Origin of the sequence: Kitasatospora sp. NPDC090091 (assembly GCF_044747365.1) — a bacterium.
Lineage (GTDB): Bacteria > Actinomycetota > Actinomycetes > Streptomycetales > Streptomycetaceae > Kitasatospora.
Genome location: NZ_JBIVDY010000017.1, coordinates 110775 through 168327, shown reverse-complemented (window position 1 = coordinate 168327; position 57553 = coordinate 110775). Strand labels below are relative to the sequence as shown.

Below are 57553 nucleotides of genomic sequence, written 5' to 3'. Positions count from 1 at the left end.
CTTGGTGGTGCCGAGGAAGGCGTGCAGCTCGGCCTCGACCTCCTCGCGGGTCCAGTCGGAGTTCCGGCCCTCGCCGAGCTGGACGGTGTCGGTGACGAGCACGGTGCCCTCGCCGTCGACGTGGATGCCGCCGCCCTCGTTGATCAGCCGGGACGCGAAGCGCTGTACGCCGGTCAGCTCGCTGATGTGCTCGGCGATGTGCTGGTCGTTGTCCCAGCGGGCCCAGCCCTGGGCGCCCCAGCCGTTGAAGATCCAGTCGGCGGCGGCCAGGCCGCCCTTGCCGTCGATCAGGAAGGACGGGCCGATGTCGCGCATCCACGCGTCGTCCAGCGGGCGCTCGACGATCTCGACCTGCTCGGCGACGTACTTGCGGGCCTCCTCGGTCTCGCCGGTGTTGACCACCAGGGTGACCGGCTCGTACCGGACGATCGTGTTGGCGACCGCGGCCCAGGCCTCGCGGCCGGCGTGCAGGTGCTCGGCGCTGTCGAAGGTCGGGTTGGCGGTCGGGAAGGCCATCCAGGTGCGGTCGTGCGGGTGCCACTCGGCGGGCATCCGGTAGCCGAGCGAGGCGGGGGTGGGGGTGGTCATCGCGGTGTCCTAGCGGGGAGGTGAGGGCGGGTCAGAGGAAGTAGAGGCGGCTGAGCGAGACGCTCTCGGCCGGTTCGGAGCGCAGCGGTTCGCCGTCCAGTGAGACCAGGCCGGTCTCGGTGACCTCGACGTGGCCGATCCGGGCGTTGCGCACCATGTCGCCGGGGCCGATGCCGCGGGTGTTGCGGACGCCGACGCGGCGGCGGCGGGTCGGCATGCCGTCGGCGGGGCGGTCCAGGTAGGCGCCGTCGGCGGCGGCCTGGGCGACGAAGGCGACGGAGATGTCGGCGGCGGTGGCGCCGTGGGCGCCGAACTGGGGGCCGAGGACGAGGGGTTCGCAGCGGTCGGTGGAGGCGTTGGGGTCGCCGACGACGCCGTAGGCGGGGAAGCCGGCCTTGAGGACGAGTTGGGGTTTGGCGCCGAAGTGGTCGGGGCGCCAGAGCACGATGTCGGCGAGTTTGCCGACCTCGATCGAGCCGACCTCGTGGGCGAGGCCGTGGGCGATGGCGGGGTTGATGGTGAGCTTGGCGATGTAGCGCAGGACGCGTTCGTTGTCGTCGCCGGACTCGGTGGTGCCGTAGGAGCCGGTGCCGTCCAGCGGGCCGAGTTCGGTCTTCATCTTGCCGGCCATGGCGAAGGTGCGGCGCACGGTCTCGCCGGCGCGGCCCATGCCCTGGGCGTCGGAGGAGGTGATGCCGATGACGCCGAGGTCGTGCAGGACGTCCTCGGCGCCCATGGTGCCGGCGCGGATGCGGTCCCGGGCCATGGCGGCGTCGCCGGGCAGGTCGACCTTGAGGTCGTGCGCGGAGACGATCATGCCGAAGTGCTCACCGAGGGCGTCGCGGCCGAAGGGGAGGGTGGGGTTGGTGGAGGAGCCGATGACGTTGGGGACGCCGGCCATCTTGAGGACGTTGGGGACGTGTCCGCCGCCGCAGCCCTCGATGTGGAAGGCGTGGATGGTGCGGCCTTCGAGGACCTTGAGGGTGTCCTCGACGGAGAGGCACTCGTTGAGGCCGTCGGTGTGGAGGGCGACCTGGACGTCGTACTCCTCGGCGACGCGCAGGGCGGTGTCCAGGGCGCGGGTGTGGGCGCCCATGTCCTCGTGGACCTTGAAGCCGGAGGCGCCGCCCTCGGCGAGGGCCTCGACCAGGGGGGCGGGGTCGGAGGACGAGCCGCGGCCGAGGAAGCCGATGTTGACCGGCCAGGCGTCGAAGGCGTTGAAGGCGTGGCGAAGGGCCCAGGGGGAGTTGACACCGACGCCCCAGACCGGGCCGAACTCCTGGCCGATGATCGTGGTGACGCCGGAGGCGAGCGAGGCCTCCATGATCCGGGGGGAGAGCAGGTGGACGTGGGTGTCGATGGCGCCGGCGGTGGCGATCATCCCCTCGCCGGAGACGATCGTGGTGCCGGTGCCGACGACCACGTCGACGCCGTCGAGGGTGTCGGGGTTGCCGGCCCGGCCGATGGCGGCGATCCGGCCGTCGATCAGGCCGATCGAGGTCTTGCGGATGCCCTGGACGGCGTCGATGACCAGCACGTTGCTGATCACCACGTCGCAGGTGTCGCGGACGGCGGCGGGCTTGAGGTGCAGGCCGTCGCGGGCGGTCTTGCCGAAGCCGGCCAGGAACTCGTCGCCGGGTGCCTGGGAGTCCGACTCCACCCGCACGATCAGCCCGGAGTCGCCCAGCCGGATCCGGTCCCCGGCCCGCGGCCCGTGCACGGAGATGTAGTCATGGGGAGTGATCGCGGTCACGACGGGACCTCCGCGTCGTCGAAGCTGGTGAGGTAGCCGGTCGCGCGGGCCTTCGCCAGCGCGGCCTCCTTGGCACCGGGTGCGTCCAGCGGGCCGTCCACCAGGCCGGCGAAGCCGATCGCGACCCGCGCGCCGCCGATCGGCACCAGGCCGACCTCGACGGTGGCGCCCGGGTCGAAGCGGACCGAGGAGCCGGCCGGCACCGCGAGGTGGGTGCCGTAGGCGGCGGCGCGGTCGAAGGCCAGCCGCGGGTTGGCCTCGAAGAAGTGGAAGTGCGAGGTGACCGAGATCGGCACCTCGGAGGTGTTGTGGACGGGCAGGACGACCGTCTCCTCCACCGGGTCGTAGCCGGTGCCCTCGCCGATCAGCGCGCCGCCGGGGGCCTCGTCGCCGAGCGAACCGGCGCCCTTGAACGGGTCGTTGACCACGGCCAGCCGGGTGCCGTCCTCGAAGACCGCCTCGACCTGGACGACGGTCACCACGTCGGGGACGCCGGGCAGGACGTCGTCGGCGGTCAGGACGGAGCGGCCGGCCTCGATGGCCTCGGCGAGGCGCCGGCCGTCGCGGGCGGCCTCGCAGACGGTGTCCGCGATCAGGGCGTGCGCCTCGGGGATGTTCAGGCGGACGCCTCGGGCGCGGCGGGCGCGGGCCAGCTCGGCTGCTGTGAAGATCAGCAGCCGGTCCCGCTCGGTGGGGGTCAGTCGCACGGTTCCTCGCTCGCGGTCGCCGGGAAAGGGGGTCGATGGAGTTAGAACGGCGTTCAAACGTCTCGGGCCATTGAACCCGGACCCGGCCGCCCTGTCCAGCGTTGCCCGTCCCGGAGTGTTCGGCTCGCCGGGCGCCGCCATCGGGTCCCCGGCGCCGGTCGCGGTCCGGCGCGCGCCCGGCGTGCCTGGTGGCGCGGGGCCCGCGGGGGCTGCGCGGGCGCCCGGAACGGCGGCCGGAGGACCCGGGGGGAGTGGGCCGGCCTGGCGCTTTCGAGTGGCCGGAAGACCTCGAAAATCGGCCGGTACGCATCGCAAACCTGTCCGGCATTGTCAGTTGGATCACGGGAGCCTTCCCGTGCCCCCTTCACCTCGGGTGATCGCACGCAGACTGTTGCAAACGCCGAAAGCTGGGCATGAGGATGATGGTCAGAACGAGGGGGCCACCTGGTCGGCGGGGGGACCGGCTTTGTAGGTCCCGGATTGAGGGCGGGGGCATGTGTTGATGGACGGTCAGTCGCGATTCCCGCGGCAGCGGACGGGTTCGGGGGACGTTTTCCGTCCGCGGGCCCAGGGGGGTACGCCGGGTCTCCCCGGCGCGGCCGGCACCGCCGGTCCGGCCGGTGCGGCCGGTGCCGCCGGCCAGACCGGCCGGACCGGCCAGGCCGGTGCGACCGGGACGGCCGGCGCGGGGGGCCAGGCACAGGCGGCCGGCGCCCCGGCACCGGGCTGCGCCCTGCACCGCCGGCTCCACCTGGCACTCGACCCGGCCGACCTGGTCGCGGTCGGCGCGGTCCGCCACCGGCTGCGCTCGGCGCTCAGCCGCTGGGGGGTGCCGGAGCTGGCCGACACGGCCGAGCTGCTCTCCTCCGAGCTGGTCACCAACGCCCTGCTGCACACCGGCCAGGGCGCGGTCTTCGAGGCGGTGCTCGGGGCCGACCTGCGGCTGCGGATCGAGGTGCAGGACAGCGCCGCCCGGCTGCCGGGCCGCCGCCGCGACCCGGACGCGGAGTACGCCACGTCGGGGCGCGGGCTGATGCTGGTCGAGGCGCTGGCCGACGACTGGGGGGTCCAGCTGCGGGGCGACGGCAAGGTCACCTGGTTCGAGCTGGTCACGTCCTAGGGCCGGGCCGCGAGCTCCGAGCGCTGGGCCTCGGGCCTCGGGCCCTGGGGCGGAGTGCCCGGAAGGCCCGGAATTTCGGCTCGTTCGCCGACGAACCTGGCGTCGACGGGCCGCCCGGACGGAAGATTTCCGGCCCGTTGCCATTGCCGCTCGGCCGAACATTGGCCAGGATGGTGGGAATGTGTGCCCACGTGCGCGAAGCAGCGGGGAAAGCTCACCTCGACTGACCACCGCAGGTCGGCACCGCCCGATCCAGCACACCCATCACATCGCCACGCGGTCCGGCCGGACGACCGGCGCGGACCCGCCACGGCAGCGGCAGGAGCAGTATGCCCACAGAGCCCGAGTCCCCGGGGCCGGCGCTTCCTCCCGGCTCGTCCACGGCCGGGGCGGGGCGGGTGAGACCCCCTGCCCAGGCGGTGCGCCGGCACGCGCTGCGGTCGGCGCCGGGTCTGGCGGCCGGGCGGCTGGCGCCGATGCTCTCGGGCGGCCTGCCGGTCGCCTCGGGCGACTCCACGCCGGACTGGCTGGAGCCGGCGATGGCCGCCAACGGCATCGGCTCCTTCGACTGGGACATCCGCCGCGACGTCCTGGAGGGCGACCAGCGGGCCTGCACGATCGTCGGCCTGGACGGTGCGGACAAGAACGACTTCGACCGGACCTCGGCCTCCTTCCTGGCCCTGCTGCACCCCGAGGACGCGCCCGTGGTGCGCCGCCGGGTCGAGCGCGCGGTGGCCGAGCTCGGCCAGTGCGGCGCCTACTACCGCACGGTCGGGCCGAACGGGACGATGCGCGCGGTCCGCTTCCGCGGCCGGGTCCTCGCAGACGCGTTCGGCCGTGCCTCCCGGATGGTCGGCTTCGTCTGGGACGCCACCGTCGAGCTGCACAAACGCGACCGCGCCGACCGGATGGCCCTGCTGCGCGAGGAGCGCTCGCGGTTCATCAAGGAGGCCGCCCGGGCCCTCTCCGAGGCCGTCACCGTGCGCGACGTCGCCCGGGTCTTCACCGAGCTGCCGCTGCCCGGACTGCCGCCGGACGGCCTGGTGCTGGCCTCCTTCGAGGCCGGCCGGGTGCAGATCCTCGGCGCCACCGGCTACCGGCCGGAGGAGCTCGCCTTCTGGGACCGCTCGGTGCTGCCCCCCGCCCACCCCGCGGCCGAGGCGCTGCGCAACCGCGCCCCGGTCTTCATCGCCAGCCGCGAGGAGTACCACGAGCGCCTCCCCGAGGTGTGGACGCCGAACAGCCGCACCGGCCGCTCCTCCTGGGCCTTCCTGCCGCTGGTGGCCAGCGGGCGGGCGATCGGCGTCTGTCTGGTCAGCTTCGACGACGACCGCGAGCTCGACGCGGACGAGCGCACCCTGCTCTCCACCCTGGGCGGCCTGGTCGCGCAGTCGCTGGCCCGGGCCCGCCTGCACGACGCCGAGCACGAGCTGGCGGCCGGTCTGCAGCGGGTGATGCTGCCGCGCACCGTCCCCTCGGTGCCGGGCGTCACCACCGCCGTCCGCTACCTCGCGGCCGGCTCCGGCCTGCAGATCGGCGGCGACTGGTACGACGTGGTGCCGCTGCCCGGCGGGCACGTCGGGCTGGTGATCGGCGACGTCCAGGGGCACGACGTGCACGCCGCCGGGATCATGGGCCAGCTGCGGATCGCGCTGCGCGCCTATGCCGCCGAGGGCCACCCGCCGGCCGCCGTGATGGCCCGGGCCTCGCGCTTCCTCGCCGACCTGGACACCGACCACTTCGCCACCTGCACCTACGCCGAGGTGAACGTCGACTACGGCGTGGTCTACGCCGTACGGGCCGGCCACCTGGACCCGGTGGTCCGCCGCGCCGACGGCTCCACCACCGTGGTGCCGGTCGCCGGCGGGCTGCCGCTGGGCATCGCCCCGGACGAGGAGTACCGCGTCACCCGGTTCAGCCTGGACCCCGGCGAGACGGTGGTGCTCTGCACCGACGGCCTGGTCGAGGCCCGCGGCATGGACCTCGACGAGGGCATCGCCCGGCTCACCACGGTGCTCTCCCACCCGCTCGCCGCCCGCGACGAGGGCGGCCGCGACCCGCTGGAGGACCTCGCCGACCGGATCGCCTCCCAGGCGGCCGACTCCAGCGAGCGCGAGGACGACATAGCGCTGCTGCTGCTCCGCTGGGACGGCCCGGAGGGCGGCCTGGCCGCCCAGCAACTGCGCCGCCGGATCGGCCAGGCCGACCTCGCCCGGATCGCCGAGGTGCGGGCCGAGCTGCGCGACGCGCTGCGCCGCTGGGGCGTGGCCGAGCTGATCGACACCGCCGAGCTGCTCTCCTCCGAGCTGGTCACCAACGCGATCCGGCACACCGACCGGGACGCCATGTTCACCGCCCGGCTCTACCGGGAGGCGGACGGCGACGGTGAGGGCGGCCGGGCCCGGCTGCGGGTCGAGGTGGAGGACGAGTCCGACCTCTGGCCGACCCGCCGGACGCCGGGGGAGCAGGCCTCCTCCGGTCGCGGGCTGATGCTGGTCGAGGCGCTGGCGGACGGCTGGGGCGTGGAGCCGCGCGGCTCGGGCAAGCGGATGTGGTTCGAGCTCACGGCCACACCCGCCGCCTGACCGGCCCCGGCGGCCCGGCTCAGCCGAACTGCTGCTCCAGGTCCTTCAGCTTGCGCTCCAGCGAGTCGAGCCGGGGGAGCGCCACGGTGTCCTCCTCCATGGTGAGGTCGATGGTGCGCCGCTCCGGACGGGCCGGCAGCCCGGGCTGCGCCACCGCGCCCTCGGCGGGCACCGGCGGCTCGACGGCGGGCCGCTCCGCCGCCGGGCCGCCGGCTATCGCGGGCTCCTGGCCGGACTCCAGCTGCCGGGTCGCGCCGCGCTGGCGCCAGACGCTGTTGGTGCGGTTGATGGCGCGGATCTCGGCCCGCTCGCGGCGCCCGGCCAGCCTGCGGCGCTCCTTCTCCCGGACCCGCTCCCGCTTGTCCTCGCGGACCTCGTCGACCGCCTCGTCCAGGCTGCGGACGCCCTCCAGGAGCATCAGCGACCAGGCCGCGTAGGTCTCGCGCGGGGCGCGCAGCCAGCGGACGATCCGGATCTGCGGCAGCGGGCGGGGGACGAGCCCCTGCTCCCGCAGCGCGGCCCGGCGGGTCTGCTTGAGCGCGCGGTCGAACAGCACGGCCGCCGAGAGCGACATCCCCGCGAAGAACTGCGGGGCGCCGGCGTGGCCGAAGCCGCGCGGCGCGTGCACCCAGTTGAACCAGGCCGAGGCGCCGGCGAACAGCCAGACCAGCAGGCGCGAGCCGAGTGCGGCGTCGCCGTGGCTGGCCTCCCGGACGGCGAGCACGGAGCAGAACATCGCCGCCCCGTCGAGGCCGAACGGGACGAGGTACTCCCAGCCCCCGGAGAGGCTGAGGTTCTGCACCCCGAAGCCGACCAGGCCGTGGAACGAGAGTGCGGCCGCGACCGCGGCGCAGCAGAACAGCAGCGTGTACGAGGCCGCGCCGTACAGGGACTCCTTGTGGCGGCGGCGCTCCTCGGAGCGCTCCCAGGAATCCGCGCCGCCCGATCCGGTGGTGCCTCCACGGCCCCGGGCCAGGGCGACCAGGAGGGCGGTGACCAGCAGCACCGCAACGCCGGTGACGGCCCAACCGAGCGGTATGTCGGACAATTTCATCGCCTGCACCAGCCTCGCTTTCCTGCGTCGTGATGGCGGGGACCATCATGGCGGATGCTCGGCTCCCGAATGGCTGATTCTCCGTCAATGCGCTGGGGAGGGGGATTTCTGATGTGGGAGAAGTCGCATTGTCTGACAATTTAGGGACGGCAATTCGCCGGAATTCCGGGCCCGACGGGTCCGCCCGGGAGCGGAATCCGGTCAACCTCGCGTGACACGGGGGCAGCCGCCGCACATCGCCTCGGGTCGGACGGTGTAAACGAGGCAGCAGCTGGCCCGGGCGCGCTCCGGTACGGCGGTGTCCGGGCAGGCCGGGGCGTCCTGGCGGTTGGGGGCGCCCGGATGCGCGGGTGCGTCCGGCGGGGCCGGGGCGAAGCCCGCGCCGGGCGTGAACGGCGCGACCGACGGGCGCGGCGCGGACGGCGCGCCCTCCGGGCACGCCGCAGGCTCCGGCGCGAGCAGCGCCGCGAGCTCGCTGCGGGCCCGCTCCTCCTCGCCGAGCAGCCCGCCGACGTACCAGAGACCCTCCACCGCCGCGTCCGTCGCCATCGCCCAGAGCGTGCGCGGGCCGCGCCGCACCTCCGGGCGGAACGCGGCCAGCACCGGGGTCAGGAAGTCGGCCAGCGCCGTGCGCAGCCCGGCGGCGAGCGCGGGCTCGTCGGCGGCCGGGCGGGCGCCGGGCCGGCCGGCCGCCGGGTCGTCGGACAGGCAGTGGAAGGCGCCCGGGCGGGCCGTCAGCTCACCGGTGCGGCGGCGGACCGAGACGTCCCCGGGCGTCAGCAGCGGCACCCGGCGCTCCAGGAACCACGGCAGGGTGAACAGCAGCGAGACGGCCCAGGTGAGCCGGTGCAGGCCGAAGCCGGCCGCCACGTCGGGGCGCAGCGGCCGCCCGTACTGGGCCAGGGCCTGGCGGGCGTCGTGGGCGATCAGTTCGCGCAGCGCCTCCGGGCGGGAGACCAGGTCGGTGCCGGTGAGCCAGCCGTTGCCGGTGCGCGGGGGCGCGCAGTGCACCCGGAGGGCGGGGAACAGCTCGCCGAGCCGGCGGTAGCTCGCGGCGCAGGGCTGCGGGAGGCCGGGCGCGGTGGCCGCGGCGGGTGAGGCTGCCGCGGCGGGTACGGGCGCCACGGCGGGTGCAGAGGGTGCGTCGGGTGCGGGGTCCCGCGGTGTGCGGCCGGGCCGGGTGCTGCTCACGGTCATGGTGCGGGCCCCATCGGGTCGACCGGAACCCGTACCGGTCCGTCCGGCCCGTCCCGGGTGCGGGCGGTGGGCACCCGTGGCCGGGCCCGGCCGGCCGGGGCATGGCGGAGCCCGGGAACGGCAAGGCGAACCCGGCCGAGGCACTGCTCTCCTCGGCCAGGTTAGCCTCACCTTAGCTGATGGTTCCCCGTGCCTCCCGCCCGATGCGTCCGTCCGGGGGAGCGCCCGGCGTGCGCGCCGCGCCCAGCTGGCGCGCGAGCCAGACCGGAACGCCTCCGAGCGCCTGCACCAGCCGCGCCGCCTCGGCCCGCATCCGAGCGGCCTCGTCCGGGGCGGAGACCTCGGCCAGGGCCGCCAGCGCGGGCGCGACCCCGACCGTGAAGCCGAGCTGTTCGCGCAACCGCAGCGAGGCGTCGAACCCCTCCCTGGCCCGGTCGCGGTCCCCGGCCGCCTGGGCCAGCGCGGCCAGGTGGCGCCAGGTGTAGGAGCGCAGCAGCTCGTCCCCGCGTTCGCCGGCGCCCTCGTGGGCCCGGCGGTAGGCGATCCAGGCCGCCGTCCGGTCGTGCAGCAGGTTCTCCGCGACCAGGCCGCGGCGGAAGTCCAGCAGCGGCCGGCCGGGTGCGTCCGGCGGCAGCAGCGCGGAGGTCCGGCCGAGCGCCGCCTGGGCCTCGTCGAGCCGGTCGCGTGCGCCGAGCACGCTGGCGACGTACGCCAGGAACCCGCGGGCGCAGGCGGCGGCCGCGCGCTCCTCCGGCCCGGTGGCCAGGGCCTCGGCCAGGCGCAGCGCCTGCTCCGCGGCGGTCCAGTGGGCGGCGGTGAACAGGCACTGCTCGATGAGGAGTTCGGCCCGGCCGAGGGCGGCGGTCGGATCGCGCTCGGCGGCCGGCCGTAACAGTTCGGCGGCCTCCTGCCAGCACGCCCGGGACCGCAGCCGCCACACGGTGTCCCCCGGCCCCTGGGGCGCCGCCCGCCCGCGCCCGTCCGGTCCGGACCGGTCCCGCCCGAATTCGTCCTGCCCGCGCCCGTCCTGTCCGGTCCGGCCGTCCGGGTCCCATCCGTGCTCCGACAACGCCACCTCCTTGTGTGCGCCATCCAGCAGGACGCGGACCCAAGGACCGCGCCGTGGCGGCAATTCAACACGGGGGTGAGCTTGTGCACCAGATCACGAGCGCAGGTTGTTGCGCCCGGCGGCGGAATGATCTATTGGGCGGCGGGGGCCGACGCCCTGGGGTCAGGACGTCCAGCCGGTCTCCATCAGGGCCTCGGCGGCGCCGTTGGCGGGCTGCGGGACACCGGCCAGATCCAGGCTGAACAGGGCGACCAGCAGCTGCTCGCCGCGCACGGTGGCCTGGTGGGAGTAGCCGGCCAGGGTGAACATCGCGGCCGCCATCTCCTCGGCGTGCAGGGTCTGCAGCCAGAGGCACTCCACCGACTTCACGTCGGCGGGCTCGGTCCAGGTGTCCACCTGGGCGACCATGCGACTACCCAACAGGGTGACTCCGTCGCGCTCCTGTGCCTCCGTCAGCTCCAGGTCGTCGAAGCCGAGCCACTCCAGGTAGCGGGCGGCGGTGAACACCGCGTCCTGCGAGGTGCGCACCGGGTGCGGACGGAACGGCGCCCGCCGGCGCCACGGCGTGGCCGCGGCGCCGGACCCGCCGGACCCGCCGGACCCGCCGGACCCGCCGGGCGGGGCGGGGACGGGGGCGTTCAACGGGTGGGCGGGGTGCGGGCGGGAGGGCTGCGGCCCGGCGGTGCCGAGCGGGGCGGCGGCGCCGAGCTGTCCGGTGGTGCCGCCGCCGAGGCGGGTGGTGCGGTCCACCGGCAGCCGGACGGTGGCGCCGCAGTTGCAGGTGAACTCGGGCTGCGGCCACTGGTCGGAGCGGCCGCAGTGCGGGCAGCGCATGTTCAGCCAGGAGTCCTCCCAGGAGCGGAACCGCACCTGCACCGGCACGCCGCCGCGCAGCAGCGGCACCTTGAGCGAGGCGCCGCAGGGGCAAGGCAGCGACGGCGGCTCGTACAGGTGCTCGCGGCGGCAGGCGGGGCAGCGGATCGCCCGGGCGCCGGCGGCCGGTCCCGGTCCGTACTGTGCGGAGTCGCGGCCGGTGAAGTCGTCGGGCAGTCCGGACATCGCGAGCACCGTCCGTTCGAGTCGGGGTGGAAGGACGTGACCCATGCTCCCCGAAACCCGGGAGTAGCGGCGCGGAATGGGGCAATCCTCAGGGACAGATCAGGGGTGTGCGGCCGATTCCTCCCCGGAGAGGAGGAGACCGGGGCACATCGAACGGGGGAGCGGGCGCCGGTCGGCCCGCCGTCCGGTTCAGCCCGCCGACCAGCGCGCCAGGTCGGCGGGGGTGTCGAGGTCGTCCGGGACGGCGACATCGGCGCACTCGACCAGCGCGATCTCGGCGGCATGCGCTGCCAGGAGCGCCCGCGCGCCGGAGTCACCGGTGGCGCCCGCCGCCGCCTCCGCGAAGTGCCGGGCGCCGATCAGCACCGGGTGCCCCCGCCGCCCGCCGTACGCGGCCGCGGCCAGCTCGGCGCCCGCCCGGTGCGCGGCCAGCAGCCGGGCCACCGCGGCCGGGGTGACGCCGGGCGTGTCCACCAGCATCACCAGTGCGGCCGAGGCCTCCGGCGGCAGGGCGGCCAGCCCGGCCCGCAGCGAGGAGCCCATGCCGCCGGCCCAGTCCGGGTTGGCGACCAGCCGGCAGCCCGGCAGGTGCGCGGTGGAGCGGACCTGCTCGCGGGCGGCGCCCAGCACGACCGTCACCGTCGCGCAGCCGCCGGCCCGGACCACCGCCACGGCGTGCTCCACCAGCGGCCGGCCGTCGTACCGCACCAGCGCCTTGGGGCGCCCGCCGAGCCGGCGTCCGCCGCCGGCGGCGAGCACGAGGGCGGCCACCGGCGCGGTGTCGGCGGCGTTGGCGGCGGGGTCGGGCCGGTCACTGCTCTGCATGGGCCCAGCCTGCCCGGCCGGTCCGCCCGGCGCAGCCGTACGAAGCCACAGTTGGACGAATGCACAAGGCAAACCCGCAGGTAGCGGCGGTCCCCCGGTGGTTCGGCCGCTGGATCTCCGGGCCGACTGCCCCTGTACTGAGGTGATGAACACCGCACCGCGCCCGCTGCTGGACCGCTTCGGCAGGGTCCACACCGACCTGCGGGTCTCGCTCACCGACCGCTGCAACCTGCGCTGCACCTACTGCATGCCGGCGGAGGGCCTCGACTGGCTCCCCAAGGCCGAGGTGCTCGGCGACGACGAGGTGGTCCGGCTGGTGCGGATCGCCGTCCAGCGGCTGGGCATCGCCGCGGTCCGGCTGACCGGCGGCGAACCGCTGTTGCGGCGCGGCCTGCCGGACCTGGTCGGCCGGATCACCGCGCTCGGCCCCGAGGTCTCGCTGACCACCAACGGCATCGGGCTGGCCCGGACGGCCGCGGCGCTCAAGGCGGCCGGGCTGCACCGGGTGAACGTCAGCCTGGACACCCTGCGCCCCGAGCGGTACGCGGAGATCACCCGCCGGGACCGGATCGCCGACGTCTTCGCCGGCCTGGCCGCCGCGCAGGCCGCCGGCCTCGCGCCGGTGAAGGTGAACGCGGTGCCGGTCCGCGGGGTCAACGACGACGAGCTCGTCCCGCTGGTCGAGTTCGCCGCCGAGCACGGCTACCGGATGCGGTTCATCGAGTCCATGCCGCTGGACGCCCAGGGCGCCTGGGACCGGGGCCGGATGATCACCGCCGACGAGATCCTCGACGTGCTCGGCGCCCGGTGGGACCTCGTCCCGGTCGGCCGGCACGGGAACGCCCCCGCCGAGGAGTGGCGGATCGCCGGCACCGACACCGCGATCGGCGTGATCGCCTCCGTCACCCGCCCGTTCTGCGGGGGCTGCGACCGCGTCCGGCTCACCGCCGACGGCCAGCTGCGCAACTGCCTGTTCGCGGCGGAGGAGTCCGACCTGCGCGCGCTGCTGCGCGGCGGTGCCGACGACGACCGGATCGAGCAGGCCTGGCGCGCCACCATCGCCCGCAAGGGCCCCGGGCACGACATCAACTCGGCCGGCTTCGTCCAGCCGGACCGGCCGATGTCGGCGATCGGCGGGTAGGGCCCGGAGGCGGCCCGGGCCCTCACGGCGGTCGGCGGCGGGCCCGGCGCCGCGCCGCGGGGTGGCTCGCGCCGCCGCGCGGCGGTGCACGGCAGGGTACGGCGGGGTACGGCGGGGCGCCGGGTGTGAGCTTCGACATGCTCGAACGCACCGCGTTGCGCCGCCTTGACGCGGTGTGGGGCGGCTGGTCTGCTGGTTCGCCGTCAGCCGCCCCCCACTCCGGGAGTCCTCCGTGCCCGCCCGCCGAACCGCCGCGTCCGCCGCCGCCGTCTTCCTGATATCCACCGTGGCGCTGGCCGGTTGCTCCGGCGGCGGCGCCAAGAAGTCCGCCGCGGACGCCGCGGCACCCGCCGGTGCCACCGGCACCAGCCCGCTGCAGAACCCCGACGGCACCAAGCCCGGTCTGGCGCCGCTGACTTCGCCGGGAGACCGGAAGGCCGGCCGGGACCTCGTCGCCAAGGTCGCCACCGCGGCCGCCGGCCCCAAGGACGGCTACGACCGCAACGAGTTCGGCCCGGCCTGGACCGACAACGTGGACGGTGTTCCGGGCGGCCACAACAACTGCGACACCCGCAACGACCTGTTGGCCCGCGACGGCCGGGCGGTCGAGCGCAAGGACGGCTCGGCCTGCGTGGTGACCGCGATGACCATCAACGACCCGTACACCGGCAAGACCGTCCAGTGGACCAAGCAGCAGGCGTCGAAGATCCAGATAGACCACGTGATGCCGCTCTCCTACGACTGGCAGATGGGCGCGTCCCGGTGGGACAAGGCCAAGCGCGTCCAGATCGCCAACGATCCGCTCAACCTCATCCCGGCCGACGGGTCGCAGAACGCCGCCAAGGGCGACTCGGGCCCGGCCGCCTGGCTGCCGGCCGATCCCGCCATCCGCTGCGCCTACGTGGTCCGCTTCGCCCAGGTCTCCCTGAAGTACCAACTCCCGGTCACCGAGGCCGACAAGAAGGCCATGCTGCAGCAGTGCGACGGGTGATGAAACGTTTCACCGTTGTCGGCCGTCAGGTGTCCGGTGCCTGCCGCCGTTGCCCTTTGCCCGCTGTGTCTGCTTTGTCCGGCCGCCCGGCGATAAGGATGTGACTTATGTGATAACCGGGTGATATTCGTGTGCGGTGCATTCGATGATCATCCGGTTCTCACGGGGAGCCCTGCCCGCCGCCGTCGCCGCCGCCCTGCTGGCCGGCTGCTCCAGCTCGTCCGGTACCACCGGCGCGGCCACCGGCACCGCCTCGCCCGCCGCCACCGCCGGCACGCCGAGCGCGGCGCCGACTCCGACCGCCACGCCCACTCCGACGCCCAAGCCCACCGGCGAGGCCGACCCGGCGCTCAAGCCGTTCTACGGCCAGCAGATCGCCTGGGCGCCCTGCGCGGACGACCCGGCGACCGACAAGGTGGACGAGTCGACGGTGCAGTGCGGCAGGCTCAGGGTCCCGCTGGACTACGCCAACCCGGCCGGCGACACCCTGGAGGTCGCCGTCGTCCGCAACCCGGCCGTCAAGCAGGACCAGCGGGTCGGCTCCCTGCTGCTCAACCCCGGCGGGCCCGGCGGCTCCGGCGTCGCCATGGTCAAGCGCAACCCCCGGCGGTTCGAGGGTCCGCTCCACGACCGCTTCGACACCATCGGCTTCGACCCGCGCGGCGTCGGCGAGACCACCCCGCTGAGCTGCCTCGACGACCGCACCCGGGACGAGTGGAGCACCACCGACGCGCCCGGCGCCGACCACGGCAAGGTCCTGGCCGACGCCTGCCAGGCCAAGTACGGCAAGGTGCTGCCCTTCGTCGGCACCCGCAACACCGCCCGCGACATGGACGTCCTGCGCGCCGCCCTCGGCGACAAGAAGCTCAACTACCTCGGCCTGTCCTACGGCACCTACCTCGGCAGCCTCTACGCCGAGGAGTTCCCGGACCGGGTCGGCCGGGTGGTGCTCGACGGCGCGGTCGACCCGTCCGTGTCGCTGGTCCAGCACAACATCGCGCAGTACGCGGCGTTCGAGCGCTCGCTCAAGGCCTTCGCCGCCGACTGCACCGGCAAGAACCCCTGCCCGCTGGGCAAGGACCCGGAGAAGGCCGCCGACAAGCTCGCCGACTTCCTCGACGGGCTCAAGGAGAAGCCGCTGACCGCCGCGAGCGGGCGCAAGCTCACCGCCAACGCGGCCTGGACCGCCGTGATCGACGGCCTCTACGGCGACGAGCAGGGCTGGGAGTCGCTGCGCAACGACATCGGGTGGGCCATGGTCCGGGACAGGGGCGACTACCTGCTCGCCCGCGCCGACGACTCCAACCACCGCGACAAGGAAGGCCGTTACTCCGTCTCCGCGGACGCCTACACCGCCATCCACTGCGCCGACGGCGCCACCGACGTCCCGACCGGCGAGGCGCTGCAGGCCGCCTACGCCGAGATGGCCGCCAAGGCCCCGCTGCTCACCCGGCACGAGCCCAGCCTCGCGGTGTTCGACCCCGACTGCCGGGCCTGGCCGTTCCGCTCCGCCGAGAAGGCGCACCCGATCGTCTCGAAGAGCGACGCCACCATCGTCGTGGTCGGCTCGACCGGCGACGCCGCGACGCCGTACGCCTCGGCCGAGAAGCTCACCGCCCAGCTCGGCAAGGCCGTGCTGCTCACCCGCGAGGGCGAGGGCCACACCGGCTACGGCTGGAGCGCCTGCATCCGCACCGCGGTGGACACCTACCTGGTGGACGGCACCGTGCCGGCCGCCGGGACGCGCTGCGCAAGCGACCCGGCTCAGTGACGCGCTGCGCCGGCGACCCGGCTCAGTGACGCGCGAGGGGCGCACCGCGGCCGGTGGCCGGGGTGCGCCCCTTCGGGGTGCGACGGGTCAGGAGGAGGGTGGCCGGCTCAGGTCGTAGAAGGTCGAGCCGCCGACCGTCTCCGCGGTGTAGTGGCTCGCCACCCACTCCTCGATCTGGGCGGTCTGCGTCTCCTGGGCCCCGCCGGCGGCGCCGGCGCCGCCCCCGCGGCGCGAGCCGCCGCCGATGAACCAGTGCACCTTGCCCTCCTTCACGTACTGCTGGAAGGCGTTCAGACTCAGCGACGGGTCGGTGCTGTTGAAGCCGCCGAGGGCCATCACCGGCTCGCCGGAGGCGAGTTGATAGCTGGCGGCGTTCTGCGAGCCGCTGGTGGCGGCGGCCCAGGTGTAGCGGTCGGCGTCCTGCCGCAGGGCGGCGGCGGCCTCGTCGCTCACCTTGGCGCCGTTCAGCAGCCCGCCGAAGCCGCCGGGGCCGCCCATCCCCTCGAAGGCCCCGCCGTTCTGGCCGGTGCCGGGGGTGCCGCCGGGGGCCTGGCCGTTCCGGCCGCCCTGGGGCATCCCGCCGCCGCGGCCGTCCGTCCGGCCCTGGCCGTTCTGGGTCCCCTGGCCGTTCTGGGCACCGCCCTGGCCGTTCGGGAAGCCCTGCCCGTTCGGGGCGCCCTGGCCGTTCGGGAAGCCCTGCCCGTTCGGGGCGCCCTGGCCGGGGACGAAGACCCGGCCGTTGACGGAGAACGCCGGCCCCTCGCCCGGCCCGCCCGCGCCGCGCGGACCGCGGCCGCCCGGGCCGAAGGAGCCGCCCTGCACCGCCGGACCGGCCGTCACGATCGAACCGGTGTGCGGCGTGTTGACGGTGTCCACCGCGTACGCCGCCGGGCCGCCGAGCGCCGCCGCCAGGCCCACCAGGCCGACCACGGTGGCGAGCCGGGTCGCCAGCCGCCCGGCCAGCAGCAGCGCCGCCGCCGCGGTCAGCCCGCCGAGCAGCACCGCCCAGCGCAGCCACGGCAGGAACTCCGCGCTGCGCCCGAGCAGCACGTAGGACCAGACCGCCGTCACGGCCAGCGTGACCGCCAGCACCGCGGCGTACGGGAGCCGCTGCCGGGCCCGCCAGAGCCCGTCGACGCCCATGCCGACCAGCGCCGCGACCGCGGGGGCCAGCGCCACCGTGTAGTACTGGTGGAAGATGCCGGACATGAAGCTGAAGGTGAGCGCGGTGCAGACGAGCCAGCCGCCCCAGACCAGGAAGGCCGCACGGGCGGTGTCCGTCCGGATGTGACGCCGGGTGGCCCAGAGGCCGACCAGCAGGAGCAGCAGCGCGGCCGGCATCAGCCAGGCGATCTGCCCGCCGATGTCCCCGTCGAACAGCCGGGTGATCCCGGTCTCGCCCCAGCCGCCCATGCCCCGGCCGGCGCCGGCCGGGGCCTCCATGCCGGCCGGCAGGCGGCCGCCGCCGCCCACACTGCCGGTCTCGTCGCCGTTGAGGCGGCCGATCCCGTTGTAGCCGAAGGTGAGCGAGAGGAAGCTGTTGTCCTGCGAGCCGCCGACGTAGGGGCGGGCCGAGGCCGGCACCAGCTCGACGATCGCCACCCACCAGCCGCCCGCGACCACCATGGCGAGTCCGGCGGCGAGCAGTTGACGCACCCGGCGCCAGAGGCCGGTCGGCGCGGCCACCAGGTAGACCAGCGCGAAGGCGGGCAGCACCAGGAAGGCCTGGAGGGTCTTGGTGAGGAAGGCCAGCCCGAACATCACACCGGTGAACACCAGCCAGCGGGTGCCCGCCGCCTCGATCGCCCGCACCAGCCCGTACGCGGCCAGGGTCAGCAGCAGGACGAGCAGCGCGTCCGGGTTGTTGAAGCGGAACATCAGCGCCGCCACCGGGGTGAGTGCCAGCGCGGTGCCCGCCAGCAGCCCGCCGAGCGGGGAGAAGCGGCGGCGCACCGTCGCGTACAGGGTGGCCACGGTGGCGACCGCCATCAGCGCCTGCGGGGCCAGCACCGACCAGGAGGAGAGGCCGAAGATCCGGGCGGCGAGCGCCATCGGCCAGAGCGAGAGCGGGGGCTTGTCGACGGTGATGAAGTTGCCGGCGTCGGAGGAGCCGTAGAAGAAGGCCTTCCAGCTCTGGCTGCCGGCCTGGGCGGCGGCCGAGTAGAAGGAGTTGGCCCAGCCGGAGGCGCTCAGGCCCCAGAGGTAGAGGACGGCGGTCGCGGCCAGCAGGGCCAGCAGGGCGGGCCTGACCCAGCGAGGGTCGTCGGCGCGGCCCCGCCAGGCGCGGGCCGGGAGGGTGCGCAGCCGGCCGGCCCAGGAGGCCGGGCCCTTGGGGCCGGCGGGCGGCAGCGGGTACTCCGGGAAGAGCGGCCCGGCGGTCGGCTCCCGGTCTTCGGGCGCGGGCTGCGGCACCTCGGGCGGCGGGTGGATCGACGCCTCGGGCCACGGTTCCCCGGCCGGCGGGGTGAAGCTGGTCGTGGTCATGGGCGCTACGCTCGGCCGCCCGGCTGAGAGGAGCGTGAGACGGGGGTATGAGCCGCCTGTGATCTCCCCGGACCCGGGTCGGGACCTCGAGTCGGGACCCCGGGTCGGACCCCGAGTCGGGCCGGCCCGGAGACGGGCTTTGGGCCCGGTTGCGAGCCCGATCGGGGCCCGGCCGCTCCCGGCTCAGGCGGCCTGCGGCATCGTCAGGTGCTTGCCCAGCCACTCCAGCGCGGGCGGGATCTCCCTGGTCCAGGTGTGGAAGTTGTGGCCGCCGGTGTCCAGGGTGATGGTGGAGAGGTTGGTCGGCGCCTTGAACGACTTCACCATGTCCTGGGTGGCCGCGTAGTTGTTCTCGTCGTACGCGGTGGCCAGCAGCAGCGAGACGGGTGCGGCCGGCTTGTTCTGCAGCCGCCAGAGCAGGTCGTTCTCCTGCTTCAGCTGCGGGCTGCCGCCGAACAGGTCGCCGGTGGTCTCGTCGATCGGCGCGGTGTAGTAGCCGGAGAGCGAGACGGCGGCCCGGTAGGCGTCCGGCTTGCGCAGGGCGAACTTGAGCGCGCAGTAACCGCCGGTGGAGTTGCCGATCACGGCGCGCGAGGCGGCGTCGGTGCCGATGCGGTACTCGCCGGCGAGCGCCTTGGGCAGGTCGCTGGTGAAGAAGGTCTCCACCTGGGGGCCGTTGGGGACGTCGACGCACTCGGTGTCCCGGTTGCCGACGAGGGTCGGGCGCATCATCACCAGGACGGTGGGCGGCAGCTTCTTCTGCTCGATCGCCTCCAGGGTGGAGGCCGGGTACTGCATCAGCGAGATCAGCTTCTCCGGCGTGCCCGGGTAGCCGGCCAGCACCAGCGCCATCGGGAACTTCTGCTTCGCGTACTCCGGCTGGAAGTACTGCGGCGGCAGGTAGACGAAGCCGTCGGTGCTCAGGCCGGTGGTGGCCCCTTTGACGTCGACCTTGTGGATCAGGCCGACGCGCTCCGGGTTGGAGCCCTGCTGCGCGTAGAACTTCTGCTCGCCGGTGATGGCGACGGCGGCGTTCGGCTGGTGGTCGACCACCGTGCCCGGCCCGCCGTTGGTGCCGAGGAGGTCGGTCCAGGAGCTGTAGAAGCCGAAGTAGCCGTTGGCGATCAGGCCCATCGCGACCAGCACCGAGATCTGGGTGGCGAGGAAGGCGCCGATCCGGCCGAGCCAGGCCTTCCAGCTCCGCCCGCCGAATCTCGGCCAGAGCCACATCGTGGCGGCGAAGACGCCGATCGCGACGATGGAGGCGATGATCTGGAGGGGGAGTCCCGTAAGCCTGAGCACCAGCCGATCGTAGTTGACGGTGGATTCCGACTTGTGCGCCCCCTCGTGCGCCCGGCATGCGCTTCCGTACGCCGCCTGTACGCCCTGTTGACCGCGTCCCACCGGCTCGGGATCATGGCGGCGGGGAATGCACGGAGCGTGCAGGAGAGATCACCGGGGGAGCGGATGAGGTCCTTCACCAAGGCCGGCCTGGCGGCCGGCACCGCGCTGCTGTTGGCAGCGTGCTCCAGCGGCGGGTCCGGGGGCTCGGACGCCTTCGGCCTGGGCCAGGGGAAGAGCGACCCGGCGACCACGGCCGCGAGCCCGACCGCCACGCGGACGCCCACACCGACGCCCACGCCGACACCGACCAAGCCGCCGTACGGCCCGGTCCTGACCGTCCAGATCGACAAGGTGAACGCCGCCCTCGGCAAGCTCAACCCGTCCGGCAGTCTCGACGCCTTCTCCACCTCCGCGGGGGAGGCCGCCACCGCCGTCCGGTCGGCCGCCAACGGCCTGGACTACGCCAACGAGCCCGCCACCGTCACCACCGCCCGGCGCCAGCTGGTGATCGCGCTCAACCAGTTGGCCACCGACCTGGACTCGGCCAAGAGCGGGATCAAGCGCAAGAGCTACTGCACGCCCGCCGCGGCGCTCGCGAAGATCGGCCAGTCCGCGGGTCTGAAGGGCATTCCGTCGGCCCTGCAGCAGATGGCGGCCGCCGGTTACCCGACGACGTACAACGCCCCGGAGACCGGCCAGTTGCAGACCCGCTCGCTGGGCAACGGGACGATGGTCCGCGAGGGCCGGCTCAAGGGCGAGGGCGTGCTCAACGTCGACAACGGCGGCAGCTCCGACGCCGTGGTCTCGCTCGCGCAGAACGGCAAGTCGATCCACTCGGTCTACGTCGGCAAGGGCAAGAAGGCGTCCATCGAGGGCGTCGAGGACGGCACCTACGACGTCTACTTCTCCGGCGGCGTCGACTGGGACCCGTCGCTCAAGACGTTCACCCAGAGCTGCGACTTCAGCAAGTTCGACGACACCATGGCCTTCGAGACCGGCCGCACCTACACCTCGTGGTCGATCACGCTGCAGCCGACGGCCGGCGGCAACGCCAAGACCAGCGACGTGGACGAGAACACCTTCCCGGAGCCGTAACCGGGCCCCGCGCCGAGCTGAGGGCGGGCTGAGCACGGGCGGGGCGCCGCCGGTCGGACCGACCGGCGACGCCCCGCCACCTGCATTCCGGGCGGGCCCCGGCCGCGGCCCCGGCCGATCCGGAAGACAGTCCCTACAGGTGGTCGGCCAGGGCCGCGTAGACCCGGCGCCAGGCGTCGGCGCCGGCCTCCGGGTCGTAGTCGGCCGGGCGGTCGGAGCAGGCGAAGCCGTGGCGGGCGCCGGGGTAGGAGACGAGCTCGTGCGGGACCTTCGCCTCGGTCAGGCGCTGCTCGGCCTGCTGCCACTCCTCGGCCGGGACGATGTGGTCCAGCTCGCCGCAGAACCCCAGCAGGAAGGCCCCGTTGGCGGCGATCCGGTCGGCGGTCTCCAGCGGCGGCGTCGGGCCGACCAGCGGGAACCCGCTGTTGAGCAGCCAGCCCGGGTAGAACACGGCGGCCAGCTCGAAGCGCAGCGCGGTGGCCGCGCGCACCGCGACGTGTCCGCCCATGCTCAGCCCCAGGAAGGCCACACCCCGGCCGCCGGCCTCGGTGCGGGCCGCCGCGAGGGCGGCCGCGGCGTCCGCGACCAGCTCGTCGCGGTCGAGCGCGCGCATCAGCACCAGGCCCGACTCGCGCTCCTCCGGCGAGTAACCGAGCCCGGTGCGGCGGGCGTTGCGCCAGTAGTAGTCGGGCGCCAGCGCGGCGTACCCGGCGCGGGCCAGGTCCGCGCAGGTCTCGCGGACGTAGTCGTTCACCCCGTACAGTTCCGGGCAGACCACCACGGCGCCGCGCACCTCGCCCTCCGGGCGGTGCAGATACGCCTCGATGCCGCCCGGCTCGCCGAGCGTGATCCACTGACCCGTCATCAATTCCCCCGTGCTCAGTAGGCCGTTGTGTGCCGGCCGCATCCTACGGGGTCGGCGGACGGGCGCCGGTCGGTCGGTCCGGCGCGGATCGCGGAGTCGGTGGCGAGGTGGATCCGGCAGGTTCCTGCCTCGGGCGGCGGGTTTCGGCATCTCCCTTGCCCGGTAGGGATGTTCGTGATGGTGGAGGCGGCGGGCCGCCGTCGTGACGGTGGTGCGCGGGGCGGAATCAAGGGCGCGAGTTCTGTCGGCATGGTTGACCGCATTGAAGTGGTCATGGCACTTTCATGCGGCGCGGGCGTCCGCAACCGGTCGTACGCCCCGCAATCCCCCACAAGGAGAGCCATGTTGAAGAGACTTGCCGCTCTGGCCGGCGCCGGAGCGGTCGTCGCAGGTGGCCTGACCCTGGCTGCGACCCCCGCCCAGGCGGTCCAGGCCGGCGACCTGACGTCCACCATCGCGCTGAGCAACTGCTCGGCCTCGCTGGTGCGCTACCCCTCCTCGGTCGACACCGACCGGGCGATGATGCTCACCAACGGCCACTGCCTGCCGACCATGCCGGCGTCCGGTGTGGTCATCCAGAACCAGACCGCGAGCCGCAGCGGCACGCTGCTGAACGCCTCCGGTGGCTCGCTCGGCACCGTCCAGGCCGACAAGGTGCTGTACGCGACGATGACCGGCACCGACGTCGCCCTGTACCAGCTGACCGACACCTTCGGGTCGATCACCTCGAAGTACGGCGCGACGGCGCTGACGATCAGTGACACCCACCCGGCCGACGGCTCGGCGATGTTCATACCGTCGTCGTACTGGAAGCAGGTGTGGAACTGCTCGATCAACGGCTTCGTCCCCACGCTGCGCGAGGACGAGTGGACCTGGCACGACTCGATCCGTTACAGCACGGGCTGCAACACCACGCACGGCACGTCCGGTTCGCCGATCGTCGACGCCGCCACCAAGAAGATCGTCGGCATCAACAACACCGGCAACGACGACGGTGCGATGTGCACCCTCAACAACCCGTGCGAGGTGGCCGCCGACGGCACCACCAAGGTCGTCAAGGGCCAGAGCTACGGTGAGCAGACGTACTGGTTCACCACCTGCCTCGGCAACGGCCGTGTGATCGACCTCAACGTCAGCGGCTGCCTGCTCACCAAGCCGGCCGGCAGCGGCGCGGTCTCGGTGACCAACCCGGGCAACCAGACCACCACGGTGAACGGCTCGGCCGGCCTGCAGATCTCGGCGAGTGGTGGCACCGCCCCGCTCAGCTACTCGGCCACCGGCCTTCCGACCGGCCTGTCGATCAACGCCTCCACCGGCCTGATCTCCGGCACCGCGACCGCGACGGGGACGTACAACGTCACCGTCACGGCCAAGGACGCCGCGAACAAGACCGGCAGCACCAGCTTCACCTGGACGGTCAACGGCGGTGGCGGCAACTGCACGCCTGCGCAGCTGCTGGGCAACGCGGGCTTCGAGTCGGGCGCGGCCACGCCGTGGACGGCCACCAGCGGCGTCGTCGACAACAGCTCCTCGCAGGCCGCGCACGGCGGTTCGTGGAAGGCCTGGCTGAACGGCTACGGCTCGACCCACACGGACAGCCTCTCCCAGACGGTCACCATCCCGTCCGGCTGCAAGGCCACCCTCAGCTTCTACCTGCACATCGACACCGGTGAGTCCGGCTCGACCGTGTACGACAAGCTGACCGTGACCGTCAACGGCACCGCGCTGAAGACCTACTCCAACGTGGACGCCGCCGCCGGCTACCAGCTGCGCACCTTCGACCTGTCGGCCTACGCGGGCCAGACCGTCACCCTGAAGTTCAACGGCACCGAGGACTCCTCGCTGCAGACGAGCTTCGTGATCGACGACACCTCGATCGCCACCAGCTGACGCACACGCGGTGAGACCCGCGGCCGCCCGGTCCCCGACCGGGCGGCCGCGGCGTGCGTCCGGGCCACGGTTCGGGGTTGTCGTCCCGGCCGCGGTTCGGACGCCGGCGCGAGCCCGTGGAAAGATCCCCTCCGACCGCTGCCACATGACGGCGGGTCGACGGCGTTAGAAGGGCATGGACCACTCAACGAGCGCGGAACAGCCGGCCGAGCCGGTGCCGCCCGACTTCCCGGCCTTCGCGGTCTCGCGGGGCCGACACCTGTTGCGCACCGCCTTCCTGCTCACCGGCGGCGACGCCCACCTGGCCGAGGACCTCGTCCAGGAGGCGCTCGGGCGCATCTTCGTGAAGTGGCGCCGGATATCCCGCCTGGACAACCCGAGCGGGTACGCCCAGACCGTGCTGGTGAACACCTTCCTGTCGTACCGGCGGCGGCGCAGCAGCTCGGAGCGGGTGACCGACACCCTTCCGGACATCGCGGTGGACGGCCCGGACCCGGCGCTGCGGCTGACCCTGCTGCGCGCCCTCGGCGAGCTCCCGGCGCAGGACCGCGCGGTGCTCGTGCTGCGGTTCTGGGAGGACCGCAGCGTCGAGGAGACCGCCGCGGCGCTGCGGCTTAGCAGCACGGCCGTGCGCTCGCGCAGCAGCCGGGCGCTGGCCCGGATGCGCGCCACCCTCGGCGAGAGCCTCGGCGACGGCGGGGAGGCCGGCGGCGACACCGGCGGCCGCGCGACGACGGATCCCACTGACAGGAAGGCGGTGCTCGGTCGTGTCCTTTGAAGACGAATTCGCCCAGGCCCTGCGCGGCGCCGTGGCGCTCGCGCCCGAACCGGCGCTGCACACCCTCGCGGCCGCCGCGGAGCGCCGCGGCCGGCGCCGGCGCAACCAGCGGCGGGCGCTGGCGGTCAGCGGGCTGGCCGCCGTGCTGGTGGTCGCCGTGAGCCTCACCGCCGTCGTCGGCGGCGGCTCGCACGCGGCACACCCGGCCACCGAGCCGGTACGGCCGATGACCGCCGAGGAGTCGATCGACCTGTTCACCTCGCTGCTGCCCCAGGGGAAGTCCCGGGTGCTGTACGCGGGGACGCCCGCCGACGGCGCACCGAACGGCGACCGGTACCAGACCAACGGCACGGTGCTGTTCGACGACGGCAAGGGGGAGAGCCTGATCTCCTACACCGTCAGCCGCACCGAGCTCACTCCGGAGGCGGGAGCCGTCTGCATGGACGGCTTCAGCGAGCCCCAGGAGTCCTGTGAGCGCACCGTCGCCACCGACGGCTCCGCGCTGGTGGTCGACAAGCTGAAGGACCGGAACTCCGACACCCACCGCGAGTGGCGTGCGACCTGGGCGGCGCCGGACGGACGACAGGTGATGATCATCGAGCACAACGGCCAGCCGGCCACGCCCAACCGGGAGAGCCCGCCGCTCGACGCCGAGCAGCTGCGCGCCCTGGCGACGGCTCCGGCCTGGGCGCGGCTCTTCGACGCCCTTCCGGCACGGGAGAACGCGCCCAAGCCGCCGACGCCCGAGCCCGGCCCGAAGGCGGAGGAACTGCTGACGGCACTCGTCCCGCTGCTCCCGCCCGGCGCCGTGCCGTCCGGCCAGGACGGCCGGAACGGACCGCACCTCACCGTGACCTACGAGGGGCGCACCAGCATGCTCTCGGTGAGCGTCACCGCGCCGGGCGAGCGGGGCATCGAGGACAAGAAGTACGCCGAGACCGAGGGTTCGGCGGGCCCGCTGGCGGTCCGGGAGCGCCGGCCGGACGGCAGCACCGTCGTCACCAACATGTTCGGGAACGGCAAGACGGCGGTCAACCCGGTCCTGCACTGGGCGGCGGCGGTCTACTACGCCGACGGCCGGGCCATCGCGATCGACGAGTGGAACGGGGAGAACGGCTACACCTTCCGCCCGGGAACCCCGGCACTCAGCCTCGACCAGCTCAAGGCCATCGTCACCGCCCCGGCCTGGCTCCGCTGACCCGCGGGGCCTCACACCGCCGCACAGGGGACGGCGGTGCGAGGCCCCCGCCCGGCGCCGCGTCCGCGGACGTCGCCCCCGACGAGGATTGCTCTGACGGCCGTCCGGCTCCTGCCGGGCGGCCGTTGCCGTCGGTTGGCCCCGAGAGTGTGGATCCTGCGAAATTCGCAGGCCGGGACCGGTTGTACCCGATGCACCGGCCGGGATTCCGTCGGGTGTGATCACTGCAGGGTGAATCCCGTTCCTCAAGAATTGCTCAACTCCTGTGCGGGCAGCACATGTCTGTGGAATGGTCATGCACCGGCGACAGGTCACGGTCAAGTCCTTCATCGGGAGTGGAGTCCTGCAGGGATCCGCATACCGGAGAATTCGCGTCCGATTCCGGGGGGCATCGTGCGCAATCCGTGCCGAGCCTTGAATTCACATGGTTGGGGGCGGGTGGATGGTCGATATGGATTTCGAGCGGCGGATGAATCCGTGGCTCTTCGACAGCTCAGGGAATCTCACGGAGGCGGCGAAGAAGCAGTTCCCTGACTTGGCGGCCGCTGCGTCCGGGGCACCGGCTCCCGGCTGGGTGCCGGTCGCTTCGGGCACGCCGGGCCCGTCCGGTGTGACGGTGAAGGTCAGCCCGGACGCTCTGAGACGGGCGGCCACCAATACCGGGACCTTGCAGACGAAGTTCTCCCAGGCCTGTGGAAAGCCATTCGACCGCTTGCACGAGATGACCCAGGACATGCCACAGGGTTGGGCGGTGGTCGGGGCGCTGAGTACGGCCCGGGACGTCTGGGACGCCCAGGTCAAATCATTGGGGGAGCTGTTGGGGAGGGTCGGGGAGAACCTGACTGCCACTGCGGACTCCTACGCGCGGGCCGAACAGCTGAACGCGCAGAACTTCGGGAAGAGCTGAGGTTTCGCCATGGTCGAGTTCAGGGAGTTGAGGTATGCACCGCTCGCAGGTATCGATGGGAGAGCCGGTGCATTCGAAGCACTGGTCCGAGGCTGGGAGTTCTCCTCCGAACTCACCGGTGACGTCATAGTCCCCCTTCAGGGCTCAGGCTGGCGTGGCCCGGCGGCGGAGCAGGCCGCCGAGGCCATCGCAAAGGTCCGCACCCAGATCGACGCAGCATTCGAGGAGGCGACCGGCCTCGCCAGGGCCCTGCGTGACGCGCACACGGAACTCGTGGGGGCTCAGGAGGACTTGAAGGTGGCAATCAAGTCGGCTGTCGACCAGGGGATGACGGTGGACGACGCCGGTGCCGTCAACTGGCCGTCGGCGACGAGCGCGGCGGACAAGAACGACCCGGACTACGCGAACAGCTACCGGCAGCGGGCGTCGAAGGTTGCCGACGCGATTGCCAAAGCGGTGGCCCGGGCGACCGAGGCGGATGCCGCCGCGGCGCTGGCTCTCGCGGCGGACACAGGCGTCAGCCGCACGTCCTTCAACGCGAAGCCGCTCGGAGGCCTGGCCGAGGAAGAGGCCAGGGAGGCGGCCGACATCCTCCGCCTGGCGGGCGGCGCCACCGACACCCAACTCGCGAGGCTCGACCAGATGCTGAAGGCGCACGCCGGTGACCCCCGGTTCGCCACCGCGTTCTACGCGTCCCTCGGACCGGACGGCTTTCTCAAGTCCTACGGACAGTTGACCCTGGCCTCCGGCCGGGTGGGCGGCAATCGACCTCAGGCGATCGCCGACCTGCAGGCCGGCCTCGGCACGGCCCTGGCCACGGCGACGAGCACTAGAAACCAGCCGCACCTCGCCGATGCGTGGGAGGCCGGGCTCCGGAAGGCCGGAAGTACCCGCTTCGACGTCTGGCCGGTCGGCCAGCCCGGCGGCGGCGCGCAGCCGTACGGGTACCAGATCCTCACCAACATCCTCCGCACCGGTACGTATGACCCACACTTTCTCAACCCGCTTGCGGAGCATGTCACCCAGCTCAGTGGGAAGCAGGGCTTCTTCACCCTGGACCGGTGGAATGCGGCGGAGTTCGAGCAGATGAAGTACCTGGGGGCGGGGCAGGGCGGCTTCAATCCGATGGTCGGGGTCCTGGAAGCGCTCGGGCGTAACCCCGAGGCGGCCCTGAGGTACTTCCACGACTCGGCGACGATCTACGACCTCGACGGGACGGTCCAGGCAACCGGCTGGCCCAACAGGTACGTGGAGATGCTGAGTGCCGGCGGCGACAACTCGCCCCTCCAGGATGTCTGGAAGGACCATGTCGTGCCGATGGGCCACGCGGAGTCCCCGGGCGTGATCGCCTTCGGCCATGCGCTGGAGGCAGCCACCCTGGGCCGGGTGCACGATGCGCCCGACGCCCCGCTGCCGCGCCACACACCGGAGATGGCGGACGTGATGAAGCGGGTGGTGGATTCGTTCGGGAACGGGGACGGCCCTAAGCTGCTGGGCAAGAGCGCGGCGTTCGCATCCCTGGACGCCAGCCTCGGCCACATGACGGCCGGATACATGGGCGACGTGCAGTCAGCGCTGAATGCTCAGGACACAACGCTGACCACTTATGGTGTCCGAGCAGACCTCAACCAGGCGAACACCGAGAAGCTGCTGGGCGCACTGGGTCGCAACCCCGAGTCATACGGTGCGATCGCCCAGGCGCAGCAGGCCTACACGACCGCGCACATCCAGGACGTGATACTTCACCGCGAGGACTACAAGGATCTGTTCGGGCAGGCCGTGGACAACGCCGCGCGGCCGGGTGGTGTGGTCGCCGGCATCTTGACGGCGGCCAGGACAGAGGCACTGGTGGGAGCCGTCCAGGCAGATGCCGCGGCGTACAACAAAAGTGTCGACCAGAACGCCATCTGGGCCAAGTCACTCTGGGCGATGTCAGGTGGGAGGATGCTCGGTAACATCCCCGTCGTCGGCGCGGGTCTGTCCCTGCCTGTGAACGGCTTCATCGACAGTGTCGCCGCCACCTATCACGTCGACCCGAGGTCTGCGGACCAAGCCACCTCTTCCTACGACGCTGGAATGACCTCGGCTTCGTTGGCGGCCAAGCAGGCCGTGGAAATGGCTGCTCAGGGGACCGGGATGAGTGAAAGGTACGTCGAGGCCCTGGCCACTTCGGCGGCGAACAACCTCCGGGCCGGCGCCAGTGACGGTGCCACACTGTTCGGGCAGGCGATTCGTGGCTGAGCGCTCGCGGAGTCGCTTGCGTACTCGGGTCGTCGTGATGGTGGTCGCGTTGGCGCTGGCCGGTTCCGGGGTGTGGTGGTGGCAGGAGAAGGAACCGCCGCCCGTCGAACTGCCCGGCAGTGCCTGCTGGTCGGTGCTCGATCGGGCCGATCTCGCGGCCTTCGGCGGAAGGGCGCACGGGAGGTTCGACGTGAGCTATCCGCGCGAGGGCAGCCACGAGCGACTCCAGCCCAGTGAGAGTGACCAGGAGTGCCTGGTCGGCCAGGCCGTCGTCGGTCTGCTGTCGGTCTACATGCGGCCACTGGGCGAGCTCGGCTACCGATCCGATTTCGCGCCGGGCTCGACGCTGGGGCAAGTCGTCCCGGTGGAGCGGTTGGACTTCGGCGCGGACGTGCGGGGGTTCGTCAATTGGAACGGTTCGGTGCGCCTGGCCTTCCGGTGCGAAAACGCCGTGTACGCGGCCCTGGGACGCCCCTTCCTGGAGATCGGTACGGGGACGGACGACCGAGCGACCGACCCGGAATCGCCGCAGGCCCGACAGGCCCTCATCGACATCGCCCTGAAGCTGGCGAAGGCCGCCGCGCTCAGCTATCCGTGCAGCAACCCGGTGCGCTTCCCGGCGAAGGCGCCCACGGCCCCGACGGTCTGGCCGCCGCGGGAGATCCGCAGCGAGGCCCCGTCCGGGACGGCTGGCGGGCAGTAGGCCGGCGAGGTGCTGCGGGACCCTCGCAGCACCTCACGGAGAACAGCGACGGCGAGACGGTCGCATCTCACCGGGGGCTCCCGCTACGCACCCTTCCGCGGGATGCGCTGGTGCCAGTCGCGGGTGAAGACGGTGGTGCCGGCTTCGAGGGCGGTCAGGTGGGTGTGGGCGAGGAAGTGGGTGGCGGTGCAGCGGAGTTCGGTGCGGGTGTGGATGGTGACGTCCCAGCCGACGGCCGGGCGTTCGAGCCGGACGCTGTGGTCGGTGCGGGCCTGGGCGCTGAGCGGGGCGCCGGTGAGGATGCGGTAGGCGGTGACGGTGTGCTCGTCGCGGACCAGGCCGTCGGGGTGGGTGCGGGTGCCGTCGGTGGCGGGCGAGAGCTCGGTGCGCCACTCGTGCCGGCCGATGTCGTGGACGGTGAGGCGTTCCGGGCGGGCGGTGAGGGGTTCGGTGATGCGGAGCGGCGGGGGCAGCGGGAGGGTGGGGGAGGCCAAGAATGTGACGGGCTCGGCGCCGTAGTCCGCGGCCAGGTGGCGGACCGGGAGCGTGAGGGTGCTGTGCGAGGGGTCGAGCCCGAAGCCGGCGGGCTCGGGGTCGGGCCAGAGCCACGGCCAGTAGCCGGACGAGAGCGCGAGCCGCAGGCGGTGGCCGGCCGGCACGGTGTGGCCGGCGGCGGCGAGCTCGACGGCGGCGTCCGGCGCCGCCTCCCCGGCCGGGGGCGCGGCCAGCGCGCCGCGGGTGACCAGGGTGGACGTGCCGTCCGGGGCGACGTCGCAGAGCCGGGCGACGATCAGGCCGGCGCCCGCCGAGGGGCGCAACCGCAGCTGCAGGGACGGGACGCCGAGCAGTTCCAGCGGCTCCGGCAGTGGCAGGGAGTCGAAGCAGACCGAGCGCCCGTCCTCCTCGCGCTGGTCCGGCGGCAGGTCGGCGGGGCGGCCGAGCGGGACGTACGCGCCGGCGTTGAGGCCGGTGTGCTGGGGGGAACGGACCTGGACGTGGCGGTCGTCGGAGGCGGTGCCGGCGGTGCGCAGCGGGCCGTCGAGACCGTAGTGGATGTCGCGGACGTCGGGGGAGGGCCAGGCCTCCTCGCCGGTCCAGCGGCCGCTGATCCAGCTGCGCAGGACGGGGGTCTTGAGGGCGCCGCTGTCGATGTCCCGGAGCCAGTGGTCCCACCAGCGCAGCGTCTCCGGCAGGACCTCGTCGGGCAGCCCGTGCGGCCAGGGGCCGAGCACGGCGCGGACCGGGACGGCACCGGAGGAGAGCAGCCCGAGGACGGCGGAGCAGGACGGGTCGCCCCAGCCGGCGACGGCGAAGGTGGGGACGACGGCGGTGCCGGGCGGCTCGCCGGGCACCGGCTCCCCGGTCGCGGCGGCGAGCCGCTCCGGGAAGGACGGCTCCAGCGACTCCAGGCGCTCCCGCCACATCCGCTCCCAGTCGTCGCCGACGTACTGCGGGTCCGGCGGGCGGGCCGCGTCGGCGAGCCGGGCGGTGGCGCGGACGTGCAGGTCGGCGGCCAGGACGGCGCCGCCGAGGCGGTCGCCGGCCTCGGGGCAGGCGGTGACCACGGCGTGGACGGCCTCCGGGGCGCGGGCGGCCAGCTGCAGCGCGGTGCGGCCGGCGGCGCCGGTGCCGAGCAGGCCGATCCGGCCGCTGCACCAGGTCTGGGTGGCCAGCCAGGTGAGGACCTCGGCGCCGTCGGCCGACTCGTCCGCCGGCTCGTCGGCCGAGGAGTCGGCCGGGGACGGTGCGCCGGTGCCGGCGGGCAGGCCGCCGGAGTTGCCGTGGCCGCGGGCGTCGACCCGCAGGCAGGCGTAGCCGTGGCCGGCGTACCAGGGGTGGCGGCGGGCGTCGTCGGTGGCGGTCCAGTCGGTGAGGCGGCCGGTGGAGTACTCCAGCACGGCGGGCACCGGTTCGTCGGTCACCGGGCGCCAGAGCCGGGCGCGGAGCTCGGTGCCGTCGGAGAGGGGGATGCGCAGGTCCTCGCGGATGGTGCGGAAGGGGTACGAGGGGGTCGGGTGCGACATGGCGGCTCCCAGCGGTCCCGGTCGGCGGGCCCGTGGGGCGGGGTGGCGGGAGCGGCCCCGCGCCGCGGGCGTCAGCATTCCGACCCTAGGGGAGGAGGCCGGCGCTGTCCTGGTGAGCCCGGCCCGGGCCGGGCTCACCAGGACAGCGGGGCGCGGCCGGCCGCCCCCGTCGGGTTCGGCCGGCCGGATCCGCGTGGCCCTGCCGTCAGGCCTTGCTGAGCCACGCCGTGGCGTTCAGCGCCAGGGCGGCGTTGGTGCCGGCCGGGTCGTTCCAGCCGTTGAACAGGTTGTTGCCCGGCTGCCCGGTGCCGTCGTCGGCCGGGGAGCTGTCGCCCCAGACCGCGACCCGGCCGGAGCCGTAGCTGCTGGTGGCGAAGAAGGCGCCGGTGGTGCCGCTGTAGCCGGTCCGGTAGACGAGGCCCTTGACGTTCGGGTTGTCGGCCGGCTTGAGGGTGAAGGTGGTGCCGGAGCGCAGGATCGAGCCGGTGACGGCGCCGAACGGGCCGTGCAGCACCGGGTCGGCGGCGTCGTTGATCGCGCGCGGGTTGTCGGTGGAGATGTTCTTGACGTCGACCGAGATCCCGAACGGGTCGTTGTTGTTCACGCCGTTGTTGGTGAACAGGTCGTTGATGACCGCGGGGGAGTCCCAGCCGTCGTTGTTGCGGTCGCTCTGGGTGTGGTCCGAGATCAGGAAGAGCCCGCCGCCGTTCTGCACGAAGCGGATCAGCGCGGCCTTCTCGGCGGCGCTGAACCGGATGTTCGGCTCGGGGACCACGAAGGTGTCGAACTTGGCGAGGTCCAGCGCGGCGCCGGTGCCGTAGCTGATGGTGGAGCCGGCCGGGAGGGTCTTGAGGCTGTACTGGCCGGTCTTCTGCAGGGCGACGCCCCAGGCGGAGAGCGCGCCGGTCCAGCTCTTCTCGGTGGTGGGGTTGGCGTTCTGGGCGAGCGGGTCGGGCTGGGCGGTGGAGATGATCCAGTCGGCGTTCCCGGCGGTCTCGCCCTTGCTGTTGTCGAACAGCACCCGGTGGGGGGTGGCGCTCAGAGCGGCGGGGGTGGTCGCGGTGGGGGCGCCGCCGGCGTCCGGGGCGGCGGACGCGGTGGGGGCCAGCGTGGTCAGGCCGGCCGCGAGCAGGGCCGACGAGGCCAGCGCGGCAGCCGTTCGAATGCGGTTCATATGCCGTTCCTCCGTGGGGAGTTGAGGGGGCGGCGCCGAGTATTCGCGCGTAGAAGTCGAGTATCCGCGCGTAGACGGGCAACCGAAAGGCTCCGGAGGTTACGGGCGTTTGTACGGTTCATGACGAGTACGGCGGGTGTGGTCGTGCGGTGAAGGTAACCGGCTCGTAATTGCGCATGACTTGCAAGTACTTCCATCCTGGGGGAAAGATGGCCCAGCTCGGAAGGCCCAGGAAAGGACGAAACGATGACCGGCCCCCGCTGGCGCGACCGGCTCACCCGTGAGGAATGGATCCGCCTGGCCGGCATGGGCGGCTTCATCCTCGCGCTGCACGTGATCGGCTGGTTCACGCTGCTCGCGGTCATCGCGCCCGAGCACTACGACGTGGGCGGCCAGGTCTTCGGTGCGGGCATGGGCCTCACCGCCTACACCCTCGGCATGCGGCACGCCTTCGACGCGGACCACATCGCCGCCATCGACAACACCACCCGCAAGCTGATGGGCCAGGGCAAGCGTCCGCTGTCGGTCGGCTTCTGGTTCTCGCTGGGCCACTCCTCCATCGTCTTCGGCCTCTGCGCCCTGCTCGCGTTCGGCATCAAGTCGCTCGCCGGGCAGGTCGAGGCCGACGACTCCACCCTGCACGAGACGACCGGCCTGATCGGCGTCACCGTCTCGGGGACGTTCCTGCTCGCGCTCGGCCTGATCAACCTGGGGGCCTTCAACGGCATCCTCAAGGTGTTCCGCAAGATGCGCGAGGGCGAGTTCGACGAGGCCGAGCTGGAGGAGCAGCTGGAGAAGCGCGGCCTGATGAACCGCATCCTGGGGCGGGTGACCAAGGCCGTCACCAAGTCCTGGCACATGTACCCGGTCGGCCTGCTCTTCGGGCTCGGCTTCGACACCGCCACCGAGGTCTCGCTGCTGGTGCTGGCGGGCGGCGCGGCGGCCTTCCAGCTGCCCTGGTACGCCCTGCTGGTGCTGCCGATCCTGTTCGCGGCGGGGATGAGCCTGCTGGACACCATCGACGGCTCGTTCATGAACTTCGCCTACGAGTGGGCGTTCTCCAAGCCGGTCCGGAAGATCTACTACAACCTGACCGTGACCGGGCTCTCCGTGGTGGTCGCCCTCGTCATCGGCTCGATCGAGCTGATCGGGCTGCTCGGCGAGAAGCTGGACGTCACCAGCGGCCCGGTCGCCTGGATCGGCGGGCTGGACCTCAACTTCGTCGGCTACGCCATCGTCGGCCTCTTCGTGCTCACCTGGGCGGCGGCGATCGCCTACTGGAAGCTCGGCAACGTCGAGGAGAAGTGGTCGGCCGGCCTGACCGCGGCGGCCGAGAAGGCCGAGTAGCGCGAGCGGCCGGAGCAGGCAGAGCAGCCGGAGCAAGTAGCACAGCCGGAGCAGAAACGAGAGCGGCCGGCCCGGGGCGAACCCCGGGCCGGCCTTCCTGTCTCACCTCAGCGGGCTGTCACCGGCGGCTCAGTACCGCGGGCTGACCCGGTAGATCGGACGGTCCGGCACCCACCAGTGGCTGGAGCGCCAGATCCCGAAGACGAACTTCACCCCGTGGCTGCCGCGCTTGTTGGCGGCCTTGAGGAACTGCTTGCCGATCCGCTTCATCAGGTAGGACAGCGCCCACAGGACGTAGCCGGCGGCCCGGGCGGCCCAGTGCGGGAGCCTGCGCAGGATCTTGGAGATGCCCTGGCCGATCTTGCCGGAGATGTACAGCAGGGTGCCGATGGTGTTGCCCTCGGACCGGCTGAAGTAGGCGGTCCACTTCTTCCGCCAGGACATCCCGGTCAGGTCGTCCATGGTGATCGGGTCGACCGGGTAGCCGTAGGCGTTCGGCGAGCCCTCCAGCACCGGGTCGGTCTGCAGGAACCGGCCGGTGGTGGCGTCGTACAGGCGCACGCCCATCAGGGTGAGGCCGGAGAGGCTGTCGGACTCGCGCTGCGAGCCGCCCAGCCAGCCGTACTCGGTCGAGCCGGTGGCGTCGACGACGTTGCCGTACTCGTCGTAGTGGTAGACGGCGAGGTCCTGGGTGCCGTCGGGGGACATCTGGACGGAGACGTCACCGTGCAGGTTGGTCAGCAGCAGGATCGCGCCGCCGTCGGTGCCGGTGGCGGCCGTGAGCTGGCCGGTCAGGTCCTGGACGTGGCGGGTCAGCCGGCCGGCCGCGTCCTGCTGCCAGGACGGGCTGTCGTTGCCGCCGTCGAAGTGGTTGGTCGACAGGTCGGTGACGGCCCAGGTGCCGTCCGCGCCCTTGGTCTCCGTGGTGCTGACCGCGAGGCGGCCGGAGGCGTCGAGGTCCCAGGTCTTGCGGGTGTCGCCGAGGGTCTCGCTGCGCACCAGGTCGTTGACGTAGTAGCTCAGCTGGGTGCCCTTCGGCAGGGCGGTGGTGCGTCCGTAGGCGTCGTAGACGTAGCCGGCGTCGGTGAGGCGGTCGGCGGTGTCGTAGCCGTGGCTCTCGGACTTGGTGACGGCGTCGGTCGTGGCCGGGTCGCAGTCGTCGGTGACGACGGTGCGGTTGGTCCGGTTGCTGCTCCTGTCGAACGCGTAGGACCGCGTGGCGCACGCCAGGCCGGTGCTGTCGGCGGCCTTGACCAGGCGGCCGGTGGAGTCGTAGCCGTAGGTGCTGGTGGTGCTGTTGCCGTCGGACTGGGTCCGGCCGGCCTGCTGCCCGTGGACGGTGTAGTCCGCGTTGTCGGCCAGCAGGACGGTGCCCGCCTGGTTGGTGTAGGTCTTGCCGGTCTGGATGCCCCGGCTGTCGTAGGTGTTGGTCAGGGTGTTGCCGCCCGGCATGGTCTGGGAGACCAGCCGGCCCTCGACGTCGTAGGAGGCGGTGAAGGTGCCCGCCACCGAGTCGGTCAGCGAGGTCGGCAGACCGCGCGGGTCCTTGGCGGTGTCGTAGCCGTAGGTGGTGGTGGACGGCACGGAGTCCGACTTCTTCACCACCCGGTCCAGCCGGTCGTACTCGGTGGTGCTGGTGGCGCCGGCGCCGTCGTCGTAGGAGACCAGGCGGCCGAGCCTGTCGTAGCCCTGGGTGATGGTGGCCCTGCCGTTGGTGACGGTGGCCAGCTCTCCGTTGGCGGGGTCGTAGCCGAGCACGGTGTCCGCCACCGCGGTGCCGGTGCCGCCGCTGACCGAGACCTTCACCGGACGGCCGGCGGCGTCGTAGCTGCGGGTGGTGGTGCGGGTGACGCCGTTGGCGACCTCGGTGACGACCGAGACGTTGCCCCAGCGGTCGTACTGGTAGGTCTTGGCCGGCACCTGCAGCGGGTTGCTGCCGCCGCCGGCGATCTGCGCGGCCGGGCCGGTGGAGCAGACCAGGTCGGCCCACTCCGGGTGGCCGGCGCACGCGCCGGTGCCGGTGGCGCCGTAGTACGCGGTCACCGTGGTGGCGGCGTCGGAGCCGTTGGAGTTCGGGCGGCTCTGCGAGGTCACCCGGCCGCTGGCGTCGTAGCCGGTGGCGGTGGTGATCTTCAGGCCGGCCGGGTCCTGGACGGACTGGGTGGGCAGGCCCTGCGCCCAGTCGTAGGAGGTGGCGGTGGTACGGGTGTCGGCGTCGGCCGTGTAGCCGTCGATCCGGGCGCCGACCGTGCTGGACGTCGCGCGGTCGCTGACCGCGGCGCCGGCCGGGCGGCCCTCGTCGTAGCCGGTCACGGTGTGGGCGCGGGCCGCGACCTCGGCGCCGGCCGTGAGGGCCGGGCTGCTGCCGGAGGCGGCCAGGCCGTGCTCCAGGGTGACCAGCTGCAGCGGGTCGTACTGCTCGGTGAGGCGCTTGCCGTCGGCGGAGAAGACCGAGGCCGAGGAGAGCAGCTGGGCGCGGTCGGCGGTCGAGCGGCCGGCGATCCCGAGCGCCTGGAGCTTGGCCAGGCCCTCACCGGTGGTGGCCAGGGCGAGGATGCGGTTCTCCGCGGAGAGGGTCCGCACCGGGCTGCCGTAGGCGTTGTACTCGGTGGTGGTGATGCCGCCGCCGGGGGTGGCGGTGTTGACCTCGCGCCCGGAGGCGTTGGTGTAGGTCAGCGAGGCGCGGGCGTACGCGGCGGTGCCGAGCGCCTTGCCGTCGTGGCCCGCCGGGACGGCGTCGGGCGGCAGCACCGCGGTGGCGTCGGTCGGGGCGTCGGTCTGGCCCCAGGCCGCGACGTCGGACGGCGCCAGCGGGTAGGGCGCGTTGGCGCCGCCCAGCGGCACGTCGTAGACCACCGAGGTGGTCGCGGTGCCGTCGGTGACGTCCTTGCTGCCCTGCTTGAGGGTGGGCCGGGAGGCGGCGAGCAGCATGCCGTCACCCGCGGTGGCGGCGTTGCCGGCCTTGCCGTACTCCAGGGTCCACGGCAGCTCGCCGGCCTCGGTCACGGTGGTGACCCGGCCGGAGGCGTCGTAGGCGTAGGCGGTCTTCAGCGCAGGGCTGATCCGCGGGTCCCAGACCTCGCGCAGCCGGCCCTGGTCGTCGTAGGCGTACTGCGAGACCACGACGGGGGTGGCGGCGGAGGCGCCCGGGTCGGTGGACCAGAGCCGGATCTGCTTCACCTGGCCGGCCGTGTCGCCGAGGGCGGACGCGGTGGCGGTGGTGGTGTCGGCGTAGACGTACTCCAGCACCCGGCAGCCGGCCGTGGACGGCGCGGCGGCGCAGTCGGCGGAGGCGGTCGCCGAGGTCGGCGCGACCACGTACTTCGGGCGGGCCAGGGTCTTGCCGCCGGCCACGACCTTCTCCGAGACCACCGAGGTGGTGGAGTTGTCGCTGGGCAGCGAGGAGCCGGAGGCCTGCCAGGTGGTGGCGGCCGGGTCGACCTTGGCGAAGGTGACCGTGGTGCCGGCGGTGTCCTTCAGGGTGAAGGCACCGGTGAGCGCGCCGGTGAGGGTGAGGTCCTCGGCGCCGGGCTCGGGCTTCCAGCCGCCGGCGCCGGTGGCGGTGAAGCCGACCTCGGAGCCGTCCGCGGAGACCACCGAGAGCGAGGTCGCCGAGGTCTGGCGGACGTAGGTGTAGTCGGCGTCGGTGATCTCGGCGGTGGTGCCGGAGCTCCACTGCGGGCCGAAGATCGCCGCCTGGCCCTCCTGGGCCGAGCCGTTCAGCGGCCGGCGGGAGGAGAAGGAGCGCTCGGCGCTCAGGCCGAAGCCCTCGGCGTCGGTGGCGGAGAGGCCGAGGTCACCGGTGAGGGTGTTCACCTCGCCCGGGCCGACCTTGGTCTCCGGCGCGGTGCCGGCGTTGCGGTCCACCGTGATGGTGTTCGGCTCGGTGGCGTCGGTGGCGGTGCCGTCGGTGAAGACCGCGCGGACGTCCACCGGGCCGTTCTCGGCCAGGGTGTCGGTGATGTTCCAGTTCAGCGCGGCCGGCTTGCCGCCGGGCGCGGCGAACGGCCAGGCGGCCACCGGCTTGCCGTCGGTGGTGGTGACGTTGGCGACCGGGACGTCCTTCCAGGCGTCGGTCTCGCCGCGGCGGTACTGGTAGCGCACACCGGTGTAGGTGGAGTTGCCCTCGGCCTGCAGCGAGGTGCGGCGGGCGGGGCGCTCGCCGGCGCCGGGGGCGACCAGCGCCGAGCCCTTGCCCGCGAAGAAGGTGTACGTCCGGTCGGCGGAGACGTTGCCCGCGGCGTCCCGGCTGTGCGCGGTGACGGTGTGGGCGCCCGCCTTGAAGGTGAGCTTGGCCGTGACCGGGGCGCCGGTGGTGGCCGCGGTCACCCAGGCAGCGCCGTCCAGCTTGTACTGGACGTCCTTCACGTCGCCGGTGGGCGGGGTGAAGGTGAAGTTGCCGCTGTAGTCGCCGTTGGCGTCCGGGGTGCCCGCCCACTGGCCGGCCGGGAAGTCCCCGGAGGCGATGGTGGTGGCGCCGGGCGCGGTGGTGTCCACCGTGAAGGTGCGGAAGGCGGACCAGACGCTGTTCGCGGTGCCGTCCCAGGAGCGGGAGCGCCACTTGTAGCTGCCGGCGGGCAGCGCGGTGCCCGGCGTCCAGGTGAACGTGGAGCCGGAGGCCGCGTAGGCGGTGTGGCCGGACTGCAGCGCGGCGGTGCCGTTGGACGCCCAGACCTCGAAGTCCAGCAGGACGTTGCCGCCGTCGGGGTCGGTCGCCTTGGCGGAGAGCGTCGGGGTGGAGTCGCCGGTGAGCGCGCCGTCGGCCGGGGAGACCAGGGTGGAGACGGCCGGCGGGGTGTTGAACGTCACCGACAGGTACGGCGTGTTGGAGGACGCGTTGCCGGAGTTGAACTTCTTCCAGCCGTACGGGTCGGTCTCGTCGGTGGCCCGGATGCCCAGGGTGTTGTTGGGCTTGCCGTTGGCGGCCCAGGCCTGCACCAGCGAGGTGATGTCGGTGTTCACCCAGCCGTCGTTGCAGGAGCTGGAGTAGCCCTTGGTGGCCGTGGAGGTGGCCCACTTGCGGTTCCAGGTCGGCTGCGCCGTCCACCGGGTGGCGGTCGTGGCCGTGTTGGTGTCCCAGACCTCCCAGCTCTTGGCGGTGCAGGACCAGGAGTGGAAGTTCCACAGGTTGAGCTTGCCGCTGGTGACCTGCTTCCCGGCGATCTGGGTCATCGGGAACTGCAGGAAGGAGCGGGCGACCTGGCCGGAGCCGTTGTTGCCCAGCTTCAGCTCGGTCTGCGAGGAGACGTCGGTGGCGTAGCCCTGCTGGACGAAGGTGTCGAAGCCGACGCCGATGTTGACCGCAGGGTCGACGGTGACCGGGTACTTGGTCTTCGGGTCGTTCAGGAACGCCGCGTCTGGGGTGAGCGTGAGGTCGACGGCGTCGCCGTTCTGGGTGACCTGCAGACCGACCGGGGCGGTGCGGGTGTGGTCGCCGCTGCGCTCGTCGACCTGGGCGTCCCACATCATCGGTGCGGGCAGCTGGCCGGCCTCCTGGCCGGTCCTGGGGTCGATGAACGAGACGGAGTTGTCCGCGTTCCGGCGCGCCTGGAGGCCGGCCGCGTTCAGGGTGAGGGTGACGCTGCCGTTGGCGGCCACCGCCGAGCGGTCCTTGAGCTCCAGGAACTGCTCGAAGCCGGTGCGGGTGGACTCGATGACCAGGTCGGTGGCGGTCAGCGCGTCGGCGTACCGGGCCTTGGGGCCGTCGACGGTCGGCGCGGGCAGGGCGCCGCGCCAGGACAGCGACATGCTGGTGCCGTTGCCGTTGTCCAGCGAGACCAGCGGGGTGGCGGGCGCCTGGGCGTCGCCCGCGGGGGCACCGGCGGCCTTGAACTTCGACGCCGCGGCGGCCGGGGTGGCGCCGGCGAGGGAGAGGTTGAGCGGGTGGCCCTTGGCCTTGACGCTGCCGTCCGCCTGCTTGGCCAGGTCGGTGTCGATCGGCTGCAGCTTGCCGGACCCGTCCTTGTACCGGACCGGGCCGGAGGCCATGTCCAGGGTGGTGGTGCCGTCCGGGTTGATCCAGGTGGTGGTGGACTCGGTGCGCTCGTCGACCACCTCGATCCGGCGGTTCTCCAGCCGGGCCTTGAGGTGGGCGGTGGCGATGTCCTTGGCCTCGGCCGGGCCGAACGCCCGGGCCGGCTTGGGGGCGGGGGCCTCCGGGGTCACCGCGACGGCCTGACCCGTCGTCATGATGACGGCGGCGGACTCGGCGGCGAGCACCACCGCGAGGGCGACGGCGGTCCTGCCGAGGACGCCGCGCCGGCGGCGTGCGGACGATACGGGCGGGGCGGCGTCCCCGGCCCAGGGCCGGGGGTCGCCGTTCGGGCGTGACATGGAACTCCTCGACGGTCTGATGGTGCGGTGGGATGAGAGGTCGCGCAGTGGGCCTTGTCGTGGATATGTCAGTCAGGTTCAGAGCGGGCGGCCGATGCGAATCGGCCAAGTTTCCGAACGGGCGGGATCGGTGGAAACCCGTACGGAAGACCGCCTGCTCCCCGCCCGTCGGCGCGGTGGAGGCGGTCGGTGAGGACGACCTGGGGTGGCCGGTGGAGACGACCGGGGGTGGCCGGTGGAGGGTCCGGGGGCCGGGCGGGGTCAGTCCCAGCCGATGCCCGGGGTGCCGGCCGGCGCGACGTCCCAGCCGATCGGTCCGCGGGCGGCGGTGCCGGCGGGCGGGGCGTCCCAGCCGATGCCGCCGCCGTCCGTGGCGGTGACGGCGACGACGGCCGGGGCGGCGGCGGGCTGGGCGGCGACGGCGGGTGCGACGGCGGTGGCGGCGGCGAGTGCGACGGCGGTGACGGCGAGCAGACGGACGGTCTTGGGCACGACGGGTCCTGTTCTGTGCGGGGCGGTTCAGCGTCGGTTCAGGGCGGTGGAGCGGTGGGTGGCGCCGGCGGTGGAACGGGTGGGAGGTGGAACGGAAGGGTGGCGGTGCGGTGGAGGGGGAGTGCGCGCAGGGGAGATCCTTCCGTTACGGACGCGCCGGCGGGAGGGGAGGCTGCGGGCAGCATCAGGACAGGCAGGATGCTGCAACCCCCCGAGAGGCCGGTTCGGCAGTCCCGGGAGCACGACCGCGCACGGGGGAGCGTGCGTGGCCGGATCGCGCGCCCGGTCCGAGCGCCGACCGTGCGTCAAATCGTGTGACCGGATCATGTCTTGTGGTGCCGCATTCCCCGGCGGCATGATCGGGGCCGGCGGACCGATCGGACATTCCCTCACATCCCTCCACGACGATTCAGGGGTCGTTGACAGTGCTGGAACTGCTGGGGCTGGACTCCGTCGCCGAGGCCGTCTACCGCGAGATGCTGACCGACCCCGAGGGCGGCGTCCCCGAACTCTCCGCCCGCCTGCGGCTCCCCGAGTTCGCCGTGCGCGAGGCCCTGGACCGGCTCGCCGACCTCACCCTGCTGCGCGCCTCGCGGGAGCGCCCCGGCGCGCTCTGGCCGGTCAGCCCGGAGCGCGGGCTGGAGCTGCTGCTACGCCGCCAGGAGGAGGAACTCGCCCGACGACAGCAGGAGTTGGCCGTCTCCAAGGCGGCCGTGGCACGTGCCGTCGCCGAGTACGCGACGCTGCGCACCAGCAGCCTGGTGGACGGCGGCGAGCGGCTGGTCGGCCTGGACGCGATCCAGGCCAAGCTGGAGGTGCTGACCGCCCGGCTCACCGACGAGTGCCTGGCCGTGATGCCCGGCGGTGCGCAGTCCGCCGCGAGCCTCGCCGCCTCCCGCCCGCTGGACGAGGACGCCCTGGTCCGCGGGGTGACCCTGCGCACCATCTACCAGGACAGCGTCCGCAACGACCCGGGGACCTTCGGGTACGTGCAGTGGATGACCGGCCTCGGCGGCAAGGTGCGCACCGCGCCGGTGCTGCCGCCGCGGATGCTGGTCTTCGACCGCGCCACCGCGGTGGTGCCGATCGACCCGGAGAACACCCGGCTCGGCGCGCTGTGCACCGAGGAGCCGGGGATCGTCGCCTCGTTGGTCGCGCTGTTCGAGCAGACCTGGGAGACGGCCGTCCCGCTCGGGGCCGACCAGCCCGAGGACGCCGGGACCGGCCTGAGCGCCGGCGAGCGCGAGCTGCTGCGACTGCTCTCCACCGGCCTCACCGACGACGCGGCGGCCAAGCGGCTCGGAGTCTCGGTCCGGACGGTGCGCCGGCAGATGGCCGCGCTGATGGAGCGTCTCGACGCGGCCAGCCGTTTCGAGGCCGGTCTGAAGGCGGCTCAGCGCGGTTGGCTGTAGGGCCTGATCTGCGGAAATGGGCAGTAACCGGGCAATGCGGCTGTAGTCAACCTCACAGTGTGGTCTTTCACTCCTGCGGCGGAATCAAAAGTTCACCGCCGAGGTCTTGTCGCGCCATTTTCTACGCGCGTATCTTCATAGCGCTGCGGGGGGCGTTCCAGCTCCCGTGCTGCCTTCTACGCGAGTAGCGCACCATCTGCGCCTACCTGACCCACCCTCACGGTCCGCCGGCCCCAAGCCGGACGGACGTCATGTGCCACCCCCACCGCCTGCCACGGCCACGCCGGCCGGCAGAACGAAGGAGTCCTGCCCGGTGACCACGCCCTCCGCCTCCCGCCGCCCGCGTCGTGCGCTGCTGCGCGCGACCCTCGTACCGGCCGGTCTGGCTGCCTCGCTGGTGCTCGTCCCGCTGCCGACGGCCTCCGCCGCGACCGCTGCCGGGCCGACCGAGCCCGGCAGCCTGCGCATCCACGACATCCAGGGCGGCACCCGGATATCGCCGCAGGCCGGCAAGGCCGTCACCGGCGTGCCCGGCATCGTCACCGGCGTGCGCGCGTACGGCTCCAAGGGCTTCTGGATCCAGGACCCGAACCCGGACGCCGACCCGGCCACCAGCGAGGGCGTCTTCGTCTTCACCGGCGGCGCTCCGACCGTCAAGGTGGGCGACTCGGTGCTGGTCAGCGGCAAGGTGACGGAGTACTACCCGAACTTCGGCGGCGGCTCGCAGTCGCTCACCGAGATCAGCTCCCCGGCCGTCACGGTGCTCTCCTCGGGCAACCCGCTGCCCGCGTCGGTCGTGGTGGACACCCGCAACATCCCGGGCACCTACACCCCGCAGACCCCGGCCGGCGCCACCACCATCGAGGGCCTGGCGCTGAACCCGGAGAAGTACACCCTCGACTTCTACGAGTCGCTGGAGGGCATGCTCGTCGAGGTCAAGGACGTCCGGGTGATCCAGGCGACCGACAAGTACAACGAGCTCTGGGTCGCCGCCGACAAGCAGGACCAGAAGAGCAAGCGCGGCGGCGCGCTCTACGAGTCCTACGCCGAGCCCAACGTCGGCCGCCTGATGGTGCAGCAGCAGGCGCCGGTCGCGCAGCAGCCGTTCCCGGTCGCCAACGTCGGCGACGTGCTGACCGGCACCACCGGCGGCCCGCTGGACTACAACCAGTTCGGCGGCTACACCCTGGTGGCCGGCACCCTCGGCGCGCTCCAGGACAACCACCTGCAGCGCGAGGTGACCGCCCCGGCCACCGACCGCGAGCTGACCATCGCCACCTACAACGTGGAGAACCTGGCCCCGGGCAACCCGGACAGCAAGTTCGCCGAGCTGGCCCAGGCCGTCGTCACCAACCTGCGTTCGCCCGACATCGTGACCCTGGAGGAGATCCAGGACAACAACGGCGCCAAGAACGACGGCACGGTGGACGCGAGCCAGACCGTGGCCAAGTTCATCGCCGCGATCAAGGCGGCCGGCGGCCCGGCGTACGAGTGGCGCTCGATCGACCCGGAGAACGGCAAGGACGGCGGCGAGCCCGGCGGCAACATCCGCCAGGTGTTCCTGTTCAACCCGCAGCGGGTCTCCTTCACCGACATCCCCGGCGGCAACGCCACCACCGCGGTGGACGTGGCCGGCACCGGCGCCGGCACCGCGCTGACCGCCTCGCCCGGCCGGATCTCCCCGGCCGACGAGGCCTGGGCCAACAGCCGCAAGCCGCTGGTGGGCCAGTTCTCCTTCCGCGGCAAGAAGGTCTTCGTCATCGCCAACCACTTCAACAGCAAGGGTGGCGACCAGGGCATCGACAGCCGGTTCCAGGAGCCGACCCGCAGCTCCGAGGTGCAGCGGATCAAGCAGGCGACCGTCGAGCAGGCCTTCGTGGCCAAGCTGCTGGCCGCCGACAAGGAGGCCAAGGTGGTCTCGCTCGGCGACTTCAACGACTACCAGTTCTCGCCCGCGCTGGCCACGCTCACCAAGGACGGCGTGCTGCGCGACCTGGTGAACGAGCTGCCGGAGAAGGAGCAGTACTCGTACGTCTACCAGGGCAACTCGCAGGTGCTGGACCACATCCTGGTCAGCCCCGAGGTCGGGTACGCCAAGTACGACGTGGTGCACATCAACAGCGAGTTCGCCCAGCAGGCGAGCGACCACGACCCGCAGGTGGTCCGCATCAAGCCGTGACGCCCGTCGGGGCGTGACCGAGGGGGCGGTGACCGGGGTCTGGTCACCGCCCCCTCGGGGTCTTCGGACGCGGGCGCGGCCACTGCGCGGCCGGGGCCGGCGCAGGGCCGTCGGCGCCGGACGGCTACCGCAGCGCGGCGAGCACCGCGTCCGCCATCACCTTCTCGCCGGTCGCGTTCGGGTGGAACGGGACGGCGGGGGAGCCGGGCAGCGCGCCCTCGATCCACCGGTCGTCCGAGCAGACGTCGTGCCCGGCAGTCGGGCCCGCGGTGTCCACGAAGGTGGCGCCGTTGGCGGCGGCGGTGGACTTCAGCATCGCGTTGAGCTCGCCCAGCACACCGTGCAGGTACGGGACGTCGCCCGGGGCGATCGGCTGGCGGAAGACGCACGACGCGCCGTCGGCCGGCAGCACGGACGGGTAGCCGACCAGCAGCACCCTGGCGTTCGGGGCCTTGGCGTGGATCCGCTTCAGCACGTCGGCGACCTGCGGCCGGGCCGCCTCGATCCGGTCGGCCAGGTCGTCGTTGCCGTACTGCCAGGACCAGCTGGACCAGTCCCAGTGGCCGTGGTGGAAGACGTCCTTGCAGGGGGTGCCGAGCGGGTTGACCACCGCGCCGGCGATGCAAGTGGCGACGAGGTCGCCGAGCCCGAGGTCGGTGACGCCGAGGTCGTTGCCGCCGATGCCCAGGGTCACCAGGTCGGTGTCGGGGGTGACGGCGTCCAGCTGCGGGTCGTTGACCCTGATGAACGCGTCGTACTGGGCCTGCGTCATCGCCTTCACCTTGGCGGCCGCACAGGTGACGTCGGTGTAGTTCGCGGCCTTGAGCGCAGCGGCCACCAGGTGGCCGTAGTTGCGGTCCGAGCGCAGGCAGAGGCCGGCCGACTGGCCGGGGACTCCGGCGCCGGCGGCGTAGGAGTCCCCGAGCGCGACGTAGTGCCGGGGGGCGGGGGTGGCGGCCTGCGCGCTGGTGGAGGTCAGCGCGAGCGCGGCGCCCAGCGCGGCGGCGCCGAGCAGGGCGGACTTCCGGGAGTTCCGGGGGGTCCGGGAGTTCCGCACGGAGTTCCGGTCGGGGTGGGGGCCGGGGGCGGTGCGGAGTTTCCGGGCAGGGCGGAGCACGGTTCCTCCTGGGGGAGAGAAACGACGGTGGGTGGGGGTCGTGCCAGCCGCGGCCACAGCTACTCACAGGTAAGTTACTTCCAGGTTTCGCGGGCGTCCATGCCTCCCGCCGAAATTTCCGAAATTCCGTCAGATGGTATTTCGAATTTCGCTCCACGCCGTATCGGAGGTATTTCCGGTACGCAGTGGAGCGGAATTGCCGGCGGGCCCGGTTACCGACCGGTTGACTGGCCGTCGCCGCAGGCCGCACTATCGGGCGCACGCCGCAGTATCGGGCGCACACCGCACTGCCGGAGCACCGATGGAGGATCCCGCATGGCCCTTGACGCCGACGTCATCGTCATCGGAGCCGGACTCGCGGGGCTCGCCGCGACCGCCGAACTCGCCGACGCCGGACGGAAGGTGATCCTGCTCGACCAGGAGCCGGCGGCCTCGTTCGGCGGCCAGGCGCACTGGTCCTTCGGCGGCCTCTTCCTGGTCGACTCGCCCGAGCAGCGCCGGATGCGGATCCGCGACTCGCACGCGCTCGCCTGGCAGGACTGGCTCGGCACGGCCGGCTTCGACCGCGCCGAGGACGCCTGGCCGCGCCGCTGGGCGGAGGCCTACGTCGCCTTCGCCGCCGGCGAGAAGCGGTCCTGGCTGCGGGAAATGGGCGTCCGGTTCTTCCCGGTCGTCGGCTGGGCCGAGCGCGGCGGCCTGCACGCCGACGGGCCCGGCAACTCCGTGCCACGCTTCCACATCACCTGGGGCACCGGACCCGGACTGCTCGAACCCTTCGTGCGCCGGGTCCACGACGCCGCCCGGCGCGGCCTGGTCGACCTGCGCTTCCGCCACCGCGTCACCGGACTGTCCGTCACGGCCGGGGTCACCGACACGGTGAGCGGCGAGGTGCTGGTGCCCAGCCCGGCGGGGCGCGGTGAGGCCAGCTCGCGCGAGGTGGCCGGCCACTTCGAGCTGCGCGCCCAGGCGGTGGTCGTCACCTCCGGTGGCATCGGCGGCAACCACGACCTGGTCCGCAAGTCATGGCCGGCCCGGCTCGGCACCCCGCCGGAGCGGCTGCTCTCCGGCGTCCCGGCCCACGTGGACGGGCTGATGCTGGGCATCGCCGGCGAGGCCGGGGCCAACCTGATCAACGGCGACCGGATGTGGCACTACACCGAGGGCATAGAGAACTGGGACCCGATCTGGGCCCGGCACGGCATCCGCATCCTGCCCGGCCCGTCCTCGCTCTGGCTGGACGCCCGCGGCCGCCGGCTGCCCGTCCCGCTCTTCCCCGGCTTCGACACCCTCGGCACCCTGGAGCACATCCGCTCCACCGGGTACGACCACACCTGGTTCGTGCTCAGTCAGAAGATCATCGAGAAGGAGTTCACCCTCTCCGGCTCCGAGCAGAACCCCGACCTCACCGGGCGCTCGCTGCGCGGCGTCCTCGGCCGGGCGCTGCCCGGCGCCCCCGGCCCGGTCCGGGCCCACCTGCGGCACGGGCCGGACTTCGTGGTCGCGAGCAACCTCGGGGACCTCGTCCGCGGGATGAACGCCAAGACCCGCGAGCCGCTGATCGACCCGGACGACCTGCGCCGCACCGTTGAGGCCCGGGACCGGCAGCTCGCCAACCCCTTCGCCAAGGACCTCCAGGTCACCGCGATCCACGGCGCCCGCCGCTACCTCGGCGACAAGCTGATCCGCACCGCGGCCCCGCACCGGATCCTCGACCCGGCCGCCGCCCCGCTGATCGCCGTCCGGCTGGGCATCCTCACCCGCAAGTCGCTCGGCGGGCTGGAGACCGACCTCTCGGCCCGCGTCCTGCGACCCGGCGGCGGGGTGCTGGACGGCGTCTACGCGGCGGGCGAGGCGGCCGGCTTCGGCGGCGGCGGCGTGCATGGCTACCGCTCGCTGGAGGGGACCTTCCTCGGTGGCTGCCTGTTCTCCGGGCGGACGGCGGGCCGGGCGGCGGCGGCAGCGACGGCGTAGCGTCCGGCGGGTGCCCGGCGGCGCCCGCAGGGCCGGAACCCGTCGCTCGGCGCTCGCCGTTCGGCTCTCGTCGCTCAGCGCCTGTCGGTCAGCGCCTGTCGGTCAGCGCCCGTCGGTCAGTGCTCGTCGGTGAGGCCGAGGCGCAGGTGGTCGACGTGGTAGACCGCGTGGTCCAGCAGGGCGGCGACGTGGTCGTCGTGCAGGGAGTAGACCACCGAGCGGCCGCGGCGCTCGCCGACGACCAGGCCGAGGTTGCGCAGCAGGCGCAGCTGGTGGGAGCAGGCGGACTGCTCCATGCCGACGGCGTCGGCGAGTTCGGTGGCGGCCCGCGGCCCCTCCCGGAGCTGGGCGAGTATCAGCAGGCGGGAGGGGGTGGCGAGGGCCTGGAGGGTGTTCGCCACCTTGGCCGCGTTGGAGGCGTCCAGGCGCATCTGCGGCACGGCGTTCTCGGCGGCTGCGTGTCCCATGGGGGAATCCTACGGGCCCGGTCCGCGGCCGCCCTGGGCGAAGCCGTAGTGTGATCAACATATGAAAGCTTGTTCATGTGTTCCTGTATGGTGGCGTCCATGCCCGCCACCCCTGCGTCCAGCGCCCTGCTCACCCGGCCGCCCGCCCCCGCGGCCACCGCGCCACCGCGACCGCGCCGCACCAGGGTGCTGGCCCTGCCGGAGGCGCGCTGGGCGGCCGCGGCCACCGCCGCCTTCCTGGCCGCGCTCGCCGTCCAGATGCTCGGCGGCCCGGGCTGGGCCGCCGCCGCGCTGTACTCCGCCGCCTACCTGGCGGGCGGCTGGGAGCCCGCCCTGGCCGGGGTGGCGGCCCTGCGCACGCGGACCCTCGACGTCGACCTGCTGATGGTGGTCGCCGCGCTCGGCGCCGCCGCGATCGGCGAGGTGGTGGACGGCGCCCTGCTGATCGTGATCTTCGCGACCAGCGGCGCCCTGGAGGCGCTCGCCACCGCCCGCACCGCAGACTCCGTCCGCGGCCTGCTCGACCTCGCCCCCGCCACCGCGACCCGGCTGCGCGAGGACGGCGGCGAGGAGGCCGTCCCCACCGTGGAGCTGGCCGTCGGCGACATCGTGCTGATCCGCCCGGGCGAGCTGGTCGGCGCCGACGGGACGGTCCTGGACGGCGCGAGCGAGGTCGACCAGTCCACCGTCACCGGCGAGCCGCTGCCCGCCGCCAAGGCGGTCGGCGACGAGGTGTACGCCGGGACGCTCAACGGCTCCGGCGCGCTGCGGGTCCGGGTCGGCCGGGACGCCGCCGACACGGTGATCGCCCGGATCGTCGCCCTGGTGGCGGAGGCCTCCGGGACCAAGGCGCCCACCCAGCTCTTCGTCGAGCGGATCGAACAGCGCTACGCCGCCGGGCTGGTGGCGGCCACCCTGCTGCTGTTCGCCGTCCCGCTCGCGCTCGGCGCCGAACCGGACGGCGCCCTGCTGCGCGCCATGACCTTCATGGTCGTGGCCTCGCCGTGCGCGGTGGTGCTGGCCACCATGCCGCCGCTGCTCTGCGCCATCGCCAACGCCGGCCGGCACGGTGTGCTGGTCAAGTCGGCGGTGGTGATGGAGCGTCTCGGGCAGGTCGACGTCGTCGCGCTGGACAAGACCGGCACCCTCACCGAGGGCACGCCCGAGGTCACCGAGCTGCGCCCGCTCGACGGGGTGACGGCGGAGCAGCTGCTCACCCTCGCGGCCGCCGCCGAGCACGCCTCCGAGCACCCGCTGGGCCGGGCCGTGGTCGCCGCCGCCCGCGGGCGCGGCCTGCCGCTGCCGCCGGCCGAGGGCTTCACCGCCACCCCCGGCGTCGGGGTGCGGGCGCTGGTGGGCGGATCGGTGGTCGCGGTGGGCGCGCCCGGCCCGCACCGCTCCCGGGGGCCGGCCGCCGCCCCGGTCGCCGAGCTGGAGGAGGCCGGCCGGACGACGGTCGTGGTGCTGCGCGACGGCGAGCCGGTCGGGGTGCTGGGGCTCGCCGACCGGCCGCGCGGTCAGGCCGCCGCCGCGGTGCGCGGCCTGGCTGCGCTGACCGGGCGTCCGCCGGTGCTGCTCACCGGCGACAACCCGCGCGCCGCCGACCGGCTGGCCCGCGAGGTCGGTCTGACGGACGTCCGGGGCGGGCTGCTGCCGCACGACAAGCTGGCCGCGGTGCGCGATCTCGCCGCGGACGGCCACCGGGTGCTGATGGTCGGTGACGGGGTCAACGACGCGCCCGCCCTGGCCGCCGCGCACAGCGGAGTCGCGATGGGCCGGGTCGGTGCGGACCTCGCGCTGGAGACCGCCGACGCCGTCGTCGTGCGGGACGAACCGGCCGCCGTCCCGGCCGTGGTGGCGCTCTCCCGGCAGGCGCGGCGCCTGGTCGTGCAGAACCTGGTGATCGCCGGGACCTGCATCGCGGTGCTGGTGGTCTGGGACCTGGCCGGTACGCTGCCGTTGCCGCTCGGCGTCGCCGGGCACGAGGGCTCCACCGTGATCGTCGGCCTGAACGGCCTGCGGCTGCTGCGCGAACGGGCGTGGCGGCGGGCCCTGCCGCACGAGGCCCTGGGCCGGGAGGAGAGCTGAACCGATGAGCCGTCGGGACCGGGACCGTGAGCGGGACCAGACGCGCGGACGGGCGGGGGCCGGAGCCCCGGTGACCGTCACCGTCTGCCGCGGCTGCTGCTGCGGCACCCAGGAGAAGCACCCGGGCGTGGACCACGCCGGCCAGTTCGAGCGGCTGCGCGAGGCGGTCGGTTCGGCGGGCACCGTCCGGGCGGTGAAGTGCCTGGACGCGTGCGCGCACTCCAACGTGGTGGTGGTCGGCCCGTCCAGTGAGGGCCGCGCGGCCGGCGGCCGCCCGGTCTGGCTGGGCTGGGTGCTGGCGGACGACATGGTCGGCGAGATAGCCGAGTGGGTGCACGCCGGCGGCCCCGGCCTCGCCGACCCGCCGGGGCTGCTCGACCTCCAGCTGATCAGCGTCTCCCGGCGGGTCCGGGACGGCCTCCCGGGCTGACCGGGGCGGGCCGGGGCGCTCTTCGGCCGCCGTCCGACCCGGTCCGGCCGGCGGGCCGGGGCACTACCATTTCCTGGGGCGCCCCGGCTTGGGAGGAATCACGACGTGACCACGGTCTGCCGCATCTGCGCGGGCACCGGCCGCACCGCCGGCCTCAGCTGCCGCACCTGCCAGGGCACCGGCACCACCGAGGTCGGTGGCGGGGGCGGCAACTGCTTCCTCTGCGACGGCACCGGCGTCTACGTCCGCTACCGGGTCGACGCGGCCGGCGCCAAGCACGCCTACCGCGACGAGATCTGCCGCACCTGCGACGGCACCGGCAACCGCGCGGCCTCCACCTGGGACGAGATCGCCTGACCCGGCGTCCGCACCGAGCCCCCGCCGCTCCCGTTCCCGTTGCCGCCCCGCGGTTCCGGCCGGCCCCGACGGTGCCTCAGGGAGCGTGCCGCCGCGGATGATCCGGCCACGACCGGTTCCGCGTGGGCGGCTTTGCCGAGGCATGGTCGAACATTGGCGTTCGACTGACCGGCACGCCGGGGCTCGTTCACCGTACGTCCGTGTCCGGTCAACTCGCCGGTGGAAGAGTCCCGCCCATGGATATCCCCAACATGGGCGTGCCCGCGAAGCTCGCCGACCGCATGAGCATGGCCGAGCAGCACGAGTACCTGCGGGCCCGCTTCTCCCGCCGCCGGATGCTGCGCGCCGGTGCCGTCAGCGTCGGTGCCCTCGCGGTGGGCGGTGCGCTGGGCAGCGGCACCGCGACCGCCGCCCCGGCCTCCCCCCAGCTGCTGACCGGCGGCACCGCCGACGGCGTCGACGGCTCGCTGGTCGCCCCGATCGGCCGTCACCTCGCCTTCGGCCCCGAGCCGGACACCCAGTTCCGGGTCTCCTGGCAGGTCCCGGCTCCGGTCAAGAAGCCGTTCCTGCGCTTCGGCAAGCACCCGTGGGACCTCAGCCACAAGGTCCAGGCCGAGGTGCGCGCCCTGCACACCCCGGCGCTGACCCCGACCGGCCAGCCGGTCGACCAGTACTACCTGCACGTGGCGCTGGAGGACCTCCAGCCCGACACCACGTACTACTACGGCGTCGGCCACCAGGGCTTCGACCCCGCCTCGCAGCAGGCGATCTCCACCCTGAGCACCTTCCGCACCGCCCCCTCGCGCGACCACCGCTGGGGCAAGGTCTACGAGCCGTTCACCTTCACCGCCTTCGGCGACCAGGGCGTCAGCTCCCACGCGGCCGGCAACGACCACGTCATCCTGGCCCAGAACCCGGCCTTCCACCTGCACGCCGGCGACATCTGCTACGCCGACCCGGCCGGCTCCGGCCAGGACTCCGACAAGTCGGTCTACGACGCCCGCACCTGGGACGCCTTCCTGGTGCAGACCGAGACGGTGGCCTCGAAGGTGCCGTGGATGGTCTCCTACGGCAACCACGACATGGAGGCCTGGTACTCGCACAACGGCTACGGCGGCGAGAACTCCCGCTTCTACCTGCCCGACAACGGCCCCGACCCGCGGACCGTCCCGGGCGTCTACAGCTTCCGCTACAAGAACGTCGGCGTCATCTCGCTGGACGCCAACGACGTCTCCTACGAGATCCCGGCCAACCTGGGCGTCTCGGCGGGCAAGCAGACCAAGTGGCTGCAGCGCACGCTCAAGGACCTGCGCAACGACGAGACCGTCGACTTCATCGTGGTCTTCTTCCACCACTGCGCCTTCTCCACCACCCACCAGCACGCCTCCGAGGGCGGGGTCCGCGAGGCCTGGGTGCCGCTGTTCGAGAAGTACCGCGTCGACCTGGTGATCAACGGTCACAACCACGTCTACGAGCGCACCGACGCGATCCTCGGCAACAAGGTCGCCAAGGCGGTGCCCAGCGGCGCCACCGTCGAGCCGGCCACGGACGGCGTGGTGTACGTGACGGCGGGCGCGGCCGGCCGCAGCCTGTACCGCTTCGACGCCCCGGACACCTACGAGGGCCACGAGAACCGCCTCGACTCGGTGGACACCTACTACTTCGCCAAGGGCGGCGGCAAGGTGACCGAGAAGGTCGAGTGGTCGCGGGTCCGCTACACCGGTTACTCGTTCATCAAGGTCGACGTGACCCCCGCCCAGCTGGGCGCGAAGTCGTCCATGAAGGTGACCGCACTGGCCGAGGACGGCACGCAGGTGGACCACTACACGATCCTGCGCAAGGTCGGCGAGGGCTGGGACAGCGACCGCGACGACGACGGCGAGGGCGGCGGCTGGGGCTGGTAGCCCTTCCCGCGCGGTGATCCCCGCGGGCCCCGGCGCTGAACGCGGAGCAGTGGTTCAGCGCCGGGGCCCGTACATGATCACCGCGACCCCGGCGAGGCAGATCAGCGCCCCGATGACGTCGTAGCGGGTCGGGCGGAAGCCGTCCACCAGCACGCCCCAGAGCAGCGAGCCGGCCACGAAGACACCTCCGTAGGCGGCCAGCACCCGGCCGAACTGGCTGTCCGGCTGGAGCGCGGCGACGAAGCCGTACCCGCCGAGCACGACCACCCCGAGCCCGGCCAGCCACCACGGCCGGGACTCGCGCACGCTCTGCCAGATCAGCCAGCAGCCGCCGATCTCGGCAAGGGCGGCGAGGGCGAACAGGGCGGCGGAGCGCAGGACGGTCATGGTCGCCAAGCCTACGGACGGCCGACTACGGGGCGTAGAGGTCGCCCCCGTAGTTGGGCCCGTAGTACTCGATCAGCTTCTCCAACGGCTCGTCCTTGCGATCCAGCGCCTTGGAGATCACCGCGCGCGAGGGTGCCGCGTCCGGCGCCCAGGTCTCGGGCTTCCAGAGCGCGGAGCGCAGGAACGCCTTCGAGCAGTGGTAGAAGACCGCCTCGATCTCGACCAGGACGGCGAGCCGCGGGCGGTGGCCCTTGACGGTCATGGCGTCGAAGAACGGCGCGTCGCGCACCAGCCGGGCCCGGCCGTTGACCCGCAGGGTGTCGCCGCGGCCGGGGACGATGTAGATCAGCCCGATGTGCGGGTTGGCCAGGATGTTGTGGAAGCCGTCCGCGCGCCGGTTGCCGGGGCGCTCCGGGATCGCGATCGTCGTGTCGTCCAGCACGAGGGTGAAGCCGGCCGGGTCGCCCTTCGGCGAGGCGTCGCAGGTGCCGTCGGCGCCGGCGGTGGCCATGATGCAGAGCGGCGCGGCGGCGATGAAGGCCCGGTCGTGCTCGTGCAGGGTCCGGCGTTCCTTGGCGGCGTCGCGGGCGCTCGGTTCGCCGAGCAGGGCGCGCAGTTCGGCGGCGTCGGCGATTTCGGCGATCCCGTCCCGCCCGGTGGTCCCGTCGGGCCTGGTGGCTCCGGTGTGTGCGCTGGTGTCCATCGGTCGTCCCCCTTCGATCCGGTGCAAGACCGATGGTACGCCCGGGCCCCGCGCTGTCCGCGGGGCCCGTGGTGGCGGTGTGGTTCCGGGGTCAGACCTGGCGGTAGGTGGCGAGGAAGCGGCCGATCCGGTTGATCGCCGTCTCCAGGTCGTCGGCCCGGGGGAGGGTGACGAAGCGGAAGTGGTCCGGGCGGGGCCAGTTGAAGCCGGTGCCCTGGACGACGTGGATCTTCTCCCGGAGCAGCAGGTCCAGCACGAACTGCTCGTCGTCGACGATCCGGTGCACCGCCGGGTCGAGCTTGGCGAACGCGTACAGCGCGCCCTTGGGCCTGACGCAGCTGACGCCCGGGATCTCGTTCAGCGCCTTGTACGCCACGTCGCGCTGCTCGGTGAGCCGGCCGCCGGGCAGCACCAGGTCCTGGATGGACTGGTGGCCGCCGAGCGCGGCCTGTACCGCGTACTGGGCCGGGACGTTGGGGCAGAGCCGCATGCCGGAGAGCATGGTGAGGCCCTCCAGGTAGTCGGCGGCGTGCTGCTTCGGCCCGGAGACGACCAGCCAGCCGCTACGGAAGCCGGCCACCCGGTAGGACTTGGAGAGGCCGTTGAAGGTGAGGGTGAGCACGTCGTCGGCGAGCGCGGCGAGGCAGTGGTGCTCGGTGCCGTCGTAGAGGATCTTGTCGTAGATCTCGTCGGCCAGGACCATCAGCTGGTGCCGGCGGGCGAGGTCGAGGATGCCCTCCAGCAGTTCCTTCGGATAGACCGCGCCGGTGGGGTTGTTGGGGTTGATGACGACGATGGCCTTGGTCCGGGCGGTGATCTTGGCGGCGATGTCGTCGAGGTCGGGGTACCACTCCGCCTCCTCGTCGCACACGTAGTGCACCGCCTTGCCGCCGGCCAGCCGGACCACGGCCGTCCAGAGCGGGTAGTCCGGCATCGGGACGAGCACCTCGTCGCCGTCGTCGACCAGCGCGGTGACGGCCATCTGGATCAGCTCGGAGACGCCGTTGCCCAGGAACACGTCGTTGACGGTGACCCCGGAGACGCCGCGCTGCTGGTAGTACTGCACGACCGCGCGGCGGGCCGGCAGGATGCCGCGGGAGTCGCTGTATCCGTGGGCGTTGGGGAGGTTGCGGATGATGTCCTGGACGATCTCCTCCGGCGCCTCGAAGCCGAACGTGGCCGGATTGCCGGTGTTCAGCCGGAGCACGCTGTGCCCGGCCTCCTCCAGTGCGTTGGCCCGGTCGACCACCGGGCCGCGGATCTCGTAACACACGTCCTTCAGCTTGCTGGACTGCCGAAACTCCATCTGCGGCCTCCCGACCGTCGCCCGCCGTCGCTGCTGCGCGCCGACCGGCACGCCGTCCTGGTTGCTTTGTTCTACCAAGCAACCACTTGGAAAGTCCAACCTTTTGGCTATGCTGATCCACATGTCACGCCGAAGCTACGACCAGTACTGCGCCGTTGCCCGCGCCCTGGACGCGGTGGGGGAGCGCTGGAGCCTCCTGATCGTCCGTGAACTCCTCGCCGGCCCGCGCCGCTACACCGACCTGCACGCCGACCTGCCCGGCGTCTCCACCGACATCCTCGCGGCGCGGCTCAAGCAGCTGGAGACCGAGGGCCTGGTGCTGCGCCGACGGCTCGAACGGCCGGCCAACGCCACCGTCTACGAGCTCACCGAGCGCGGGGCGGCGCTCCGTCAGGTGATCGACGCCCTCGGTGTGTGGGGCCTGCCCTCGCTCGGCGAGCAGCGGCCCACCGACGCCGTCCGGGCGCACTGGGTGACCGCGCCCGCCTCGGCGGCCTCGCCCGCCACGCCGGTCGCTGCCGGCTAGCGCGGGCGCGGCGGTGGGCGTGACGGCGGGCGGCCGGGCGGCCGGGCGGGCGGCGGGCCCGTCGGACCCTGCGCGTACGATCGTCGGGCCATGGAGAACACTGCGGAGAACAGCGCGCGCACCGCGCCCACCAGGTACACCGGCTACGCCAGTTACGTCGCCGTCGGGGACAGCTTCACCGAGGGCATGTGTGACGAGGTCCTGCCCGACGGCCAGTTCCGCGGTTGGGCCGACCGGGTCGCCGGGCGGCTCGCCGCCGAGCAGCCCGGCGGCGGCTTCCGCTACGCGAACCTCGCCGTCCGCGGCAAGCTCATCGGCCAGATCCACGACGAGCAGCTCGCGCCCGCCGTCGCCATGGGCGCCGAGCTGGTCACCCTGGCCGGCGGGCTCAACGACGTCCTGCGCCCGCGCTGCGACATCGCCCGCGTCGAGGAGCTGCTCGGCCGCTCGGCGACCGCGTTGCGCGCGACCGGCGCCACCGTGGTGATGTTCACCAGCACCGACCCGACCCGCCGGATGGCGGGCAGCGCCCGGCTGCTCCCGGCCATCCTGCGGATGAAGGCCTTCGTGCACGAGCTCGGCCAGGACCCGGGCGTCGCGGTGGTCGACCTGTTCTCCGCGCCCTGCTTCGACGACCGCCGGCTCTGGGCCGACGACCGCCTGCACCTCTCGCCCGAGGGCCACCGCCGGGTCGCGGAGGCGGTGCTGGAGGCGCTCGGCCGCCCGGCCGGCTTCGACTGGCGCGCCCCGCTGGCGACCGCCGCCCCGCCGAGCCGCGGCGAGAAGCTGGCCGCCGACGCCCGCTGGGTCCGCACCCACCTCGGCCCGTGGATCGGCCGCCGCCTCACCGGCCGCTCCTCCGGTGACGGCCGTCCGCCGAAGCGTCCGGAACTCGCCCCGTACCCGGGTGCGTGAGACCTTCGGACCGGCTCCGCGCTCCCTGCGGCGGACCTGACAGGAAGTTGTCGGGATGCGCGGCTCCGCTGTCGGAGCGGTCGGTCGGTGGCGTCGAATCGGTATGCCCGGAACTCCTCCGGGCGTTGACGAACCACCTGAGGAGCACACCGATCATGCGTACCCTTCTCAAGGCCGCCGGCCTCGCGGCCGGCGCGGCCGCCCTCGCCCTGTCGACCCCGGTCGTGGCCAGTGCCGCCCCGGCCGGCCCCAGCGCCACCGGCAGCGGCGTGCCCTCCTGCGTGGTCGCCGAGACCGGCATGGTCGACCAGTACGTCGGCTATGCCAGGGCCACGAACAACTGCAGCACCACCCAGCGGGTGAAGTTCTACTACCTGGCCTGGCCCACCACCTGTCTGACGCTCGCACCGGGCCAGAGCGGCGAGATCCACGGCGCCGGGGGCGCCTGGGGCTTCGGCATCCAGCCCTGCTGACGCCCCGGCCCGCCATCGCGTTCCGGGCGGTGGCGGGCCGCCCGTGCGGCGGGGTCGTTCAGCCGCGGAAGAGGTTGTGCCCCACGTCGCTCGGCACCTCGTCCTGGTACGGGGTGCTGTCCGGGCCGGGGACGTGCTCGCCGGGGACCGGCTCGGAGCCCTCGCGGTGCAGCAGCACCACGCCGTCCTCGGACCAGACCTGCCGGTAGCCGTGCGCCAGCAGCAGCTCGATCCGGGCCGCCTGCTCGCGGTCGGTCTTGAACGGGAACGCCCGCTTGTCGGAGCGGATCAGGACGTACTCGCGCCCGCGCGGCTTCTCGTCCACCAGGACGACGTCGGTCCGGGCGGAGAGCCGGGGGGCGGCCTGGTTGTCGGCCTCGACGCCCGCACCGTCCGGGATCCGCTCGGCGCCGCGGAGCAGCGCCGCCTCGCTCGGCTTCGGCTGCCAGTAGGCCGGGACGAACAGGTTGGCCGCCCCCAGCGGCAGCGCGGCCGCGACCGTCACGGCGGCCGCCGCCACCCCGAGCCGCAGGGTGCGCCCGCTCGTGTGCCGGCGGCCCAGCACCTCCACCGCCGCGACCAG

The 57553-nt window shown here is 73.3% G+C and carries 43 protein-coding genes and 1 pseudogene (2 of these 44 only partly in view); 23 read left to right on the top strand and 21 right to left on the bottom strand.

Translation table 11 applies throughout. From position 1 onward, the window contains the following. The 3 genes in view from ACIPSC_RS27790 to ACIPSC_RS27780 are tightly spaced (at most 31 nt apart) and all read right to left on the bottom strand, a layout consistent with a single transcriptional unit that may run on beyond the window. Positions 1-588, bottom strand: the 5' portion of a protein-coding gene (locus ACIPSC_RS27790; protein WP_400828947.1) for an agmatine/peptidylarginine deiminase. The gene continues 456 nt to the left of window position 1, outside the view; the window shows 588 of its 1044 coding nt (coding positions 1-588); it begins with the start codon at positions 586-588; its stop codon lies beyond the left edge, outside the window. Positions 589-619: 31 nt separating this feature from the next. Then, on the bottom strand, positions 620-2341 hold the full coding sequence (locus tag ACIPSC_RS27785; protein ID WP_400828945.1) for an urease subunit alpha: 1722 nt from the start codon (positions 2339-2341) through the stop codon (positions 620-622). Further along, positions 2338-3048, bottom strand: a complete 711-nt coding sequence (locus ACIPSC_RS27780) for an urease subunit gamma (protein WP_400828943.1) — start codon at positions 3046-3048, stop codon at positions 2338-2340. Before ACIPSC_RS27780 ends, ACIPSC_RS27785 begins: the two co-directional genes overlap by 4 nt. Before the next feature lie 502 nt (positions 3049-3550). Between ACIPSC_RS27780 and ACIPSC_RS27775 the strand changes: the two genes are divergently transcribed. Beyond that, the gene (locus ACIPSC_RS27775; protein ID WP_400828941.1) at positions 3551-4168 is read left to right on the top strand and encodes an ATP-binding protein; all 618 of its coding nucleotides are present in this window, start codon (positions 3551-3553) and stop codon (positions 4166-4168) included. A 398-nt stretch (positions 4169-4566) separates the two neighbouring features. Further along, positions 4567-6753, top strand: a complete 2187-nt coding sequence (locus ACIPSC_RS27770) for a SpoIIE family protein phosphatase (RefSeq protein ID WP_400828939.1) — start codon at positions 4567-4569, stop codon at positions 6751-6753. 19 nt (positions 6754-6772) lie between these two features. Here the strand turns inward: ACIPSC_RS27770 and ACIPSC_RS27765 are convergent, their stop codons facing one another. The 5 genes from ACIPSC_RS27765 to ACIPSC_RS27745 all read right to left on the bottom strand — a co-directional run bounded on the left by ACIPSC_RS27765 (position 6773) and on the right by ACIPSC_RS27745 (position 11957). Continuing rightward, complete coding sequence (locus ACIPSC_RS27765) at positions 6773-7807, bottom strand: DUF2637 domain-containing protein (RefSeq protein ID WP_400828938.1); 1035 nt, start codon at positions 7805-7807, stop codon at positions 6773-6775. A 201-nt stretch (positions 7808-8008) separates the two neighbouring features. Beyond that, positions 8009-9004 (bottom strand): (2Fe-2S)-binding protein, encoded by a 996-nt coding sequence (locus ACIPSC_RS27760; protein ID WP_400828936.1) that lies wholly within the window; start codon positions 9002-9004, stop codon positions 8009-8011. 172 nt (positions 9005-9176) lie between these two features. Then, complete coding sequence (locus ACIPSC_RS27755) at positions 9177-9944, bottom strand: hypothetical protein (RefSeq protein ID WP_400829056.1); 768 nt, start codon at positions 9942-9944, stop codon at positions 9177-9179. Between the two features lie 291 nt (positions 9945-10235). Further along, positions 10236-11132 (bottom strand): hypothetical protein, encoded by an 897-nt coding sequence (locus ACIPSC_RS27750; RefSeq protein ID WP_400828934.1) that lies wholly within the window; start codon positions 11130-11132, stop codon positions 10236-10238. A 189-nt stretch (positions 11133-11321) separates the two neighbouring features. Next, positions 11322-11957, bottom strand: a complete 636-nt coding sequence (locus ACIPSC_RS27745; RefSeq protein ID WP_400828932.1) for an NTP transferase domain-containing protein — start codon at positions 11955-11957, stop codon at positions 11322-11324. A 145-nt stretch (positions 11958-12102) separates the two neighbouring features. Between ACIPSC_RS27745 and moaA the strand changes: the two genes are divergently transcribed. The 3 genes from moaA to ACIPSC_RS27730 all read left to right on the top strand — a co-directional run bounded on the left by moaA (position 12103) and on the right by ACIPSC_RS27730 (position 15860). Beyond that, positions 12103-13098, top strand: a complete 996-nt coding sequence (gene moaA / locus ACIPSC_RS27740) for a GTP 3',8-cyclase MoaA (protein WP_400828930.1) — start codon at positions 12103-12105, stop codon at positions 13096-13098. Between the two features lie 232 nt (positions 13099-13330). After that, complete coding sequence (locus ACIPSC_RS27735; protein WP_400828928.1) at positions 13331-14089, top strand: HNH endonuclease family protein; 759 nt, start codon at positions 13331-13333, stop codon at positions 14087-14089. Positions 14090-14234: 145 nt separating this feature from the next. Continuing rightward, the gene (locus ACIPSC_RS27730; protein ID WP_400828926.1) at positions 14235-15860 is read left to right on the top strand and encodes an alpha/beta hydrolase; all 1626 of its coding nucleotides are present in this window, start codon (positions 14235-14237) and stop codon (positions 15858-15860) included. Between the two features lie 87 nt (positions 15861-15947). On the opposite strand, the gene ACIPSC_RS27725 is transcribed toward ACIPSC_RS27730, so the two are convergent. After that, positions 15948-18344 carry an ArnT family glycosyltransferase gene (locus ACIPSC_RS27725; protein WP_400828924.1) on the bottom strand — a complete coding sequence of 799 codons (2397 nt, stop codon included), beginning with the start codon at positions 18342-18344 and terminating at the stop codon, positions 15948-15950. Between the two features lie 183 nt (positions 18345-18527). Further along, positions 18528-19646, bottom strand: coding sequence for an alpha/beta hydrolase (locus tag ACIPSC_RS27720; RefSeq protein WP_400828922.1), 1119 nt, complete (start codon positions 19644-19646; stop codon positions 18528-18530). A gap of 165 nt (positions 19647-19811) precedes the next feature. Between ACIPSC_RS27720 and ACIPSC_RS27715 the strand changes: the two genes are divergently transcribed. Continuing rightward, on the top strand, positions 19812-20783 hold the full coding sequence (locus ACIPSC_RS27715; RefSeq protein ID WP_400828920.1) for a hypothetical protein: 972 nt from the start codon (positions 19812-19814) through the stop codon (positions 20781-20783). 133 nt (positions 20784-20916) lie between these two features. Here ACIPSC_RS27715 and ACIPSC_RS27710 read toward each other — a convergent pair whose 3' ends face one another. Next, positions 20917-21648: a dienelactone hydrolase family protein gene (locus ACIPSC_RS27710; RefSeq protein ID WP_400828918.1), complete on the bottom strand. Its 732-nt coding sequence runs from the start codon at positions 21646-21648 to the stop codon at positions 20917-20919. Positions 21649-21990: 342 nt separating this feature from the next. Between ACIPSC_RS27710 and ACIPSC_RS27705 the strand changes: the two genes are divergently transcribed. The 6 genes from ACIPSC_RS27705 (at position 21991) to ACIPSC_RS27680 (ending at position 29365) form a co-directional block, all read left to right on the top strand. Beyond that, positions 21991-23538 (top strand): putative Ig domain-containing protein, encoded by a 1548-nt coding sequence (locus tag ACIPSC_RS27705; RefSeq protein WP_400828916.1) that lies wholly within the window; start codon positions 21991-21993, stop codon positions 23536-23538. A 175-nt stretch (positions 23539-23713) separates the two neighbouring features. Further along, positions 23714-24316, top strand: coding sequence for a SigE family RNA polymerase sigma factor (locus ACIPSC_RS27700; protein WP_400828914.1), 603 nt, complete (start codon positions 23714-23716; stop codon positions 24314-24316). Further along, entirely contained in the window at positions 24306-25514 is a 1209-nt protein-coding gene (locus tag ACIPSC_RS27695) for a hypothetical protein (protein ID WP_400828912.1), read from the top strand. The genes ACIPSC_RS27700 and ACIPSC_RS27695 overlap by 11 nt, the downstream gene beginning before the upstream one ends. Before the next feature lie 442 nt (positions 25515-25956). Next, positions 25957-26421, top strand: coding sequence for a WXG100 family type VII secretion target (locus ACIPSC_RS27690; RefSeq protein WP_400828910.1), 465 nt, complete (start codon positions 25957-25959; stop codon positions 26419-26421). Between the two features lie 9 nt (positions 26422-26430). Beyond that, entirely contained in the window at positions 26431-28662 is a 2232-nt protein-coding gene (locus ACIPSC_RS27685) for a hypothetical protein (RefSeq protein WP_400828908.1), read from the top strand. Positions 28663-28696: 34 nt separating this feature from the next. Further along, on the top strand, positions 28697-29365 hold the full coding sequence (locus ACIPSC_RS27680) for a hypothetical protein (RefSeq protein WP_400828906.1): 669 nt from the start codon (positions 28697-28699) through the stop codon (positions 29363-29365). Between the two features lie 83 nt (positions 29366-29448). Here ACIPSC_RS27680 and ACIPSC_RS27675 read toward each other — a convergent pair whose 3' ends face one another. Both ACIPSC_RS27675 and ACIPSC_RS27670 read right to left on the bottom strand, forming a co-directional pair. After that, on the bottom strand, positions 29449-31389 hold the full coding sequence (locus tag ACIPSC_RS27675) for a CocE/NonD family hydrolase (protein ID WP_400828904.1): 1941 nt from the start codon (positions 31387-31389) through the stop codon (positions 29449-29451). A gap of 205 nt (positions 31390-31594) precedes the next feature. Continuing rightward, positions 31595-32563 carry a hydrolase gene (locus ACIPSC_RS27670; protein ID WP_400828902.1) on the bottom strand — a complete coding sequence of 323 codons (969 nt, stop codon included), beginning with the start codon at positions 32561-32563 and terminating at the stop codon, positions 31595-31597. A gap of 246 nt (positions 32564-32809) precedes the next feature. On the opposite strand from ACIPSC_RS27670, the gene ACIPSC_RS27665 reads away from it, so the two are divergent. Then, entirely contained in the window at positions 32810-33910 is a 1101-nt protein-coding gene (locus ACIPSC_RS27665; RefSeq protein WP_400828900.1) for a HoxN/HupN/NixA family nickel/cobalt transporter, read from the top strand. A gap of 129 nt (positions 33911-34039) precedes the next feature. Here ACIPSC_RS27665 and ACIPSC_RS27660 read toward each other — a convergent pair whose 3' ends face one another. Together ACIPSC_RS27660 and ACIPSC_RS27655 are read right to left on the bottom strand one after the other, a co-directional pair. Continuing rightward, positions 34040-40243 carry a DNRLRE domain-containing protein gene (locus ACIPSC_RS27660; RefSeq protein ID WP_400828898.1) on the bottom strand — a complete coding sequence of 2068 codons (6204 nt, stop codon included), beginning with the start codon at positions 40241-40243 and terminating at the stop codon, positions 34040-34042. Between the two features lie 261 nt (positions 40244-40504). Then, positions 40505-40735 (bottom strand): hypothetical protein, encoded by a 231-nt coding sequence (locus ACIPSC_RS27655; RefSeq protein WP_400828896.1) that lies wholly within the window; start codon positions 40733-40735, stop codon positions 40505-40507. Between the two features lie 425 nt (positions 40736-41160). Here ACIPSC_RS27655 and ACIPSC_RS27650 point away from each other — a divergent pair, with 425 nt between their 5' ends. After that, positions 41161-42147, top strand: a complete 987-nt coding sequence (locus tag ACIPSC_RS27650; RefSeq protein ID WP_400829054.1) for a LuxR C-terminal-related transcriptional regulator — start codon at positions 41161-41163, stop codon at positions 42145-42147. Positions 42148-42460: 313 nt separating this feature from the next. Continuing rightward, positions 42461-44326 (top strand): endonuclease/exonuclease/phosphatase family protein, encoded by a 1866-nt coding sequence (locus ACIPSC_RS27645; RefSeq protein ID WP_400828894.1) that lies wholly within the window; start codon positions 42461-42463, stop codon positions 44324-44326. 124 nt (positions 44327-44450) lie between these two features. On the opposite strand, the gene ACIPSC_RS27640 is transcribed toward ACIPSC_RS27645, so the two are convergent. Beyond that, positions 44451-45383 (bottom strand): SGNH/GDSL hydrolase family protein, encoded by a 933-nt coding sequence (locus tag ACIPSC_RS27640; RefSeq protein ID WP_400828892.1) that lies wholly within the window; start codon positions 45381-45383, stop codon positions 44451-44453. Between the two features lie 375 nt (positions 45384-45758). Between ACIPSC_RS27640 and ACIPSC_RS27635 the strand changes: the two genes are divergently transcribed. After that, entirely contained in the window at positions 45759-47414 is a 1656-nt protein-coding gene (locus tag ACIPSC_RS27635; RefSeq protein WP_400828890.1) for an FAD-binding dehydrogenase, read from the top strand. Between the two features lie 116 nt (positions 47415-47530). Here the strand turns inward: ACIPSC_RS27635 and ACIPSC_RS27630 are convergent, their stop codons facing one another. Continuing rightward, complete coding sequence (locus ACIPSC_RS27630) at positions 47531-47881, bottom strand: ArsR/SmtB family transcription factor (protein WP_400828888.1); 351 nt, start codon at positions 47879-47881, stop codon at positions 47531-47533. Between the two features lie 99 nt (positions 47882-47980). On the opposite strand from ACIPSC_RS27630, the gene ACIPSC_RS27625 reads away from it, so the two are divergent. The 4 genes from ACIPSC_RS27625 to ACIPSC_RS27610 all read left to right on the top strand — a co-directional run bounded on the left by ACIPSC_RS27625 (position 47981) and on the right by ACIPSC_RS27610 (position 52660). Beyond that, positions 47981-49969, top strand: coding sequence for a heavy metal translocating P-type ATPase (locus ACIPSC_RS27625; protein WP_400828886.1), 1989 nt, complete (start codon positions 47981-47983; stop codon positions 49967-49969). 4 nt (positions 49970-49973) lie between these two features. Then, positions 49974-50399: a (2Fe-2S) ferredoxin domain-containing protein gene (locus ACIPSC_RS27620; RefSeq protein WP_400828884.1), complete on the top strand. Its 426-nt coding sequence runs from the start codon at positions 49974-49976 to the stop codon at positions 50397-50399. 105 nt (positions 50400-50504) lie between these two features. Continuing rightward, the gene (locus ACIPSC_RS27615) at positions 50505-50756 is read left to right on the top strand and encodes a hypothetical protein (protein WP_395296705.1); all 252 of its coding nucleotides are present in this window, start codon (positions 50505-50507) and stop codon (positions 50754-50756) included. A 236-nt stretch (positions 50757-50992) separates the two neighbouring features. Then, positions 50993-52660, top strand: a complete 1668-nt coding sequence (locus ACIPSC_RS27610) for a fibronectin type III domain-containing protein (protein ID WP_400828881.1) — start codon at positions 50993-50995, stop codon at positions 52658-52660. 54 nt (positions 52661-52714) lie between these two features. On the opposite strand, the gene ACIPSC_RS27605 is transcribed toward ACIPSC_RS27610, so the two are convergent. The 3 genes from ACIPSC_RS27605 to ACIPSC_RS27595 form a co-directional block, all read right to left on the bottom strand. Continuing rightward, positions 52715-53047 carry a YnfA family protein gene (locus tag ACIPSC_RS27605; protein WP_400828879.1) on the bottom strand — a complete coding sequence of 111 codons (333 nt, stop codon included), beginning with the start codon at positions 53045-53047 and terminating at the stop codon, positions 52715-52717. Positions 53048-53072: 25 nt separating this feature from the next. Then, positions 53073-53750 (bottom strand): pyridoxamine 5'-phosphate oxidase family protein, encoded by a 678-nt coding sequence (locus ACIPSC_RS27600; protein ID WP_400828877.1) that lies wholly within the window; start codon positions 53748-53750, stop codon positions 53073-53075. Positions 53751-53841: 91 nt separating this feature from the next. Then, positions 53842-55056 (bottom strand): pyridoxal phosphate-dependent aminotransferase, encoded by a 1215-nt coding sequence (locus ACIPSC_RS27595; protein WP_400828875.1) that lies wholly within the window; start codon positions 55054-55056, stop codon positions 53842-53844. A gap of 121 nt (positions 55057-55177) precedes the next feature. Between ACIPSC_RS27595 and ACIPSC_RS27590 the strand changes: the two are divergent. The 3 genes and pseudogenes from ACIPSC_RS27590 to ACIPSC_RS27580 all read left to right on the top strand — a co-directional run. Next, positions 55178-55540 (top strand): annotated as a pseudogene (locus ACIPSC_RS27590) (winged helix-turn-helix transcriptional regulator); the annotation flags it as partial. A gap of 132 nt (positions 55541-55672) precedes the next feature. Beyond that, positions 55673-56497, top strand: coding sequence for an SGNH/GDSL hydrolase family protein (locus tag ACIPSC_RS27585; RefSeq protein ID WP_400828873.1), 825 nt, complete (start codon positions 55673-55675; stop codon positions 56495-56497). A gap of 155 nt (positions 56498-56652) precedes the next feature. Next, positions 56653-56970, top strand: coding sequence for a hypothetical protein (locus tag ACIPSC_RS27580; protein WP_400828871.1), 318 nt, complete (start codon positions 56653-56655; stop codon positions 56968-56970). Between the two features lie 58 nt (positions 56971-57028). On the opposite strand, the gene ACIPSC_RS27575 is transcribed toward ACIPSC_RS27580, so the two are convergent. Beyond that, a protein-coding gene (locus ACIPSC_RS27575) for a DUF2079 domain-containing protein (protein WP_400828869.1) crosses the window boundary here: on the bottom strand, positions 57029-57553 show its 3' portion. The gene runs 1167 nt beyond the window's last position; the window shows 525 of its 1692 coding nt (coding positions 1168-1692); the start codon falls outside the window, past its right edge — the gene reads right to left on this strand; it ends in the stop codon at positions 57029-57031.

Coding starts and splice junctions, on each gene's coding strand:
- ACIPSC_RS27745 (WP_400828932.1), bottom strand. CDS start 11,957: ATGCAGAGCAGTGACCGGCCCGACCCCGCCGCCAACGCCGCCGACACC.
- ACIPSC_RS27675 (WP_400828904.1), bottom strand. CDS start 31,389: ATGTCGCACCCGACCCCCTCGTACCCCTTCCGCACCATCCGCGAGGAC.
- ACIPSC_RS27760 (WP_400828936.1), bottom strand. CDS start 9,004: ATGACCGTGAGCAGCACCCGGCCCGGCCGCACACCGCGGGACCCCGCA.
- ACIPSC_RS27775 (WP_400828941.1), top strand. CDS start 3,551: ATGGACGGTCAGTCGCGATTCCCGCGGCAGCGGACGGGTTCGGGGGAC.
- ACIPSC_RS27710 (WP_400828918.1), bottom strand. CDS start 21,648: ATGACGGGTCAGTGGATCACGCTCGGCGAGCCGGGCGGCATCGAGGCG.
- ACIPSC_RS27700 (WP_400828914.1), top strand. CDS start 23,714: ATGGACCACTCAACGAGCGCGGAACAGCCGGCCGAGCCGGTGCCGCCC.
- ACIPSC_RS27605 (WP_400828879.1), bottom strand. CDS start 53,047: ATGACCGTCCTGCGCTCCGCCGCCCTGTTCGCCCTCGCCGCCCTTGCC.
- ACIPSC_RS27660 (WP_400828898.1), bottom strand. CDS start 40,243: ATGTCACGCCCGAACGGCGACCCCCGGCCCTGGGCCGGGGACGCCGCC.
- ACIPSC_RS27625 (WP_400828886.1), top strand. CDS start 47,981: ATGCCCGCCACCCCTGCGTCCAGCGCCCTGCTCACCCGGCCGCCCGCC.
- ACIPSC_RS27595 (WP_400828875.1), bottom strand. CDS start 55,056: ATGGAGTTTCGGCAGTCCAGCAAGCTGAAGGACGTGTGTTACGAGATC.
- ACIPSC_RS27750 (WP_400828934.1), bottom strand. CDS start 11,132: ATGTCCGGACTGCCCGACGACTTCACCGGCCGCGACTCCGCACAGTAC.
- ACIPSC_RS27685 (WP_400828908.1), top strand. CDS start 26,431: ATGGTCGAGTTCAGGGAGTTGAGGTATGCACCGCTCGCAGGTATCGAT.
- ACIPSC_RS27715 (WP_400828920.1), top strand. CDS start 19,812: ATGAGGTCCTTCACCAAGGCCGGCCTGGCGGCCGGCACCGCGCTGCTG.
- ACIPSC_RS27585 (WP_400828873.1), top strand. CDS start 55,673: ATGGAGAACACTGCGGAGAACAGCGCGCGCACCGCGCCCACCAGGTAC.
- ACIPSC_RS27730 (WP_400828926.1), top strand. CDS start 14,235: ATGATCATCCGGTTCTCACGGGGAGCCCTGCCCGCCGCCGTCGCCGCC.
- ACIPSC_RS27610 (WP_400828881.1), top strand. CDS start 50,993: ATGGATATCCCCAACATGGGCGTGCCCGCGAAGCTCGCCGACCGCATG.
- ACIPSC_RS27705 (WP_400828916.1), top strand. CDS start 21,991: ATGTTGAAGAGACTTGCCGCTCTGGCCGGCGCCGGAGCGGTCGTCGCA.
- ACIPSC_RS27690 (WP_400828910.1), top strand. CDS start 25,957: ATGGTCGATATGGATTTCGAGCGGCGGATGAATCCGTGGCTCTTCGAC.
- ACIPSC_RS27630 (WP_400828888.1), bottom strand. CDS start 47,881: ATGGGACACGCAGCCGCCGAGAACGCCGTGCCGCAGATGCGCCTGGAC.
- ACIPSC_RS27670 (WP_400828902.1), bottom strand. CDS start 32,563: ATGAACCGCATTCGAACGGCTGCCGCGCTGGCCTCGTCGGCCCTGCTC.
- ACIPSC_RS27620 (WP_400828884.1), top strand. CDS start 49,974: ATGAGCCGTCGGGACCGGGACCGTGAGCGGGACCAGACGCGCGGACGG.
- ACIPSC_RS27765 (WP_400828938.1), bottom strand. CDS start 7,807: ATGAAATTGTCCGACATACCGCTCGGTTGGGCCGTCACCGGCGTTGCG.
- ACIPSC_RS27580 (WP_400828871.1), top strand. CDS start 56,653: ATGCGTACCCTTCTCAAGGCCGCCGGCCTCGCGGCCGGCGCGGCCGCC.
- ACIPSC_RS27635 (WP_400828890.1), top strand. CDS start 45,759: ATGGCCCTTGACGCCGACGTCATCGTCATCGGAGCCGGACTCGCGGGG.
- moaA (WP_400828930.1), top strand. CDS start 12,103: ATGAACACCGCACCGCGCCCGCTGCTGGACCGCTTCGGCAGGGTCCAC.
- ACIPSC_RS27665 (WP_400828900.1), top strand. CDS start 32,810: ATGACCGGCCCCCGCTGGCGCGACCGGCTCACCCGTGAGGAATGGATC.
- ACIPSC_RS27600 (WP_400828877.1), bottom strand. CDS start 53,750: ATGGACACCAGCGCACACACCGGAGCCACCAGGCCCGACGGGACCACC.
- ACIPSC_RS27725 (WP_400828924.1), bottom strand. CDS start 18,344: ATGACCACGACCAGCTTCACCCCGCCGGCCGGGGAACCGTGGCCCGAG.